The sequence below is a fragment of the Pseudomonadota bacterium genome (assembly GCA_023229365.1).
GTDB lineage: Bacteria > Myxococcota_A > Polyangia > JAAYKL01 > JAAYKL01 > JALNZK01.
On sequence record JALNZK010000043.1, the window covers coordinates 1 to 41762 of the forward strand.

Below are 41762 nucleotides of genomic sequence, written 5' to 3' on the forward strand. Positions count from 1 at the left end.
TCGACGGCGCCGGGAAGAAGGCGGACATCAAGGGGCGCGTGGAGCAGATCCGCAAGCAGATCGAGGACACGAAGTCGGACTACGACAAGGAGAAGCTCCAGGAGCGGCTCGCGAAGCTCGTCGGCGGCGTGGCGGTGCTCAAGGTCGGCGCCGCGACCGAGACCGAGATGAAGGAGAAGAAGGATCGCGTCGAGGACGCGCTGAACGCGACGCGCGCGGCCGTCGAAGAGGGGATCGTCCCCGGCGGCGGCGTGGCGCTTCTGCGATCGATCGACGCGCTCGTCAAGGTCGAGGTGCTCGACGACGAGAGGGTCGGGGTGAACATCGTGCGCCGGGCGCTCGAGGAGCCGATGCGGCAGATCGCGAACAACGCGGGCGTCGAGGGCTCGATCGTCGTGCAGCGCGTCGCCGAGGGCAAGGGCGCGTTCGGCTACAACGCCGCGACCGACGCCTACGAGGATCTCGTCAAGGCGGGGATCATCGATCCGACCAAGGTCGTGCGCACCGCGCTGCAGAACGCGACGTCCGTGGCCGGCCTCATGATCACCACCGAGGCCGCGATCGCCGAGAGGCCGAAGAAGGAAGGCGCCGGCGGCGGCGGCATGCCGGGCGGCGGCATGGGCGGCGGCATGGGCGGCATGGGCGGCATGATGTAGGCCGCGGCGGAAGCCGCACGATTCCCTCGATATCCATAGCAGACCAGAGTGTTGAGAACGCTGGCGCCGCGGCTGTGGGGCGCTCGACAGCGCAGTGGCGCTCTGCGCCCAGTGGCGGTACGATGTTCCTGTTATGCCGGTTGTCTTCACCTACAAGGGGTATCGCTTCTTCTTCTACTCGAACGAGGGTGTGCCGCGCGAGCCGTTGCACATCCACGTTCGGCGGGGCGAGGCGATCGCCAAGTTCTGGCTGGATCCGCAGCCGTTCGTGGCGATGTCCTACGGCTTGAACCCTGCGGAGCTCCGGGAGATCTCCGCTGTAATCCGGGAGAACCGCGAACTGATCGAGAGGTACTGGGATGAGCATTTCCGCGACTGAGCCGAGAGCGACGCGGATCGAGTTCCGCGCCGACAGCATGTGGGTCGATTTGGCGGACGGCCGGACCATCGGTGTGCCGCTCGCCTACTTCCCGCGCCTGCTCGCCGCGAACGACGAGCAGCGCGCCCGCTACGTCATCTCCGGCGGCGGTACCGGGCTCCACTGGGACGAGCTCGACGAGGATGTCTCCGTCCGTGGCCTGCTCCTGGGCATCGGCGATCAGCTGCGTCACGATGACGAGACCCACCGCGCGGCGTCTTGACGGATGCCCGAGGAGGATCGGTGACTGAGCTCGGACAGAGGGATGGAGGCGGCGGTCACGCAGCGGAGCCCGTCGCAGCCAGCGAGGATCCGAACGCCCCGATCATCGTCGACGCGCCGCCGGAAGTACGGGAGTTCGGCGTCGTCGAGCTCAAGGGGAGCAGAGGTGGCAAGCTGTGGGAGCTCCTCGACGACCTCGGCTTCCTTCGCTTCTGGCCCTGAGCTTCGGGGGACGGCGCCGAGGCAGGCGCCTCTCGCGACTCCACCAGCTGAGCTACGAGAACAGCAGCGCCTCGAGGCGGGCGAGAACGCCGGTGAGGACTTCGTCGGGGAGCTTCGCGATCTTCGCGGCGCGGCGCTCGCGCCAGTCGAAGCTTTTCAAATGATCCGACAGCACCGCTCCCGAAATCTCGAGGCCCGGCGGGATCTCGACCTCGAACGGGTAGCCCTTCACCTGGCTCGTGATCGGGCACATCACGGCGAGGCCGACCTTGGCGTTGTACGAGGCCGGGCTCACGACCAGGGCCGGGCGGCGCCCCCGCTGCTCGTGCCCCGCGGCCGGGTTCATGTCGATCCATACGGCGTCGCCGCGATCCGGGACGAAGCGCCTCACCAGGCTTCCCTCCCGACGGCGGCCCCGGTGTCGGACTCGACGTGCGCGTTCTTCTTGGTGACGCCCGCGAGAAGATCGTCGAGCCGGAGCCTCGTCTCCCGCCGCGGGCGGACGACGATCCCGCCGTCCTCGACGACGACGTCCACCGCCGAGCCCTCCTCGATCCCGACCTCCGCGGCGAAGGGGCGCGGGATGCGCACCGCCAGGCTGTTCCCCCACTTCTGGACGTTGGCTTCCATCCGTGCCTCCTGTATCTACATTGGATATACTCATCCGGGCGGGCGAAATCAAGGCCTGGCCCGCGGTCGCGGCACGCGCGGTCCAGGCGGCATGAAGCAGTCGGCCGCGCCCCTTTCGATCAGAGGCAGTCGGGATCCGCGAAGTCCGCGGTGACGCGGAACGCGGTGCCCGTAGGCGTGCTCGGCACGGTCGTGATCGCCTCCATGCAGGTCGAGGTCGTGCCGTGGACGATCGAGATGACGTTCGTCGATCCCGCTACGTAGCCCGACGCGGCGGGGGTGAAGCTCCCGAGCGCGACGGCGGAGTTGCCGCAGTCGCAGTGCGGACCGTCCGCCGAGCCCCAGTCGCCGAAGGTGACGCCGTTGAGCTGGAACGTCATCGCGTTGTCGGCGGCGGTGCACGCGTGCCGGATCCCGACCTGGACGCCGACCGCGGTCGGGACCGCGCCGCTCGGGATGGTGTCCGTGAACGTCGCCTGGAGCGTGCTGCCGTCGCCGTGGCGGTAGTTGGCCTCGGCGCAGCAGTCGGTGGAGAGCCAGCCGGTCGTGCTGGTGAACGGGACGTCGAACACGACCTGCCCCGGGGCGCAGGCGCAGGCGTCGCAGCCGTCGCCGGGATCCGTGTCCCCGTCGTCGCACTCCTCGTCGCCGGTCGGGATCCCGTCGCCGCACTCGTCGTCCGTGTCGGAGTCGGTGTCCGTGTCCGTATCGGAATCGGTGTCCGTATCGGAATCGGTGTCCGGTCCGGCATCGGAGTCGGAGTCGGAGTCGGTGTCAGTGTCGGAATCGGTGTCCGTGTCGGAGTCGGAGTCGGAATCGGAGTCCGTGTCGGAGTCGGAATCGGAGCCGTCGTCCTCGCTCTGACTAACCGCCGCCTTCGCGCAGCCGAACAGGACGGCAACACTAAACGCCACTACGCACAGGGTTCTCATCGCGCCTCCGGGACCCATTGTACATCAGACCGATCCGGCGCCGTCACTTCGGCTGGGCGGCGAGCTGACTATTGATATCGACGATCATTTCGGAATCGACGACGCGCACGAGCCGCGGCCAGTCGACGCTCGACGCGCGGCCGTGATCCTTGGCGTAGAACGGCGCCGCCGGATCGGTCGAGTACAGCTCATAGTGAACATCGAGCGACGTCGAGCTCGCACCGGTCCCGGTTTTCCCCGCGTCCTCGCTGCCCGGGTTGTACTTCACGACCGCGACCTTCAGGAGGTACAGCCCCTCCGAGGGCTGGAACTCGGTTGCCGTCGTGATGAGGCTCGCGTTGTACCCGGCGTCCTTGAGCGCCGCGATGATGTTCGTCTGGTGGAACTCGCCGAGCTGGTTGAGCTGGTTCTGCTCGTCCGGCGTCTTGCCCTCGAGGCCGCGGTCCAGGAGGACCACGAACGTGATCGGCTTGCCGTCCGGCGTGGTCGGAGCCTTCGGGGCCCCGCCGCCGCACGCGAAAACCGCCGCTGCCGCGAGGGAGATAAGGGTCAAGAGGGCGAACAGAGTCTTCTTCGTCATGGAATGTCTCCTTCGTAAGAGTGCACCTGTTTTCCGCGGAGCGCCCCGAGTTGTCAAGGACGGGGGTCGGTCCCTCTCAGCGCTCGATCCCGTACCAGTCGTCGCGCTCCTTCGCGATCGTCTCGATCTCCTCATGCGAATAGATCTGGCCGCGGCCGGCACAGAACGGCTTGACGACCCTTTAACGGTCGCCGTTCGCGAAATGGCGAGGTCGCCGGCGCCGCCGCCGCTCCGCCAGGCCCGCCGCCACCGCGATCCGGGGAAATCGCCGTGATTTCGCGCGCGCGATTTTGGCGCGAGGTTTGCTCTCACGGCCGCGCCAGGCGGAGATGGCGAAGCGCAAGAACAACGATCGCGGCTACAAGCTGCTGTTCTCCTACCCGGAGATGGTGCGCGATCTCCTCGTCGGGTTCGTCGACGAGGAGTGGGTGCGGCTCCTCGATTGGGAGACGCTCCAGCACGTCGGCGGCACGTTCGTCTCCGACGACCTGCGCGAGCGCGAGGACGACATCATTTGGCGCGTGCGTTTCGCCGATCGGCAGGAGTGGCTGTACCTGTACGTGATCCTCGAGTTCCAGTCCACGGTGGACCGCTTCATGGCGGTGCGCCTGGCGACCTACGTCGGTCTGCTCTACCAGGATCTCGTCCGGACCAAGCAGCTCACGCCCGAACGCAAGCTTCCACCTGTCCTGCCGATCGTCCTCTACAACGGCGAGGGGCGTTGGAGCGCTCCCACCGATGTCCGCGCGCTCGTTGCATCCGCGCCGGCGAGCGTCACGCGCTACGCCCCGCGCCTGCGTTATCTGGTCATCGACGAACGCCGGCTGGCCATGTCCGCGGAGCCGGAGAGCCGCAACCTCGCCGCAGCGCTGTTTCGTTTGGAGCGAAGCCGCGACGATGGTGATATATTGAGAGCGGTTCGCGACTTGGCGGCGTGGCTCGCTGCGCCGGGGCAAGCGGAGCTGCGCCGATCTTTCGGGATGTGGGTGCGGCGCGTGATCGAAGACGTCGGATCCGAGCCGATCGTGGCGGAGGATCTTGCAGAGGTGGTGCCGATGCTCGAAAACCGCATGCGAGAGTGGAAAACCCGTTGGCGCGCGGAGGCTCGCGTTGAAGGGCGGGCCGAAGGTCGGGCCGAAGGTCGGGCCGAAGGTCGGGCCGAAGCTCTTCGGACCGCGTTGTCGATGCTCGTCGAGCAGAGATTCGGTCGAATGCCGAAGGCGCTTCGAGAACGTATCGAATCGGCCGACGAAAACGACTTGCGGCGGTGGACCTCTCGCGTGCTCGGCGCCGCGAGCACGGACGACGTTTTCGCAGGCTGAGCGCGTCAGACCACATTCATCTTTCGATCCCGTACCAGTCGTCGCGCTCCTTCGCGATCGCCTCGATCTCCTCGCGCGAGTGGATTCGGCCGCAGCCGGCGCCGGGGCAGCAGGCCTTTACGACCTTGTACCAGGCGGCGGCGTCGAGGTTCTCGGTCCAGAACGGCCACGTCGCGCACTGCTTGGGCCGCGCCGGGTAGGCACGGCAGCGGCCGTCTGCGTCGAGGAGCACACAGTCGCCGGGCCGGAGGAGCAGGTGCAGGCTGCCGTCCGCGTCGATCTGGCAGAAGCGCGCGTAAAAATCGCGCTCGTCCATCCCGAGGTGCGCCGCGATCGCGACCGCGTCCCTTTCGGTGAGGTAGACGTAGGCGTGCGCGCCGTGCGTCCGGCAGCAGGCGCCGCACTCGGTGCACTCGAACGCGAGCCCCTTGTCGTACCAAGCGCCGCCCATGATCGCTCACCCCTCCGCGAGCCGCTCGAGATCCGTGCGATCGAGGCGGAAGGTGGTCCACTCGTCCATCGGTTTGGCGCCGAACGCGCGGTAGAACTCGATGGCGCTCCGGTTCCAGTCGAGCACCGACCACTCCATGCGGCCGCAACCGCGCTCGACGGCGATCCGGGCGAGGGCGAGGAACAGCGCCTTGCCCGCGCCCGAGCCGCGGGCGCCCGGGGTCACGTAGAGATCTTCGATGTAGAGGCCCGGGCGGCCGGTCCACGTGGAGTAGTTGAAGAAGTACAGGGCGAACCCCACGATCTCGCCGCCTCGCTCGGCCACGAGGCAGCCGAACGGCGGCGGATCCGCGGCGAGCTGCGCGGCGAGGTTCGCCGGGGTGTTCTCGACCGCGTCCGGGGCGCGCTCGAACGCCGCGAGCTCGCAGACGAGCCCGTGGATCGTCGGGGCGTCGGCCGCCGTCGCAGGTCGGATCGCGCACGTCACGGCTTCGCCTCCCCGAGCGCCGTGCGCACGAGCCCGGCCGCGAGATCGATCGCCGCGTCGAGGCGTGAGGGATCACCCCCGCCGCATTGGGCCAGATCCGCGGTGCCGCCCCCCTGGGCGCCGAGCGCCTCGGCCGCGGCCTTCAGGATCGGCCGCACGTCGAGCGCCAGCTCCTGGGCGCGGGCCACGACGAGCGCCGCCTTGCCCTCGTGTGCCGCGCCGACGACGGCGATGGCCCGCGGCTCTCTCCGGATCGACGTCGCGAGGATCTTGACCGCCTTGACGTCGCGCTCGGAGACGACCCTCGCGACGAGCCTGCCTTCGCCTAAGGGCTCGGCCTTCGAGAGGAGCGCCTCGGCCTCGAGCTCGGCCAGGCGATCCGCAAGCTCCGCGCTGCGCCGCTTGAGCTCCTTCATCTCCGCGAGCGCCGCGTCCGCCCAGTCCGGCAGATCGTCGACCCCGGCGCCGGTCTTGGCGCTCAACGCCTCCAGGATCCCCGCGAGCCGCGCCGTCTCCTCGAGGACGCGATCGCCGGCGAAGAGCTCCACGCGCACCGCGTCGCGCACCTTCTCGAGCCGGCCGAGCCGGATCGCGCCGATCTCGGCCGTGCGATCCACGTGGGAGCCGCAGCACGCGCTCTCGCCGAGCCCCTCGATCGCCACGATCCGCAGCGCCCCTTCCTCGCGCACCATCGCCTCGCCCACGCGCCGCGCCCGGCCGCTCTCGAACGCGATTCGGACCGGGCGATCTTCGCGCACGACGGCGTTGGCCGCGCGCTCGAGCTCCCGGATCCGTTCGGCGTCGAGCCCGCCGCCCTCGAGGTCGACGGTCGTGACGCGCTCACCGAGGTGGAACCCCACGGTCCGCGCGCCGAAGCGCGCCGCCGCCAGCGCCGACACGACGTGCTGCGCCGTGTGCTGACACGAGAGATCCTTTCGCCGCGCGGCGTCGACGGCGCACCGGACGGCCCCGCTCGGCGCCTCGGCGAACCCCTCGACGACATGGACGATCTCCTCGCCCTCCTCGAGCACGTCGACCACGCGCCCGCCTCCCAACGTCCCCCGATCACAAGGCTGGCCGCCGGCGGCCGGGAAGAAGGCTGTACGATCGAGCACCACGAGCCACGCGTCGCCGCGCTTCTCGGCGCGCAGCACGGCCGCGTCGTGCTCGAGGAGCGAAGGGAAGGTCCAGAAGAGGCGTGTCGTCGCGGCAGTCATGGATCGCGAGGCCGCGCTACTTGTCGCAGCGCCCCGGGAAATGGGCGCGGATCTCGGGCGCCTCGCGCATGGCGGTGACGAGCACCCGGGCGCCCATCTTCAGGAGATCGGCGGTCGCGCGCGTGTAGCCGGTCGGCGGCGCGCCGAGATCCGCGAAGCCGTTCTCGTCGCCGCGCACGGTCTCCCAGTTGTGGAACAGGCGCCCCCACTCGCCCTGCAGGACCTCCTGCACGCGGCTGTTCCCGTTGCGCGGGTACCAGTAGAGGTCGTGGTACGTGACCGACGCGAGGTACGACCACGGCGCGAGCCACGTCTTGAGCGACCACTCCACCGGCCCCTTGAGCGGGCCCCAGTAGATGAGGTGCTGCATCTGCGCCGCGAACGTGAGGTCGTCGGTCGGCTTCCGGAAGTTCCAGTTCTGCTCGGCCGCGGCCTTGTCGCCGACGATCTCGATCTCCCGCGGATCCCCGCAGCCGAGCCCGAGGTCGTGGGCGAGCCGGATGAACTTGATGTCGAGCGGATCGAAGCCCATCAGCTTCGCGGCCACGGCGTCGATCGCGACCTGATCCGCCGACGCGAGCAGGACGTTCTTCACGTGCGGCCGCATGCAGCGCGGGCCGGGGCCGTCGCCGGCGAACGTGCCGTCCATCACCGCGAACACGCCGCGGTGGATCTTCTTCTGGATCATGAGCAGGTCGACGAGCGTCTCGTGGATCACCGGGTGGGTCCAGTGCCGCTTCTCGTTGAGCAGGCCGCCGAAGGCGTTCTTCATGGCGCCGGTGGTCGTCGTGAAGATGTGCGTCTTCACCGTGGGCAGGTGCAGGATGTTCTCGCCGATGAACCGCTTGGGGATCGAGAAGCCGTCCTTGTACACGTCGTTTAGGGCGAGGAACTTGTCGGCGACATCGCCCACCGCGTCGCGCACCGGGATCCACTCCTCGCCCTCGTAGAGGTGGACGTTGCGCAGGCCGTAGTGTCGGAGGACGTCGATCTGCTTGTTCTCGCGCTCGCCGAGGTGCGCGTCGATCACGACCGTGCGGTTGTGGCAGCCGTGGACGAGCGCGGGGTCGTAGCCGTCGCGGAGCATCGCCGCGATCACGCCGTCGAGCTGCCACGGCGTCGTGGAGCTGCCCGGGAAGAAGAAGTGCCAGCTGATGTTGATCTTGAGCGCCGTGTCCGCGTCCTTGGAGAGGACGTCCTGGTAGCCGGCGAGGTTCATCAGCTCGTGGGTGTCGCGCCGCACCGTGGCCGGGCCCGTCGTCAGCACCGCGACCTTGGATTTCGTCATGGGGACCTCCTCCCGCGCTGAACGAGTATAGCACCGCCGCTATTTCCCGCGCCCGCTCTCGTTCACGATCATGCGCGCCGCCATGTAGCCCGACACCTGGGCCATGCCGACGCTGTGCGCGGGCCAGGTCCAGGCGCCGGCCATGTAGAGGCCGTCGATATCCGTGGGGATGTCCATCCGCGCGTGCTGCTCGGGCGTGAAGTTCCAGCCGTACGGCACGCCGTCGTGGTTCAGGGTGAACGACTCGATCGTGCGCGGCGTCATGCCGACCTCGACCTCGATGTGCTCGCGCAGCCCCGGGAGCACGCGCTCGGCCATGAGGATCAGCGCGTCCATCATCTTCCGCTTCTGCGCCTCGTACGCCGGGCCCGGCTCGGGCCACAGCGCCTTGTTGGAGTAGGTGTTGATGGTCACGACCGACTTGCCCGGCGGCGCGTAGAACGGATCGTCGAGGTTGGAGTAGAGCGTCACCGACTCGAAACCCTCCTCGTACCGCCCCGCCATGGCCGCGTCGTACATCGCGTTCGCGTCGAGGCTCGTGTTCACGAAGATCTCGTAGTCGCGCACGCCGAAGTGCTCGATCGGCACGTCCAGCCCGAGGTACACGCCGACCAAGGAGTTGCTCGGCTCCATCTCCTCGAGCTTGCGCAGCATCTTGCGCGGCGTGTTCTCCCTGCCCACGAGCCGGTAGAACGTCTGGTACGGATCCGCGTTCGACACGACGTACGGCGCCGTGAACCGCTCGCCCGCCTCGGTCTCCACGCCGCCGACCGCACCGTCCTCGACGAGGATCCGGCTCACGCGCGAGTCCGTCATGACGGTCCCGCCGAGCTCGGCGATCCGCGCGGCGTAGGCGTCGGAGAGCGCCTGCGAAGATCCCTTGATCTGCCACGCGCCGTTGATGAGGTAGCCGTAGTTCGCGGCGAGGTAGATGATCGCCCACTGCTTCCGCGGCGGCGGCCCGTGGTAGTTCCAGAACTGGGACGCGACCGCCTTGATCTCCGGATCCTCGAACGTCTCGTCGAGCACCTCCTCGAGCGTCGCTACCCGGTACTTGAACAGCGTGCGCTGCCGGAGCGGCAGGGCGAGCTTGGTGAGCATCGCCTTGACCGGGTTGCCGAGGTACAGGGTGCGCAGCTCGCTGATCTCGTCGTGCACGCGGGACATGAGATCCCGGAACTTCTCGGCCCCGTCGGCCTCGTCGGGCCAGCGCGCGGAGAGCGCGGCGACGTACTCGTCCTCGCCCGCCGGGGAGGTGAACTCGAACCCGGGGAAGATGGAGCGGCCGAGATCCGGGATGCGGATCAGCTCGACCTTGTCCCGGATGCCCGCCTGCTCGAGCAGCGTGAACAGGAGCGCCTTCTCGCGGCCGCCGCCCACGGACATCTCGTGCAGCGCCGCGTCGAACTTGAAGTCGCCCCGCTCGAACGACGTGGTGCAGCCGCCGACCTTGTAGTGCTGCTCGAGGAGCAGGACGTTCATCCCCCTCGCCGCCATGTGGGTCGCGGCCGAGAGCCCGCCCATGCCTGCGCCCACGACGATCGCGTCGTAGTCGGTCGCCTTCTGATCGCTCTTCTGGACCGCGGAGCAGCACGTGCAGGCGAAGGCCGCGGCGAGCGCCGCGAGCGCGAGCGGGCGTGGGTTCTGCACGGGGTCGGGGCTCCTTCTCCTCAGCGTCTCGGCCGGATCCCCCAAAGAGAGCTTCATAGCACGAAGAACGCCCCGTCACCCCCCACATTCTTGCCTTTGCAGCGCCGTTCGTAAAAAGATGAACGGGAATGGCGCGCTGCGGCCCGGCGTTGCGCGCGGGGAGGACCTTTGGGCCGTACGACCGATCGCGAGCTGCTCGTGCCGCTCGAGAAGGACGCCGACGAGAAGCCGCTCAAGCGGTACGCCGATCCGGTCGCGCTCGCGGCCGGGGCGAGCGGCGTCATCGCGATCCTCGTCGGCGCGCTCCTCCTGCCGATGATCGCCGCCGCGGTCGAGGAGCCGACCCCGAGGAGCGCGGCGCAGCCGTTCGAGTACGTCGAGGCGAGGCTCCTCAAGCTCGGCGAGATCAAGGACGAGAAGGAGCTCCCGGATCGCATCGTGCCGGCGCTGCCGACCGCCCCCGAGGAGATCCTGCCGCTCGACGCGGACGAGAACAAGGAGGTGGTCGACGATCCCGACAAGGTGGAGAACCAGCCCGACGCGGTGACCGACGACCAGCTGCGGCAGGTGTTCGACAAGGCGCGCGCCTTCGCCGAGATCCAGGACGACTATGTGCCCGAGGGCGCGCCCGACGGCGTGCCGGACGGCGACGTCACGGATCCCGCGCTCGCCTCGATCGGCAACACGTACGCGCACAAGCTGATGCGCGTGTTCGCGGATCGGCTCGTCTACCCGACGCTGCTCTCGGACGAGGAGCTCCGGCGGCTCAAGGCGAAGGTGCACTTCACGGTCGACGTCGACATGGTCATCACGGATGTCGAGCTCGTCTCGAAGTCGGGCAACGCGATGTTCGACGACGCCGTGATGAACGCGATCGACAAGGTGCGCGCCGAGGTGCGCAACCTCCCGGCCCCGCCCGAGGCGATCGCGCCGATCGTCTTCGGCGGCGGTGTGAACCTCACGTTCAACGGCGCGGACGCGCTCGAGCCGTGATCGCGCCGAAATTTCCTTTCCCTGCCGCGCGTCTGGTATCGTGCGGATCGGATCAGGGAACGAGCGAGGTGTGCCGATGAAGCGCGTTTCAATCATGCTTGCCGCGGCGGTGCTCGCGGCGTGGGCCGTGACGGCGTTGCGCCCCGGCGCCGCGGAGTCGCAGCAGGGATCCGAGAAGAAGGGCGACCTGCCGCTGCCGGCCCTGGTCGACAACGCGCCGCTCGAGGTCACGCTCTGGGGCGGCATCCGGGACCTGTACAAGATCGCGGTGCCGCGCCCGCTCGGCCCCGACGCGTCCGCGGCCGAGGCGCAGTCCGTGCAGGTGAACGACTTCAAGCTGTCGAGCCTGTTCGAGGTGCTCGACGAGAAGTCGTACATCGCGGATCTCACCGCCGAAGGGATGTCGATCGACAAGGATCCGTGGGTGCAGATCGGCGCCCAGGGCGTCTCCAAGTGCCAGGTGAAGAAGGGCGCCGGGGTGGAGCTCCTTTGCCGGCTGTTCGAGGTGCCGCGCGGCGGCACGCCGGTGCTCGAGAAGAGCTACGCCGGCGGCGCGGAGGAGCTCCGCTCGCTCGTGCACCAGTGGGTGAACGAGGTGATCGGCTACTTCACGGGCGAGAAGGGCGTGTTCGGCACGCGGCTCGCGTTCTCACGGCGCACCGGCCCGAGCTCGAAGCAGATCTTCACCGCGGACTGGAGCGGCGGCGGCCTGGCGCGGGTCACGCGCAACGAGTCGATCAACATCCTGCCCGCGTTCGGCCCGGGCGGATCGGTCTACTACACCTCGTTCGTGGAGCGCGCGCCGTTCCTCTACCGCACCGGGCAGCGCGAGGCGGTGCTCTCGGAGCCGGGGCTCAACATGGGCGCCGCGTTCCACGGCGACAGGATGGCGGTCGTGCTGTCCAAGGGCGGCAACCCCGACATCTACGTGGGCAACGCGGACGGAACGGGGATGAAGCGCGTGACGGACTCGGGCGCGATCGACGTGTCCCCTTCGTTCAGCCCGGACGGCTCGCAGATCGCGTTCGTGTCGGATCGCCACGGGTCACCGCAGATCTTCGTCATGGGCGCCGGCGGCGGCGGCGCGAAGCGGGTCACGTACAAGGGGTCGTACAACCAGACGCCGAGCTGGTGCCCGCGGCCCGGCTCCAACCTGATCGCGTTCACGGGGCGCGACGGCGGCACCTACGACATCTTCACCGTGGACGCCGGGAGCGGCCAGATCCGGCGGCTCACGCAGAAGCAGGGCCGCAACATGGATCCGGCGTTCGCGCCGGACTGCCGCGCCGTGGCGTTCCACTCCTCCCGCGGCGGCATCTTCGTCTCGAACCCCGAGGGGCTGAACCAGAACATGGTGATCCCGGGGGACGCCGACACCATCAAGTGGTCGGCGAAGTAGGTGCGCAGCGAACCCTTGGCGCACGAGGTTCCCGTCTGCTAGGATCCTTTCTGGACAGGAGGTCGCGCGCCATGACGGAAATCGTGTTCGTGGTTGAGGAGGCCGCCGAGGGAGGGTTCCTCGCGCGGGCGGTGGGCGAATCGATCGTGACAGAGGCCGACTCGCTCGGCGAGTTGCGCGACCAGGTCCGAGACGCGGTGCGCTGCCACTTCGAAGACGCCGAACGTCCCAGCGCCATCCGCCTCCATTTCGTCCGAGACGAAGTCTTCGCGGCATGAAGCTGCCCCGAGACGTTTCAGGACACGACCTTCAACGGGCGCTCGCGGCGCTTGGCTACGCGCCGTCGCGACGGACCGGCAGCCACGTCCGCCTCACGACGCAGCGAGGCGGACAGCACCACGTCACCGTGCCGGCCCACGCGGCTCTGCGCGTCGGGACGCTCGCCGCGATCCTCGACGAGGTCGCTCGTCATCACCGGACGAGCCGCGACGAGATCGCCGCGCTGTTGTTCGGAGCGTGAACGTCGCCGCGGTTCAGCGGCGTTCCAGACACAGGATCCCGTAGCCGTCCGTCCGGGTGACTCCCGGATCCAAGAGCGGCGCGCCGCCGTTCCACGGGATCGTGGCGGGCCAGAGCGCGGGCGGCTCCGCGACGAGCGCGAAGCCGGGGTGCGCGGCGAGGAACGGCGCGAGGTGGTCCGCGCACTCTTCGGGGAGCACCGAGCAGACCGCGTACACCAGCCTCCCGCCCGGCCGCACGAGCCGCGCCGCGCGGTCGAGGAGCGCGCGCTGCAGGCCGGCGAGCGCCGTGACGGATCCGGGTTCGAGCCGCCACCGGATCTCGGGCCGGCGCCCGAGGGTGCCGGTGCCGGAGCACGGCGCGTCGAGCAGCACGCGATCGAACGGCGCCTCGAACGGCGGGTCGTCGACCGCGAGATCGCACGCCGCGGTCACCGCCTCGAACCCCTGCCGGCCGAGCTCGAACGCGAGCCGCTCGAGCTTCGCGGGTTGCTTGTCGACCGCATACGGCGCGCCGCCGCCCGCGATCTGCGCGATCAGCGCCGTCTTGCCGCCCCTTCCAGCGCAGGCGTCGAGGATCCGCTCTCCGGAGCGCGGATCGAGCGCGGCGACCACGAGCCCGGCGCCCTCGTCCTGGTGCGCGGCGAGCCCCTCCTCCTCCAGCGCCCGCGCCGCACAGCGGTCCGCGGCGTCGATCGCCCATGGGAGGTACAGCCCGGCTGCGGCGCCGTCGCTGAGCCGCGCGCGGGCCTTCGCCGGATCGATGCGCACCGTGTTGATCCGCAGCGTGCGCCGCGAGGGTTCGTTGAACGCCCGGCCCATGGCGATCGCCCGATCCCTGCCGTGGGCCGCGTAGAGCCGCGCGTAGAGCCAGGGCGGCAGGCCGAGCGCCAGCGCGGGATCGGGCGCGGACGCGGGATCCGGGGCCTTGAGCGCGGCGCGATCCGCGGCGAGCTTGCGCAGGACCGCGTTGGCGAAGCCCGCGAGGCCCTTGCCCCGGGCGCGGCGTATCGCGAGAACGGCCTCGTTCAGCGTCGCGTGGGCCGGCACCCGGTCGAGGTAGGCGAGCTCGTAGGCGGCGACGCGCATCGCGTCGCGGGCGATGGGGTCGAGGCCGTCGAGCCCCCGCGCCGAGGCGCCGTCGAGCAGGTGATCCAGCCACGGCCGGTGCCGCAGCGCGCCGTACACGAGCTCGGTGGCGAGAGACGCGTCCCGGGTGTCGGCGACGCCCTTCAGCTCCGCCTCGAGCGCCGCGGCCGCGAACGCGCGCTCCCGCTCCACGCGGCCGAGCACCTTGAGGGCGATCCTGCGGGCGCCGGGCAAGGCCTCAGCCCGTGATGAAGCGCATGATGTCGTTCCGCGTCGCGAACAGCATCAGCGCGATGAGGAGGGCGAGGCCGACGAGCATGATCCGCTCCTTCAGCTTGCGGCTGAGCGGGCGGCGGATCACCGCCTCGACCGCGATGATCAGGATCTGGCCGCCGTCGAGGATCGGGATCGGCAAGAGGTTGATGATGCCGAGGTTCAGGCTGATGAGCGCCATCATCCAGATGAACGGCACGGCGCCCTCCTGCCCTGCCATGCCGGCGAGCTGGCCTATCATGAGCGGCCCGCCGATGCTCTCGAGCGAGACCTCGCGCCGGAAGAGCAGCTTGAAGCCGATCGCGATGAGCCGCATGCCTTCCCGCGTCTCGGCGATCGCGTAGCGGATCGCGCCCGAGAGGCGGGCCGGGTTGTCGATCCGCGAGTCGACGAACGGCATGTGCACCGAGAAGCCGTTGACGTAGGCGTCCTGCGCCACGCCGAGGTCCTTCTTCTTGCCCGCCGGGACGAACGTGAGCCGGTACGGCCGCGAGAAGAGCTCGCCCTGGCGGCTCCACGCGAGCGCGTGGCAGATGTCCGGCGCCGCCCCGAGCCCGCGCTCGATCTGGACCGCGCCCTCGAGATCGCCGTCGAGCGTGAGGAGCCTGTCGCCGCGCCGGAGGCCGATCCTCGCGGCCGGGCCGTCCGGCTCGACGTGCGCGACGAAGTCGCCGGGCTCGAGCGCCCCGATCCTGGCGAGCCCCTTGGCGCCGTACGGGACCTCGACGCGGGCGATCACCGGCTGCGCCGCGTAGTCGGCGTCGTCGAACGGCGCCTCGGCGTCGGGTTTCAGGTGGCGCACCGCGAGCTCGATCGTCCGGCCCGCGGCCTTCGCCACGGCGCGGGACGCGTCGGCGAACCTCTCGATCCTCGCGCCGTCGATCGCCTCGATCCTGTCGAACGTCCGGAGGCCGGCCAAGGCCGCGGGGCTTCGCGGGTCGTCGATCCCGACCACCGGCGCGACGTACGCGGCGTACACGCCGATCTGCCCCACCGTCTCCTTCTCCGACGGGACGACGACCGAGCGCCGGACGGCGGACGGCGTGATGGTGCGCCGGATCGGGCGGCCGTCGCGCACGAGCTCGATCTCCAGCGCGCGGCCCGGCTGCGGCGAGACGATCGCGACGACCTCGTCGAACGACTCGACCGGCTCGCCGTCGATGGCGGTGATTCGGTCGCCGGGCTCGAGGCCGGCCGCCGCGCCCGGCATGCCGGGCACGACGAAGCCGACGTCCGGCGGTGCGACGCGGTCGATGGTCAGCCCGACCCCGAAGTGCAGGAAGAGCGGGAAGATCAGGTTCATGAAGGGACCGGCGGCGATGATGCAGAACCGCTGCCAGCGCGGCTTGTCGGTGAACGCCCGGCCGGCGTCCTCGGCCTTGACGACCTCGCCCGGATCCTCGCCGAGCATCTTCACGTAGCCGCCGATCGGCACCGCGCTCACGCGGTAGTCGGTCTCTTTGCCGCGGAACCCGAGAAGCCGCGGGCCGAAGCCGAGGGAGAAGACGTGCACCTTGACCTTGAACAGCTTGGCGACGAGGAAGTGCCCCCCTTCGTGGACGAAAACGAGCACGCCGATTAGGAGAACGAAATAGAAGACATAGGCTACGATTGTCATCCGGGGAACTTATCACACGGCGGGCAAAGGACAACCGCCGGGCCGGCGCGCAGGCTTTGACTTTCTCGCCAAAGACGAGCAAAACTTTGGTTTCGAGAGGCGACGCCGATCCGCATCGACAAGGGAGATTTCGCCATGACCACGGTGCGTTCGCTCCTGCCCATATGGTTCTCCGTCGCGTCGATCCTCGTCGCGTGCGAGATCGATCAAGGAAAGATCGATCTTTGGAAGACCACGGAGAACGGCCCGAAGAAGCTCGCGGGCGCCTTGATCGACCCCGAGCAGCCTCTGGAGGTCCGGGTCAAGGCCGCGATCGCGCTGGTCGAGATCAAGAACTGGGAACTGTATCGCGAGTCGTTTCAGAAGATGGAGAAGGGCGACGCGCAGAAGGTGATAGCCGGGCTCGCGCCCGAGCTCGCGCGCATCTCGAAGTCCGAGAGCCCGGGACAGCCCGAGAGGTCGCTCGCGAAGAAGCAGATCGACGCCAAGGACGGCCTCTACCTGCTGCTCGACTTCGCCGGGCCCGAGAACCGCGACGCCGTCGAGAAGCCGCTCATCGCCTGGTGCGTCGAGGGCAACTACAACATCCGGGCGATGGCCGGGTACAACATCCGGACCATCGTCAAGAAGATCGGGGGCCCGGCGGCGCAGGCGCTCACCGAGCTGCTCGACATGGATCAGATCGCGATCGAGCCGATCGCGAAGCTGATCCGCGACGTCGGCGACGCGCCCGCGCCCGCCATGGCCTCCGAGCACGTCGCCGCGCAGCTCCGGGGGAACGTGCCCGAGATCAAGGAGACGCACCTCATCGCCGCGGCGGTCGTGGGCGGCGAGGGCGTGGCCAACGCGCTGCTCGACCTCGCGACGACGAAGGAGCTCGACGCCGAGCTGCAGCGGTTCGCGCTGCGCGCCTACTCGCAGTCGATCGAGAGCGGCTACATCAAGCCGGACGCGACGCAGATGGGCCGCCTGTTCGCCATGGCGGAGAACGAGGAGTACGACAAGTTCCAGCGCGAGGAGACCTACCTGACGCTCGCCCAGGCCGGCGGCAAGGCCGACGTGGCGCGGGTCGCGAAGCTGCTCGAGAGCGACGAGTTCTTCTGGCGGCTCGTGGGGGTGCGGTGCATCCTGCGCATGGACGGGGAGGGGCAGCTCGCGACGGTGCTGCGGTCGAAGGGGCTCGCGACCGATGCCGAAGAGGTCGACGAGGTGATCGGCTGGATCGCCAAGTTCCCGAAGCTCACGCCCGCCGTGCGCGCCCTACTCGAGGGCGGCGACGTCTTCGCCAAGGGCGTCGCGGTCTACGTGCTCGGCATGAAGGGCGACAAGGCGGCGGACGTTCCCGCGCTCGAGAAGCTCGCGGCGGACAAGACGAAGCTGCCGAAGGGGTTCGACCACGCCACGCTGGGCGACGCGGCAAAGGCCGCCCTCGAGAGCCTGGCAAAGATGAAAGGTTGACGAGCGATGACGACGCGATCGACCACGACGAAGAAGACGCTCCAGAGCTTCCACGCGCGCGACTCGCTGTGGACCGCGTTCACGAAGCACTCGGAGGAGATGGACTGCTCCGTCGACTACCTCGTGAACGAGGCGATGCGGCTGTACGCGTCGACGCACGGTTTCCTGGTCGATCCCACCGGGGTGGGCGAGGCGCCCGCCGCCGACGCCACGCCGAGGCCGGTCGCCGCCCCGAAGGCGCCGTCCGCCCAGCACCCGTCGGGCACCGGGCTGCCGAGACCCGCGACGCCGACGATGCGCGAGAAGCCGATGTCCTCCCCGACCGTGCCGCTGCCCCGTCCGGGCGCCAAGCCCGCCGCGCCGACCGCGCCCGCCACCCCGGCGAGCATGGGAGGTGCGCCGACGCTGCCCCGCCCGGGCGCCTCCGCCCAGGCGGCCGCTCCGGGACCGCCGCGCCGCACCTCGGTGCCGCCGCCGGCCCCCCCGCGCCCCGAGGAGCTCGGCACGGGCTCGGGCGTCCGCGGTTCGACCGGCGCGGGCGCCGCGAAACCGAGGCTCACCCTGATCTTCCAGGGCCGCAAGCTCACCGTTGCGCAGGATCAGTTCATCATCGGCCGGGGGTCCAAGACGTCGGACCTCGCCATCAAGGACGCCAACGTCTCCCGAAAGCATGCCGCGATCATCTTCCACAACGGCGCCTTCTACATGAAGGATCTCGGCAGCACGAACGGCGTCGAGTTCAACGGGAAGCCCGTCGATTCGAAGCGCATCGACGAGGGCGACGTGTTCTCGATCTGCGGGTACGAGATGCACTTCACCTACCAGGTCTGAGAGGCGGGCACGAGGCGGCCATCGCGGCGCCCGGCCGTCTCGGCGCCGTCCGAGCTGAAGGACACGGGAATACCGGCGACCGAGGAGCGTTCTAGCGGTCGGCTCGCGCAAGAGGCACAGGAGGACGGGCGTGATTCGAGTCGAACATCTCACCAAGCGCTTCTTTGCGGTGACGGCCGTCGACGACGTGTCGTTCGACGTGAGGCCGCACGAGGTCATCGGCTTCCTCGGCCCGAACGGCGCAGGGAAGTCGACGACGCTCAAGGTGCTCACCGGGTACCTCACCGCGACCGCGGGGACCGTGGCGATCGACGGCCACGACGTGTTCGTCGAGCCCGAGGCGGTCAAGAGGATCATCGGCTACCTGCCGGAGAACGTGCCGCTCTACCCGGAGATGCGGGTCGAGGAGTACCTCTCGTACCGCGCAGCGCTCAAGCGCATTCCGCGGGGCCGGCGGCGCGCCGCGGTGGACTCGGCGATGGAGCGCTGCCGGATAGGCGACGTGCGGCGGCGCATCATCGGCCAGCTCTCCTAGGGGTACCGCCAGCGCGTCGGGCTCGCGGACGCCCTGGTCGCCGATCCGAAGCTGCTCGTGCTCGACGAGCCGACCATCGGGCTCGATCCGAACCAGATCCGCCAGGTGCGCGAGCTGATCGTCGAGCTCGGCAGGGAGCGGACCGTCATCCTGTCGAGCCACATCCTCCCCGAGGTGGAGGCGGCGTGCACGCGCGTCCTCATCATCGACAAGGGCCGGATCGTCGGGCAGGGCCGGCCGGAGGAGCTGCGCGCGGGGCTCGCGGGCGCCGCGGCGCGGATCTTCGTCGAGGTCGCGGATCCCGGGGGAGCGGCGCGAGCGGCGCTCGAGGCGGTCCCGGGTGTGCGCTGCGTGGAGCCCCTGGCCGCGCCCGAGGGGGGGCTGGCGGCGTTCAACGTGGACGCCGATCCGGGCGCCGACGTGCGCGGGCGGATCTTCGACGCCGCGGTCGCCGGCGGGTTCAAGCTCACGGGCCTGAGCTCGAAGAGCCTCTCGCTCGAGGACGTGTTCGTGCAGATCACGACCACCGAGGAGGACGCGCCATGAACATCTTCGCCCAGATGAAGCGCGAGTTCGCCGCGTTCTTCTACTCGCCGATCGCGTACGTGCTGCTCACGGCCGCGGCGGTCCTGAACGGCGTGGTGTTCCTCCTTATCATCGACTTCCTCTCCGATCCGCGGGCGCCGCACGGCGCGGCGATGCAGATGCTGTTCGGCGGCACCATCTTCTTCTGGATCATCGTCATCGTGCTCACGCCGCTCATCACGATGCGCTCCCTCGCCGAGGAGCGGCACTCGGGCACGCTCGAGACGCTGCTCACCGCGCCCATCGGCGACGTGCAGGTCGTGCTCGCCAAGTACCTCGCGGCCGTCGGGTTCTACGCCATCCTCTGGATCCCGACCCTCGCGTACCCGCTGCTCCTGTCGTTCTACTCGGAGCTCGATCTCGGCCCGATCCTGTCCGGCTACCTCGGGACGCTCGGCGTCGGGATGATGTTCGCCGCGGTCGGGCTGCTCGGCTCGTCGCTCACGCGCAACCAGATCATCGCGGCGCTCATCTCGTTCGGAGTGATCATGGTGATGTTCGTCATCGGGATCTTCGACTTCCTCGGCGGCGAGACGTCGCCCGACTCGGTCCTCCACTACGTGAACCTCTGGACGCACATGGAGGACTTCGGCCGGGGCATCGTCGACACGAGGCACCTCGTCTACTACGCCTCGGTCTCGGTGTTCTCGCTGTTCGCCACGGTCCAGATCGTGCAGCTCCGGAGGTGGCGGGGATGAGCGGCAACGAGCAGAAGACCAAGCCGACGGCGAGCGGCGGCGCGCGGGCGATCCGCGGATCCAACGCGGCGATCTCCGTGATCGTCGCCGGCGCGATCCTCGTCATGCTGAACTTCCTCGCCATGCGCCACTACGCCCGCGCCGACTGGACGTCCTCCGGGATGTACACGCTCTCGGACAAGACCGCGAAGACCGTCGGCGCGCTCGGGAAGGACGTGGAGATGCACGTCCTGTGGAGCCAGGGCGATCCGCGCTACGCGGACGTCAAGGAGGTCATCGACGGCTACGCCGCCCTCTCGGCGCGCGTGAAGGTCGAGGTGGTCGATCCCGACGTCAGCCCGGAGCGCGTGCGGATGATCATCGACAAGTACGGCGCCAAGGTCCAGGTGACGGAGCTCGGCCAGATGGGGATCGAGGCGGGCGTCTTCGTCGTCTCCGGCGGCAACGTGAAGTTCGTCGCGTCCAACGAGCTCGAGGACATGGGCGGCGAGATGTTCGACGAGGGCGGCGGCGGGGACGAGGGGCTGTCCGAGTTCAAGGCCGAGCAGCAGCTGACGTCCGCCATCCTCCGGGTGATCTCGGAGGAGCAGGCGACCGTGTGCTTCACCCAGGGCCACGGCGAGTGGGAGTTCGAGGGGTTCGGCCCGAGGGCGCTGCGCCACCTCAAGGACGCGCTGCGGCAGGACAGCTACAAGGTCGAGGCGATCACGACGGCCGGCGCGACCAAGGTGCCGGGGACGTGCGGGCTCGTGGTGGTGGCCGGGCCCGCGCGCGCGTTCATGGACGAAGAGGCCGCGCTGCTCGACCGCCACCTCGAGAGCGGCGGCCGCCTGCTCCTTTTGCTCGATCCCATCGTGGAGGGCGAGGCGCTCCTGCCCACCGGCCTCGAGGGGCTCGCGGCGAAGCGCGGCATCCGGCTCGACAACGACTTCATGCTCGAGACCGATCCCCGGCGGCTCGTCTCCGAGTCGCCGGTCACGTTCCTCGTCAGCGAGTTCACCGCCCACGACGCGGTCAAGGCGCTCGCCGTCCCGGAGTCCGCGGGCCGCGAGATCAGGGAGCAGCTCGGCGCCTACCCGGTCGTCGTCTCGGCCGCGCGGTCGCTCTCGGCCGTCGACGGGGGCGAGATCGTGGCCGACGTGCTCGCCAGGAGCTCGGCCGACTCGTGGGGCGAGACCGACGTGGCGAGCCTCGGCATAGGCGATCGCGTGCCGGAGAAGGGGCAGGCCGACGTCTCCGGGCCGGCGACGCTCGCGATGGCCGTCGCGCTCGCGGCGAAGGGCGAGGGCGAGGGCGGGCGGCTCGTCGTGATCGGCGACAGCGACTTCCTGAACGAGGAGCTGTACCTGAGCGCGAGCCTCTACAACCGCGACCTGTGGTCCGGCGCGGTGGGCTGGCTCACGGCCCGCGAGGACCTCATCTCGATCGCGCCCAAGAACCCGGAGCGCGTGCGCCTCGCCCTGACCGAGGACGACGTCGGCACGATCTGGATGATCGTCATCGGCGAGATCGCGCTCATGCTGATCCTCGGCGTCGCCATGTGGCTCGTGCGCAGGAGGTAGTGCCGTGTCCAACCGAACACTCATCGTCCTCGTCGCGATCGCCGCGGCGCTGTTCGCGTTCATCTACTTCTACGATCGCGACCGGATGACGACCTCCGAGCTCGAGGGGCGCAAGGATCGCGTCTTCGTCGAGTTCAAGCCCGAGCTCGTCGAGGCGCTCGAGATCCAGGGCGCGGCGGGAGAGAAGATCTCCCTCGTCCGCTCGGCAGACGTCGAGGGAACGAGCGCGGGCGCCGAGCGGGAGTGGCGGATCGAGGCGCCCCGGAAGCTCAAGGCGGACGGCTCGGCGGTGCGCGAGGTCCTGTCCGCGCTCGACTTCCTGATCAAGCAGCGCGTCGTCGTCGGCGCGGGCGAGCGCGGCAAGCCGCAGTACGGATTCGGGACGCCGGCGGTCCGCGCGTCGTTCACGATCGGCGGGGCGAAGACGTCGTTCGTCGTGGGCTCTCAGAAGGGATCCGGGGACACCGTGTACCTCGCGGTGGACGGCCGCTCGGACGAGCTGTACGCGGTCGAGGTGGACTTCCGCGAGTCCCTCGACAAGCGGCTCGACGACCTGCGCGACAAGCACCTCGTCGAAGGCTCGCTGGACGACGCGATCGCGATCGAGGTCGACCGCGGGGCGGGAAAGCTCTCGCTCGCGCGCGACGACGAGGCCGGCCCGTGGCGGATCTCGCTGGAGGGCGCCGAGATGCTCGCGGCCGACGATCAGGTCGCGGCGCTCCTCGCCGACGTCGCCGGCCTCCTGGCCCAGGAGTTCGTGGCCGACGGCGCGGACGGCGCGAGCCTCGGGAAGTACGGGCTCGACGCGCCGACTGCCGGCGTCGCGATCCGCCGCGCGTCGGGGAAGGACGTCGAGCTGCTCGTCGGCAAACCGTGCCCGGGCGACGGCCGCGTCCACGCCGCGGTGAAGGGGTCGGGGACGATCGCGTGCGTGGCGGACGGGATCGGCGAGGCGCTGGCCCGGCCCGCGGCGCGGTTCACCGAGACGAGGCCGCTCGTGTTCGCCCAGGACGGGATCGAGACCGTCAAGATCACGAGGGGGGGCGCGTCGCTCGTCCTCGAGCGCGACGCCGACGCGGGGTGGAAGGCCGCCGGGCACGAGGGCGTGGCGATCGACCCGGACGCCGTGGCCGAGCTGCTCGGGGCGCTTCGGGAGCCCCGCGCGAAGGAGGCGCTCCCGGGCGCCGAGGCGATCGCGGGCCTCGGCCCGGTCACGGCGTCGGTCGAGCTCGTCCAGGAGGCCGGCCGCGGCCCGCTCAGGCTCGACGTGTTCGCCGCGGATCCCAAGGCCGTTGCCGGCGGCGGGCAGCGGGCGCGGCGCGGCGGTGAGGAGGGGGTGCTCGTGTTCGCCGCGGATCCGTTCGCGTCGCTGCGCGCGGAGCTGCTCGCGTACCGCGAGCGGAAGATCGTGAACGGGTTGGCGGACGAGGCGGAGGAGCTCGAGATCGAGGGCCCGGCCGCCCAGGGGCTCGTGCGCGAGGGCGGCGTGTGGCGGCTCGAGGCCCCGTTCGAGACGGGCGCCGACGCGACCGCGGCGCGCAACGCCGCACGGCTCGTCGCCGAGGTCGAGGTCGAAAGGTACGTCGCGGAGCGCGCGGAGGAGGCGCACGGCTTCGCCAAGCCCTACGCGAAGGTCACGGCCCGCTTCGCGGCGCGGCCGGGCGGTGCGAGGGACGCGGGGCCTGCGACCGCCGGAAAGAGCGCGACGCTCGAGATCGGCGCCGGAGCCGCGCCGGACGGATCGCGCTTTGCGCGCTTCCAGGGCGGGGACGGTCTCGTGTTCGTCCTCAAGAAGGAGAAGATCGACGCGATCACCGTGCCGCTCGTGGCACGGGATCTTATCGCGCTCGAGGCGGGAGATCTCGCCAAGGTGACGATCCACGCGAACGGCGGCTCGCTCACGGCTTTGCGCGAGGGCGGTTCGTGGAAGGCGGAGGGCGACGCGGCGGACGCGGCGGCGCTCGATCGCCCGCTCGGCGAGCTCGGCTCGATCCGGACGATCCGGGGCGCGAGCTTCGGGCCCGCGGTCGGGTTCGAGGCGCCCGTGCTCCGGCTCGAGGCCTGGACGAGGAAGCAGATCGAGGGCGGCGCGGCCCCCACAGTCCTCCTGTTCGGATCCAAGACCGCCGATCCGAAAGAGGACGGCTACACGGCGCGCAGGGAGGGGGTCGACGTGACCGTGATCGTCCCCTCCCGCCTCGTCGACGAGATCGTCGCGCTCGTCCCGGCTGCGCCTTCCGCCAGTTGACGATCCCCCGGAAACGATCCATATTCGAAACCCTGAGAACGCCTCGCGATTTCCAGCAGGCCAACAACACGCGATGACGAGTCGGGACAGATACCGCGTAGTCCGAAAGATTGACGCCGGCGGCATGGCCGAGGTGTTCCAGGGCGTCGCGGAGAGCATCGAGGGGTTCAAGAAGAAGGTCGCCATCAAGCGCGTGCTGCCGCACCTGGTGGAGAACAAGAAGTTCCTCGCGATGTTCCTCGACGAGGCGCGGCTCAGCCTGCGCATGACGCACGCCAACGTCGTCCACGTGTTCGACATCGGGCAGGCCGGCGGCACGTTCTTCATCGTCATGGAGTTCGTCGACGGGACGAACCTCAAGCGGCTCATGCAGTGGATGCGCGAGAACGGCGGGCGGGTGCCGATGCCGCCCGCGATCCCCATCCTGGTGGAGATCTGCCGCGGGCTCGCGTACGCCCACGAGCTCACGGACGCGGACGGCGTGAACCTCGGGATCGTCCACCGGGACGTCAGCCCGCCGAACATCCTCCTCTCGCGGCAGGGCGAGGTGAAGCTCGTCGACTTCGGCCTGGCCAAGGCGACGAGCCAGCTCGAGCACACGGACCCGGGGGTCGTGAAGGGAAAGTTCGCGTACCTCGCGCCCGAGGCCGCCTGGGGCCGGGACGTGGATCACCGGGCCGACATCTTCGCGTGCGGGATCATGCTGTACGAGCTGATCGTCGGGAAGCGGCTCTTCCTCGGCGAGAACGACGTCAAGACGGTCGAGCTCGTGCGGCGCGCCGAGGTCCCGCCGCTCGACGAGCTCGACGCCGAGAAGCGCCCGGTGCTCGAGGGGATCGTGCGCAAGGCGCTCGCCTACGAGCCGGCGGACCGCTACCAGAGCTGCTCCGAGATGTCCGAGGAGCTGGCGAACTTCCTCTTCTCCCAGCGGCTGAAGGTGACCGGCTTCGACCTGCGCAAGCTCGTCGAGCGGTTCGTGGCCGAGGACGAGAAGGCGCAGGCGCGCGAGGAGCACCGACCGTCCACCATCGACCAGCTGATCCAGGAGGAGCTGGGCCGGTTCGCGTCGCTCGACGCCAAGGAGCCGGGGAGCGGGATCGGCACGGCGGGCGGCGGCGGCGCCGGGGGCGGCGGGGTGCCGCTGAACCCGTATCGATTCGAGGGCGCGATCGACGGGGCGGCGGATCCGGGCGGCGGCGGGGCGGGACCGTCCGGCGCTCCGGCGGGCCGAGCCCAGGGCGGAGCCGCATGGTCCGAGCGCGGCTCCGAGGACGCGCCGCTCTCCCTGGCCCAGATGCTGGAGGGCGAGGTCAGGTTGGGCAACGACGTCTCGGCCGACGACGAGCACACCGGCCGGCGCGGGTTCCTGATCGGGCTCGCCATCGCCCTCGGGACGGCGGCCCTCGTTCTCGGCCTCCTGTTCGTGCTCGGAATCGTCCCGTGACATTGTTCTTTGACGTCAAGGATGACCGTGGTATCGATCAACGGCGCGCTTTCGGAGCGAAGCTGAGGCATCGCGATCCGGATGTCGGCGGATGCAGGACGAAGGATTTGCGAAATGGGTAGGTTCCTCCGGGTTGCGGGATTGACCGACGTCGGGCGAGAGCGCGAGCACAACGAGGACAGCTTCGGCCTTCTCCCTCAATTCAGCCTCTTCGTCGTGGCGGACGGCATGGGCGGCCACCGCGCCGGCGACGTCGCGTCGCAGATGGCGGTCAAGGCCGTCGAGGAGTTCTTCACCGCGACGGAGAAGGAAGACATCACCTGGCCGTTCCAGTTCGATCCGAACTTGCCGTTCTCCGTGAACAGGCTCATCACGGCGATCCAGGTCGCCAACAACCGCATCTTCAAGCAGTCATCCTCGAGCGACGAGCACCAGGGGATGGGCACGACGTTCGTCGGGATCCTGAGCGTCGACGATCACGGCGCCTGCCACATCGCCCACGTCGGCGACTCGCGCTGCTACCGGGTGCGCGGCGACTCCCTCTCGCTGCTCACGATGGATCACTCCCTCGTGAACGATTACCTCCGGGCGGCGCCGGACCTCACCGCCGAACAGCTCGCCGAGCTGCCGCGCAACGTCATCACGCGCGCCCTCGGCATGCAGGACTCCGTGCTCGTCGACGTGCAGACCGTGCTCCCCGAGAAGGGCGACATCTTCCTCCTGTGCACGGACGGCCTGAACGGCATGATCGACGACGAGCAGATCCTCGGGTGCGTGAAGGCCCACCGGGACGACCTCGCCAAGATCGCCGCGGCGCTCATCCAGCGCGCGAACGACGCGGGCGGCGACGACAACTGCACGGTGGTCCTCGTCGAGTGCGCCGAGGACTAGGGGGTCATCGGGATGTCCTTTAGCCGGCACGCGCGCTCGACGACGACCGCGATCGCGGTGGTCCTGGTCTGCGGGGCCGCCGCGTGCGGGTGCGGCATCGCCGAGGGCCCGCGTGAGAAGCTCCAGCGGACCGCGTTCGCGTTCAACGAGGGGCTGCGATGGGGCCGGGACGCCGAGGTGCTGCCGCGCGTCGATCCCGCCGCCCTGCCCGGGTTCCGGGAGCTGCACGCCGGATGGGGCGCCGAGATCCAGGTCAGCGGCGTCGAGATCCTGCAGTCGGTGATCGACAAGAAGCTCGACAAGGCGATCCTCACGGTCAAGTACACCTGGTACAGGAACGATCAGATGGTCGTGCACGACACGGTGACCCTGCAGCACTGGGAGCGCCGCAAGGGCGAGTGGTGGATGGTCGCCGAGGAGTACCAGTCCGGCACGCCGCTCTGATCCGGGCGCGCCCCGCGCCGCTCAGCGCGCCTTCGTCTCGATGCCGAGCTTGCGGATGAGCCGCTCCATGTGCTTGCGGTCGATCCCCGAGTCCCGCGCCGCGGCCGAGATGTTGCCGCCCGTGCGCGCGAGCACGGCCTTGATGTAGGCGATCTCGAACTTGGTCACGATGTCCGCCTTGACGTCCTTGAAGGGGCGCGTCGCGTCGATGGTGACCGAGAAGTCGCCCGGTGCGCTCGGCGCCTCCTCCGGGTGCTCGGCGACGGGCGGCGGCGGCACCGTGTCGCCCCGCGCGAGCACCACGGCGCGGTGCACCGCGTTGCGCAGCTCCCGCACGTTGCCCGGCCAGTCGAGCTGCGCCATTCGCCCGAGCATCTCGCCGGAGAGGTGCGGCGCGCCGAGCGAGTCGAGGAAGTGCCCGACGAGCACCGGGATGTCCTCGCGGTGCTCGCGCAGCGGCGGCATCACGACGCGGAAGACGTTCAGGCGGTAGTACAGATCCTCCCGGAACCGCCCGGCCTTGACCTCGTCGGCGAGGTTGCGGTTGGTCGCGGCGACGAAGCGCACGTCGACCGGGATCTGGCTCGATCCGCCGATCCTCCGGACCTCGCGCGTCTCGAGCGCTCGGAGCAGCTTCGGCTGGAGCTGGAGAGGCAGCTCGCCGATCTCGTCGAAGAACAGCGTGCCCTGGTGGGCGAGCTCGAACGCGCCCGAGCGATCCCGATCCGCGCCCGTGAACGCCCCGCGCACGTGGCCGAACAGCTCGGCCTCGATGAGGGTCGGCGACACCGCGCCGCAGTCGACGATCTGGAACGCCTTCTGCGCCCGCGTCGAGTTCTCGTGCACTGCCCGCGCGGCGAGCTCCTTGCCCGTGCCGGTCTCTCCCTCGATGAGCACCGTGACGTCGACCTCGGAGGCGCGCTCGAGCAGCGCGTAGATCTGCCGCATCGGGGCCGTCGCGCCGATGAGCTCGCCGAAGCGCCGTCGCCTCGAGAGCGGCAGCGGCTGGCGGTCCACCAGCCGCACGACGTCGAGCCGGGACTTGCCGATGGAGAGCGACGACTCGAGCGGGATGACGACCTCGGATACCTTCTCCCCCTTGTGCCGCGTCCCGTTCGTGCTCCCGAGATCGGCGACGTGCACGCCCTCTGGGACCGGCGTCAGCTTGACGTGGCGGCGCGAAACGGACGGATCCGTGAGGCGGAAGTCGGCGTCGGAGCCGGTGCCGATGATCGCGCCCGCCCGCGGGAGCACGAACGAGCGATCCGCATCCGGCCCCTCGAGGACGCGCAGCTCGACCTTGATCTCCTCGACGAGCGGACGGCCTCCCTGAGCGTACTTGACGGAGGTGTCGCCCACGTCCGTGAGGATCGTATGCTCCACGAGCGTCATGGGACAGCAATATACACGGTTCGAAGACGCGGCACAAAGCCGCTTCGTGGTACAAGACCGGGTGTGACGCGCCGCTCGAAGAACCGCTGGCCCCGCGCGCTCGCGGCCTTCGCGCTCGCGGCGGCGGCGCTCGCCGTGGGCGCGAGCGTCCTCGTCCCGCTGCTGGCGCCGCGGTTCCCGACGCTGCTCGGCATCGATCCGCCGCGGGACGGCGCGACCCTCGAGATCGTCTGGCGCCTCGGCGGGGTCACGGCCGTCGTGCTCGATCCGCTCGATCCGCCGGCCCGGTTCGACGACGGCGTGGCGGCGCCGCGGATCGCGGGCGCGCGGTGGGCGCGCGGGATCGAGACCGTCGCCCGGATCGTCGCCGACGAGGAGGTGCGGGGCGCGTCCTGCGCGGCGGCGGAGGATCTGCTCGGCGCACGGGTGCTCGCCGAGGCGCTCGCGTCGGCCGGGGATCCGGACCGTCGGGGGCTGCTCTCGGCGCGGCGGTGCCCGGCCGTCGCGCGGTCGGCGATCCTGGCGCGCGTCGCGGAACGGCTCGCCTCCTCGGGCGAGGAGGCCGCGGCCGCCGAGGCGTACGCGTCCTCGGAGCTCGATCGCGCGATCGCGCGGGCGCGGCTGGCGCTCGTGATCTGCCCGTGGTCCGGCACCGCGGCCGCGATCGCGGGGAGCGCGCTGCTCGAGCGCGGCGTGCGGCGCTACAGGACCGGGGATCGGGCGGGCGCGGCGGCGGATCTCGACGAGGCGCTCGGGAGGCTCACGGATCCCGACGAGCGGGCGCGGGCGCTCCTCGCGCGGGGGCTTCTCGCGAAGGAGGCCGGCGAGCTCGGCCTCGCGAAGAGCTGTTTCGTGGGCGCCGCCCTCGCCGCGCCGTTCCACCCGGCCGCGGCGATGGCGCGCCGCGAGAAATCGGGGTGCAAGAAATAGGGGTTGCCCCCCCCCGCCCGCGTCACTACATTCCGCTCGATGCGGCTCGTCGAGATGCTCTTCAGGGGAAACCGGGTGTTCGTCGAGGCGGACGCCGAGGGGAAGCCTGTCGTGCGGGAGGGCCGCGCGTCGATGCGCTACAAGCCCGACGCCGAGCAGGTCTACCACCCGTCGCCGGCGAACCTCGCCGCGATCGCCGGGGGGGGCGCGCCCCCTTCGGCAAGCTCAGGACTTCGCTTCGAGGCGCCGCCTTTGAAGAAGGCCCCGAAGCGCAAGGCGCCTGCCGCGGCCGCGCCGGCGCCGGGCGCGCGGATCCCCGGCGCGATCGTCGCGTACACCGACGGCGCGTGCCTCGGCAACCCGGGCCCGGCCGGGCTCGGCTACGTGATCGTCGAGGCGGACGGCCGGCGCGTGCAGCGCGGCGAGCCGCTCGGCCGCGGGACGAACAACGTCGCGGAGCTGACCGCGATCCTGCGGGTGCTCGACATCCTCTCGGGGTGCGCGGCGCCGCTCGTCGTCTACACGGACAGCACGTACGCGATAGGCGTGCTCACCCAGGGATGGAAGGCCAAGGCGAACGTCGAGCTCGTCGCCGAGATCAGGGAGCGGCTGCGGCGGTTCCCGCGCGTCGAGCTGCGCAAGGTCGCGGGGCACGCGGGCGTGCCGGAGAACGAGCTCGTCGACGACCTCGCGCGCCGCGCGGCCGCGGGGCAGCTCCCCGTCGAGTGACGGGGCGGGAGCGTGGAGATGCCGAGGACGCGGGTCGCGGTGACGGCGGTGGGCGCGGTGAGCGCGGCGGGGAGCGATGCGGCGGCGTACGCGGCGGCGCTGCGGGCGCCCCGGCGGGCGTTCGGGCCGCCGCGCCGGATCGATCTCGCGCTCGACGTCGTGGTGGGCGAGGTCGATCCCACGTGGTTCGCGACGTGCGGCTGGAAGGCGGCCGAGAGCCCGACGGGCGCGTTGTGCCTGGCGGCGGCGCAGGAGTGCGCGGCGACGGGCGCGCGGCGGGGCGCGCCCAAGCCGGACGGCCTCGTGCTCGGCACGAGCACGGGCGGACAGTCGCGGAACGAGGACGTGGTGCTCGCGCTCCTCGGCGGCGCCGCACAGGACGGTTTCTCGTACCGTGCGGCCGGGAGCATGGCCTCCCCGGCGCGGCTCGTCTCGCGGGAGCTCGGGCTCAAAGGCCCGGTACAGACCGTGTCGACCGCGTGCACGTCCTCCGCGAACGCGATCGCCCTGGGCGCGGCGTGGATCCGGTCGGGGCGCTGCCGCGCCGTCCTCGCGGGGGGAGGCGACGCGCTCTGCCGGACGACGATCGCGAGCTTCAGCGCCCTCGAGCTGACCGGGGCGTTCATGTGCACGCCGTTCGGCCCCGGGCGCCCGGGCCTGACGCTCGGGGAGGGCGCGGCGTTCCTCCTCCTCGAGCCGCTGGGCGCCGTCGTCGCCGAGGGGCGGACGCCGCTCGCCGAGATCGAGGGCGCGGGCCTGAGCTGCGACGCGCACCACATGACCGCGCCGCCCGAGGACGGCGCCGGGGCCGAGCTCGCGATGCGCCGGGCGCTCGCCGACGCGGGGCGCAGGCAAGAGGAGGTGCACCACGTCAACGCGCACGGCACGGGCACGAAGCTCAACGACGCGGCCGAGGCGCGCGCGATCGCGCGGCTTTTCCCGTCGCGGCCGTGGGTCATGTCGTGCAAGGGGCTCATCGGGCACACGCTCGGCGGCGCGGGCGCGCTCGAGGCGGTTGCCGCGGTGATCTCGATCCGCGAGCGCCGCGCGTTCGAGAACCTGGGCGCCGCGATCCCGGATCCCGAGTGCGACGTCGCGCTCGTCGGACCGGGCGGGGTCGACCTGCCCGAGCACCCGGTCGTGCTGTCGAGTTCGTTCGCGTTCGGCGGCAACAACTGCGCGCTCGTCCTCTCGGCCGCGGACGGAGGGGCGCGATGACGCGGCTCTTCGTCCACGGGTTCGGCGCCTGCGCGATCGGCGACGGATCGCCCTTCGTCGACGGGCTCGCCGAGCTGCCCGACGTGCCGATCAAGGAGTACGCCTCCCCCGCCGCGCGGCGCCGCTACGGGCGGGTGGCGCGGCTGATGTACGTCTCGGCGATGCGCGCGCTCGCAGATGCGCAGGTCGCGGATCCGTCCGAGGTCGCGGTGGTCGCGGGCACGGCCATGGGCGAGCTGCGCGCGAGCCTCGAGCTCGTGGGGCAGATCCACGCGACGCGCGGCGCCCGGGTGAGCCCCGCGCTCGTGCCGAACTCCGTGCACAACGCGCCCGCCGGCCACCTGACGATCGGTCTCAAGAACCGCGCGCCGTCCGTGACCGTGAGCCAGGGGTGGCTGTCGGCCGAGGCGGCGATCGCCGCGGCGCGCGACCTGCTCGAGGCCACCGGCTTCGATAGGGCGCTGGTCGTCGTCGGGGACGAGGTCGACGCGACGTGGGCCGATCGCCTGCGGGCCTGCGGCGCGGCGTCGCTCGCGGCGCAGCTCGAAGCCGAGAGGTTTCAGGAGGGCGCCGCGGCGCTCGTGCTCGGGCGCGAGCCGGGCGGGCGATCGCTCGGGACGATCGAGGCGGCGGTCGAGCGGTCGGACGATGTCCCCGCACGGGCGCAGGAGATCCTCGCGCGGATCCAGGCCGAGGGGGCGAGGCCGGACGTGCGCCTGCGGTCCGGCGCGGGAGGGGAGAGGCTGCGCGGGGCCGTCGGCGGCGAGGTCGCCGGGCCGGGGCAGGGGACCTCCCAGGTCGGCGCGCTCCTCGAGCTCTTCCGTCACCTCCGCGGGGAGGGCTCCTGCGACGCGCTCATCCTCGGGGCGGAGCTCGACGAGCTCGGCTGGATCCGCTACCGGCGATAGCGTCCGCCCTTCGATCCTTTTCGGCAGGGTTGTTGAGACTCGCGATGAACTGCCGTACGCTGAGTCGAGAGCGGAGAGAAACGAATGAGAAAAGCTGCGGTAGGAATCCAAGATGATAGGCTCGCCGAGCTTTGCCGGCGGCACCACATCCGCAAGCTCTCCCTGTTCGGCTCGGTGCTCACCGAGGCGTTCGGGCCGGAGAGCGACGTGGACGTGCTCGTGGAGTTCGAGCCCGGGCATACGCCGGGTTTGGCGATCATCCGCATCGAGGACGAGATCTCCGAGATGCTCGACGGGCGGAAGGTCGATCTCGTCATTGAGCCGGCGCTGAACCGGCGTCTCAGGAAGCGCGTCCTCGAGACCGCGGAGGTGCGGTATGCCGCCGAAGGATGATCTCGTCTATCTCGGGCACATGCTCGACATGGCGCGAAAGGTGTCGGCGAAAACAGCTGGACTGACGCGGGAATCGTTCGACGACAACGAAGATCTCAGATTGGCGTTCGCCCACCTCGTGCAGGTCATCGGAGAGGCGGCGCGATGCGTATCCGAGGACGGCAGGCGGCGGCATCCCGGGATTCCGTGGCGCGAGCTGGCGGGAATTCGAAACAAGATCGTGCACGACTACATGGACATCAGCTTCGATGTCGTATGGGCCGTCGTAACCCAGGACATCCCTCCTTGCTGCATGAGCTTGAATACGCTGTGCCGGAGGACGAGGAGTCACCGTAGGGTTCTCGCCGTTCCGAGGTCGAGCGTCTGATGAAATCGTGGAATTGAACGCGGCCGGTGCCCGAGGTGATGCACTCTCGTTCCGCAGAGTGCGGCGTTTCGATGGTATCATCAGCCCACATCGGGGGTGAGAGATGACGAGCAGAACTGAGCACCGACTGGCGTTTTTGGTCCGCGTCCTTGCCGTCCTTGTTGTCCCTGCCGTCCTTTTCTCGAGCTGCGCGAAGGATGCGAGGGACGACAACGACGCCGGCGACACCGACACCGACACCGACGCCGATACCGACACGGACGCCGATACCGACACGGATACCGACACGGATGCAGACACCGATACCGATACAGACACCGATACCGACACGGATAGCGATATAGACGCGGACACGGACACCGATACGGACACCGACACGGACACCGACACGGACGCTCCTCCTGGGTGCACAGGTGTGCTCAGCTTCAGCGACACCGACTTTGAGAACGCGGTGAGGTTGGCCATCGATGAACCGACAGGTGATCTGTTTTGGGAAGACGTCGCGGCGCTGGACAGCATTTACGCCTATTACGAAGACATCGACTCGCTCGGTGGCGCGGAGTGCCTGACCGCCTTGGCAACTGCGGAGTTGGAAGGAAATCAGATCTCGGACGTCAGCCCGCTTTCCGGCCTCAACGAGCTCACCTATCTGGGCATGTCGCACAACCTCGTCGGAGACTTCGGCGCCTTGAGCGGGCTGCCTGCGCTTGTGCACCTCGATTTGAGAGACAACTTGATTTCAGTGATTCCCGACCTGAGCGGCCTCACGGCCTTGGTAGATCTCAGACTCGATGGAAATTCAATCGTGGACATAGGCGGCGTTGCAGGATTGGACACGCTGCAAGTGCTGACGCTCTTCGACAATCAGATCACGGACATCACCCCGTTGAGCGGGATCGGCACGCTGACGTCCCTCGACCTCTCCTCCAACCAAGTTGCGAGCATCGAGGCTCTGGCCGATCTCGTTGCCCTCGACTCTCTGAGCCTTTCGTCCAATCAGATAGTGGATGTCAGCACCTTGAGTTCGCTCGCCGCACTGCAGCACCTGTGGCTGGAAGACAATTTGATTGTCGACATCGGTTCACTGAGTGGACTTGTTGCCTTGGAGGGCCTGGCGCTGAGTAATAATCAAATCATAGATGTCGGTCCCTTGAGCGACCACTCCGCCCTTACCATTCTGTTGGTGGACGGAAACCAGATTGTGGACATCAGCGCGCTGAACGGCTTGGCGGCAGTCGTCTACCTGAGACTGAACGACAATGGCATCGTAGACATCTCCGCGCTGAGCACGTTCTCGTCGTTGAACACGCTGCACATCGAGAGCAATCAGGTCGTGGATCTCGGACCGCTGGGTGCCCTCCCCAACGTGGACTACCTGTACTTGAACAGCAATCAGATCACCGATCTGGGCGCCCTGGTTGCCAACGCCGAGGTCGATGCCGATGACTACGTGGACCTATCCGGCAATCCGCTCGACTGTGCGGCCCAAGCCGACAACCTCCAGGCGCTCGTCGATCGCGGGGTCAGCTTGATCAGCGACTGTCCGTAGAAGGAATTCTGACGACGTTTCACCAAGCCTTCGGGGCGGAGCTCGACGAGCTCGGCTGGATCCGCTACCGGCGCTGAGTTGCCCCGGTGAGAAACCGCGGTAGGGTTTTCATACACTGAGCTTCCATCTCGAGCGGAAAGGCGGATCCCATCATGGAGTGCGAGTACCTCATAGGCTGCCCCATCTTCGCGCGGTTCAAGGTCGAGGGGCTCAAGAACATCTGGATCAACATGTACTGCAGGGGCCCGCAGTGCGAGGAGTGCGCCCGCAAGAGGCTCAAGAAATCCGGCGCCGAGGTGCCGATCACGCTCCTGCCGAACGGCAAGCAGCTGGACGCGCTGGACGAGCAGAAGCAGTGACGTCGAACGGAATCGGCGACTAAGCCTGTTCCCCCGCCAAAACCTTGACGAAGTCGTGCTCGGTGACGATGCCGACCACGTTGCCGTCCGCGTTCACGACCGGGAGGCAGCCGAAGCGCGCTTTGAGGAGGATGCGCGCCGCCTCCGCGATCGTCGTGTCCGGCCCGACGGAGATCGGATCGCGGGTCATGACGCTCGCCACGAACGTCGACTCGTCGCGCCGCTTGGCGGCCGACAGGATCTTCAGCATGTCGCGGTGCGTCACCATGCCGACGAGCCTGTCGCCGTCGAGCACCGGCAGGTGGCGCAGCCCGAAGTGCTCCATCCCCTCGACGATCCGCGAGAGGTTGTCCTCCTCGCGCAGGAAGATTACGCGGCGGGTCATGATGTCTGCGACGGTCTTGGCTTCGGTCATCGGGGCCTCCTCGGCTAGCTCTTGCGCAGCGCCGCGCACTCCACGGCGCGGCCGGCCACTGTCTCGATCGCGTGGGGCAGGATGGGCGCGAGGAACGAGATGTTCTCGCGGACGGCCCGCGGGCTGCCCGGCAGGTTCACGATGAGCGTCCCGCCGCGGATCCCGGCGATGCCGCGGGAGAGCGCCGCTAAGGAAGTCACCTCGAGCCCGCGCTGCCGCAGGAGCTGCGGGATGCCGGGCACCGCGCGCTCGATCACCTCGAGCGTCGCCTCGGGCGTCACGTCGCGCGGGGAGAGGCCGGTGCCGCCGCACGTGAGCAGGAGGAGCACGTCGCCCCGGTCCGCGAGCTCGACGAGCTTGTCCGCGAGCGCGTCGAAGTCGTCCTTCACGATCGCCACCTCGATCGTGCCGACGCCGAGCTCGGCGAGCGCCTCGACGGCCGCGGGTCCGGTGAGATCCTCCCGCCGCCCGTCCGAGCGCGAGTCGCTCGCCACGATGATCGCCGCGATCTTCTCCATGTCGTTCACCCCTCGACGCGCACCGGATCGCCCGGGCGGATCGGCCCGCCCGCGAGCACCCGGCAGAAGATCCCCTCGGTGGGCATGACGCACGTGCCCACGGCGTCGAAGATGGCGCAGTGGGAGTGGCACTCCTTGCCCTTCTGCGTGACCTCGAGCCGCGCGCCGCCGACGACGAGCACCGCGCCCAACGGCAGCGCGACGAGATCGATCCCAACGGTGAGGACGTTCTCGCCGAAGTCGCCCGGCCCGACCCGGGCCCCGGCCGCCCGCATCTTCGCCGCGCTCTCGTCCGCGAGCAGGCTCACCTGCCTGTGCCACGGGCCGGCGTGGGCGTCCCCCTCGAGGCCGTGATCCGCGCGCGCCGTCGCCTCGGCCACCGGCCGCTTCTGGACCCCGGTCGCGGCGCTCGTGCACACGCTCACGACGCGCGCGCTCACGGGCGCCCCCGCACGTACGCGCCGCTCCTGCCGCCGGTCTTCTCCTCGAGCCGGATCGAGCCGATCACCATCTCCCGATCGAGCGCCTTGCACATGTCGTAGACGGTGAGCGCCGCCACCGACACCGCCACGAGCGCCTCCATCTCCGCGCCGGTCCTCCCCGTGACGACGATCGAGGATGCGAGCGCGACCCCCGCCTCCCCGAGTGTCGCCTCGACGTCGACGTGCTCGAGGGCGAGCGGGTGGCACAGCGGCACGAGCTCCGCCGTGCGCTTGGCCGCGAGGATACCGGCCACGCGGGCGGCCTCGAGCGGATCGCCCTTGGGGCCGCGGCCCTCGCGCAGCGCCGCGATCGTCTCCTCCCGCATGGAGACCGAGCCCGTCGCGCGCGCCGTCCGGCGCGTGATCTCCTTGCCCGAGACGTCGACCATGCGCGCCTCCCCGCCCTCGCCCACGTGCGTCAGCTTCCCCATGCCGCGTCTCCTCTCGTCGTCACCCGCCGACCTTCCACATCTCCCTCCGCGCGCTCCAGGGCGCCGTCTCGGGCTTCCTGCGGATCGCCTCCGCCACCGCGCGCTCGACGTCCGCCGCGACGTGGGGCCTGCGGAGCGTTGCTCGGACGTCCACCGACACGTCCGAGGCGAGGCACGGCTTCAGGGCGCCGTCCGGCGTGAGCCGGATCTTGTTGCAGGCGCCGCAGAACGGCCGCGTGATGGGCGAGATGAACCCCACGACCGCGCCGCGGTGCGCGAAGCGGCGCACGTGCGGTTCGCCGGGCTCCTGCGGCAACGGCGCGACCTCGTCCCCGCCCGCCCGGAGCGCCTCGAGGGCGTCGGCCTCGCTGAACGACTCCGCCGTACGCTCGAACGGCATGAGCTCGATGAACCGGAGGCCCGCGCCGCGCCCGCGCGCGAACGCAGCGAGCCCGGCGATCTCGGAGGTGTTCACCCCGGCGAGCAGCACCGTGTTGATCTTCACGGGCATCCCGGCCGCGAGCGCCGCGTCGATCCCGGCCACGACCGCCGCCACGTCGCCGCCGCGCGTCACCGCCGCGAACGTCTCGGGCGACAGGCTGTCGAGCGACACGTTGACGCGCCTGACCCCGGCCTCGGCGAGCGGGCGCGCCAGCTCCGCGAGCAGCGTGCCGTTTGTCGTGAGCGCGAGCGTGGCGAGCCCCGGCGTCGCGGCGAGCTCGCGGAGGAGCCAGAGGATCCCGCGCCGGACGAGCGGCTCGCCGCCCGTGATCCGCACCTTCGTCACGCCGAGCGCGATCGCGGCCCGCGCGACCTCCGCGAGCTCCTCGAGGGACAGGATCAGCGCGTGGTCGATCTTGCGGACGCCCTCCGCGGGCATGCAGTAGGTGCACCGCAGGTTGCACAGATCGGTGACCGAGAGCCGGAGGTAGTCGATCCGGCGGCCGTGCGGGTCGGCCGTCACCACGACCTCCCCCAGACGACGACGTCGACCGCCGCGCCGCGCTCGAGGAGCGCCTTCTCGCGCGGGGCGTGGATGAGGCAGTCGCCGACGGCGGCGCCGGCGATGTCCGCGGAGCCGTGTCCCGCGATCGGGCGCACCTCGAGCGGATCCCCTGCCGAGAGCTCGCCGCGGACGAACCACGCGCGATCCGTCTTCTTGCGGAGATCGGCCGAGAGCCGCGCGCGGATCGTGCGCGGCCCCGTCGTCGCGAACCCCATCCGCCGTCGCAGCGCCGGCTCGACGAGGATCCGCACGACCGTCATGGCGGACGCCGGGTTGCCGGGGAGCGCGAACAGGATCGTCCCGCCGCGCGTGCCGAAGACGGTCGGCTTGCCGGGCTTGATCGCCACGCGGCGGAAGCCGATCTCGACGCCTGCCGCGCCGAGGGTGTCCTCGACGTAGTCGAACGCGCCCTCGGACACCCCACCGGTCATGAGGACGACGTCGTGCTCGAGCGCCACCGCGAGCGCCTCGCGGATCGACGGCGGATCGTCCGGGACCACGCCGAGGACGGCGGGCTCGAGGCCGAGCCCGCGGCAGAACGCCGCGAGCGCGGGGCCGTTCACGTTGCGGATCTGTGAGGGGCCGGGCACGACCGAGGGCGGCACGAGCTCGTCGCCCGTGGACAGCACGGCGACGCTCGGCAGCGGCCCCGCGGGCACGGGATCGCACCCCACGGCCGCGAGCAGCGATATCTCCTCGACGCCGATCGCCGTCCCCGCGCGCAGCACCTTTGCGCCGGCGCGGAGGATCTGCCCCCGCGGGCTCACGTTGTCGCCCGTCGCGACCGCGCGCTCGACGGTCACCGCCGCCGCGCCGAAGCCCGATGTCCACTCGACCTGCACGACCGCGTCGGACCCCTCGGGGACGGGCGCGCCGGTCATCACCGCGGCGGCTTCGCCCGCGCCGATGCGGCGGCCGAGCGCGCCGCCGGCCGGCACCGTGCCGACAACGGTCAGCGAGATCGGCGTGTTCGCGACGTCCGCGGCCCGGACCGCGAAGCCGTCCATGGCCGAGCGATCGAAGGGCGGGACGTCGACGTCCGAACGGACGTCCTCGGCGAGCGCGCGGCCGAGCGCCTCCGAGAGCGGGACGTCGCAGCGACCCGACGCTCGCGGGGTGCGCTCCAGCGAGGAGCGCAGCGCGTCCGCGTAGTCGATCATGCCGCCGTCCGAACGGGCCGTGCTGTCACTCGTAGTCATCGACGAACGTCGTCCCGAACCGGCCCTTGACGGTGTCGTTGGCCTTGCCGCCGCTCGCCGCCGCGGCGCTCGTCGAGCCCGCGGCCGCGTCCGCCTTCTTCTTCTTCTTCTTGCTCGACTTGCTCGACGCGGCCTTTTCGGCTTCGGGCTCGGCCGCGCTCACGGCCTCGGCCTCGGGCTCTGCGGCGGGCGGTGGAAGAGCCGGTGCGACGATCGGCGGCGCCGGCGCGACGACCGGCGCGGGCGCGGGCGCGGGTGCGGGTGCGGGAGCCGCGATCACCGGGGAGACTGGGGCCGGCTCCCGTAGTCCGCCGCCCAGGAGGATGAACGCGAGCGCGCCCGCGCCGAGGAGCAGCGCCGCGCCCAGCGCGATGCCGATCGTGAGGCCTCGGTTCGAGGCGACGGGTATGGCAGCCGAGGTGCCGGGAGCCGGCGTGTACGCCGCGGACATCGGCGTCCTTCCGGTCGCGCCGCCCGTGCGCGCGACGGTGGGCGCCGCGGATATCCGGGCCGAGAAGTCGACCTCGAGCCCGCGCGCGGCCGCGTCGAGCGCGCGGCGCATCTCGCCCGCCGTGGCGAACCTTTCGCCCATCTCGCGGGCCATCGCCTTGAAGATCACTTGCTCCACCGACTGCGGCACCGACGGGTTGAGCTCCGTCGGCGCGGGGAACGGCTCGGCGATGATCTTGAACATGATCTCGTTGTACGTCTCGCCCTCGAACGGCCGCTTGCCGGTCAGCGCCTCGTACAGGATCACGCCCATCGCGTAGATATCGACGCGGTGGTCGAGGTTCTTCGCCCCCTTGGCCTGCTCGGGCGCCATGTAGAACGGCGTGCCGAGCACCGTGCCGGTCATGGTGAGCTGCGACACCTCGTCCTGCTCGAGCACCTTCGAGATGCCGAAGTCGAGCAGCTTCACGAAGTCCTGGCGATCGCCCATCTTCGTGATGAAGATGTTGTCCGGCTTGAGGTCCCGGTGGACGATCCCGGCCGCGTGCGCCGCCTCGAGCGCCGACAGCGTCTGGCAGCCGATGTCCGCGACCCGCTCGAGCGACAGGGACTCGTTGTTCTCGAGGAGATCGGCGAGCGGCCGCCCCTGGAGGAGCGGCATGACGAGGTACGGCGCGCCGTTGTCGAGCGTGCCGATGTCGGTCACCTCGCAGATGTTGTCGTGGCCGATCGAGCCGGCGAGCTGCGCCTCGCGGTGGAACCGCGCGATGACCTGGGCGTCGCCCGCGAACTCCACGTGCAGCGTCTTGATCGCCACGCGGCGGCCGATGGTGACGTGGGTCGCCATGTACACGGCGCCCATGCCGCCGGCGCCGACCTGCTTCTCGATGCGGTACTTGCCGTCGAGGACGGTGCCGGGCTCGATCTGGTTCTTTTCGGCCATCGGGTCGAACTATAATCGAACGATTCCCCACCCGCAACCCGGGCGCGGCCCCGGGGAGCGACCGGCGCTTTTCGCGGAGCGCGTCATGCACTATCATGCGCCCATGGGCGTCGCCTCCATGGTCATCGGCATCGTCTCCCTCGTCATCGGTTTCGTCCCGATGTGCGGGTTCTGGGCCGCGGTGCCGGCGGTGATCGGGTTGATCCTCGGCGTCGTCGACCTCGTGCTCCGCTCGAAGCGAAAGCAGCCGCGCGGCAAGGCGATCGTCGGGGTCATCCTGAACCCGCTCGCGATCGTCATCATCGTCGCGTGGTTCGTGATCGCCGGGTACGGAGTCGAGATGGGCGCGGGCCAGCCGGTCACCGGCTGGGGACAGGGGTGGCAGCCGCCGCCGTCCGGGTGGGGAGCCGGCCCGTCGCGGTCGCCCATGCCGCTCCAGCCGAATCCGCAGGCGGTGCCGCTGCAGCCGGTACCGCTGCAGCCCATGCAGCCCATGGAGCCGATGCAGCCCGTGCCGCCCGACCCGAACGCGCCTCCGCCCGCGCCGCCTCCCCCTCTCCCGGCCGCGACGCCGTGAGCCTCTCCGCGACCTGGATCCGCGGCGTCCACCTCGCGCTCTTCGTGATCTTCGCCGCCGCCTGGGCGGTCGTCGGCCTGACGGCGCTCGCGGTCGCCGGCGCGCTGCCCGAGACGCTCGAGCGGCTGGCGGCGTTCCTCACCTCGTGTCCCTTCCGCGCGGCGACCGGACAGCCGTGCCCGCTGTGCGGCGTCACGACCGCGGCGCTGGCGCTCCTTCGCGGCGACGTCGAGGCGAGCCTCGCGCTCCACCCGGCCGCGCTGGCGCTCGCGACGCTCGCCGTGAGCCAGCCCTTCTATCGGCTGCTGCGGGCTCTGAGGCCGCGGTTCTCGCTCTACGAGGAGCTGCTCGTCACCGGCACCGGCATCGTGGCCGCGATCGTGGTGATCGCGCTGGCGTGACCTGGATCACTTCGCGAACAGCGCGGGGTCGAGGTCCGCGGTGAGCATCAGGAAGTCGAGCTCCATCGTGCCCTTGGAGGTCGGGCAGTCGGCGCCCGCGCACGGATCCGCGACCTCGTCGACGTGGATCTTCCCGTTCGCGAGCAGGGCGCGGATCTGCGCGGCGGTCACGGTCTGGTTGAAGATGCTCTGGAGCTCGACGTACAGCACCTGGGCGCTGAACGCCTCGTTGTCGACCGCGAGATCGAGGTCGGCACCCGCGACGAAGCTGTCCATGGGGATCATCACCTGGAGCATGATGATCTTCGGGGGCGCCGTCGAGACCGCGACCTGGAACGCGATCACGGCCGAGTCGCCGAGCTCGGCGTCCTCCGAGACCATGCCGAGGGCGCTCGTGAACCCGACCGCGTTGCAGTTGAAGGACTCCGCGATCGGGAAGGTGTGCTGGTCCGCGGCCGCCGGCGTGCCGTCCGCGGGCACGAGGTTGACCTCCCACTCGGCCTTGAGCTGCCCGAGCGGGACGCAGCCGGCGATCGTCTCCTCGGTGTTGAACGGCAGGCAGTACGACGCGGTCCCCTCGCACTCGCCGGGCGTGCCGCCGTCCGGCTCCTCGGGGCTGCAGTCCGGGTAGCAGTAGTTGCCGATGATGTCGTCCGCGCTCTCCGTGCCCGCCCAGAGGTGCTCGGAGCAGACCGCGTCCGTGCAGTCCGAGTCCGGCAGATCGCACGTGTCTTCCGCCGTCGGCCCGGGCACCGGGTCGTCGCAGTCGAGATCGATCGTCATGTCGAAATCGTCCGTGTCCGTGTCCGTGTCGGTATCGGTGTCGGAGTCCGTG

The 41762-nt window shown here is 70.2% G+C and carries 49 protein-coding genes; 29 read left to right on the forward strand and 20 right to left on the reverse strand.

Annotated features, from left to right (window positions below):
• The 4 genes from groEL to M0R80_16815 all read left to right on the forward strand — a co-directional run.
• A partial coding sequence (gene groEL / locus M0R80_16800; GenBank protein MCK9461289.1) for a chaperonin GroEL occupies nt 1-656 on the forward strand: 656 nt, incomplete at its 5' end.
• A 133-nt stretch (nt 657-789) separates the two neighbouring features.
• Nucleotides 790-1035 (forward strand): DUF4160 domain-containing protein, encoded by a 246-nt coding sequence (locus M0R80_16805; protein ID MCK9461290.1) that lies wholly within the window; start codon nt 790-792, stop codon nt 1033-1035.
• Nucleotides 1016-1297, forward strand: coding sequence for a DUF2442 domain-containing protein (locus M0R80_16810; protein MCK9461291.1), 282 nt, complete (start codon nt 1016-1018; stop codon nt 1295-1297). The genes M0R80_16805 and M0R80_16810 overlap by 20 nt, the downstream gene beginning before the upstream one ends.
• Nucleotides 1298-1317: 20 nt before the next feature.
• Nucleotides 1318-1518, forward strand: coding sequence for a hypothetical protein (locus M0R80_16815; protein MCK9461292.1), 201 nt, complete (start codon nt 1318-1320; stop codon nt 1516-1518).
• Nucleotides 1519-1570: 52 nt separating this feature from the next.
• Here the strand turns inward: M0R80_16815 and mazF are convergent, their stop codons facing one another.
• The 4 genes from mazF to M0R80_16835 form a co-directional block, all read right to left on the reverse strand.
• On the reverse strand, nt 1571-1909 hold the full coding sequence (gene mazF, locus M0R80_16820) for an endoribonuclease MazF (GenBank protein ID MCK9461293.1): 339 nt from the start codon (nt 1907-1909) through the stop codon (nt 1571-1573).
• Complete coding sequence (locus M0R80_16825) at nt 1906-2148, reverse strand: AbrB/MazE/SpoVT family DNA-binding domain-containing protein (GenBank protein MCK9461294.1); 243 nt, start codon at nt 2146-2148, stop codon at nt 1906-1908. Before M0R80_16825 ends, mazF begins: the two co-directional genes overlap by 4 nt.
• Nucleotides 2149-2267: 119 nt before the next feature.
• On the reverse strand, nt 2268-3080 hold the full coding sequence (locus M0R80_16830) for a hypothetical protein (protein ID MCK9461295.1): 813 nt from the start codon (nt 3078-3080) through the stop codon (nt 2268-2270).
• Between the two features lie 43 nt (nt 3081-3123).
• A complete protein-coding gene (locus tag M0R80_16835; GenBank protein MCK9461296.1) occupies nt 3124-3660 on the reverse strand; it encodes a hypothetical protein in 537 nt (178 codons plus the stop codon).
• A 329-nt stretch (nt 3661-3989) separates the two neighbouring features.
• On the opposite strand from M0R80_16835, the gene M0R80_16840 reads away from it, so the two are divergent.
• Nucleotides 3990-4982: an Rpn family recombination-promoting nuclease/putative transposase gene (locus M0R80_16840; protein MCK9461297.1), complete on the forward strand. Its 993-nt coding sequence runs from the start codon at nt 3990-3992 to the stop codon at nt 4980-4982.
• A 16-nt stretch (nt 4983-4998) separates the two neighbouring features.
• Here M0R80_16840 and M0R80_16845 read toward each other — a convergent pair whose 3' ends face one another.
• Genes M0R80_16845 through M0R80_16865 form a run of 5 tightly spaced genes read right to left on the reverse strand, consistent with a single transcriptional unit; the run spans nt 4999 to nt 10074 of the window.
• Complete coding sequence (locus M0R80_16845) at nt 4999-5433, reverse strand: YkgJ family cysteine cluster protein (protein MCK9461298.1); 435 nt, start codon at nt 5431-5433, stop codon at nt 4999-5001.
• 6 nt (nt 5434-5439) lie between these two features.
• Nucleotides 5440-5919: a GNAT family N-acetyltransferase gene (locus M0R80_16850; GenBank protein MCK9461299.1), complete on the reverse strand. Its 480-nt coding sequence runs from the start codon at nt 5917-5919 to the stop codon at nt 5440-5442.
• Entirely contained in the window at nt 5916-7136 is a 1221-nt protein-coding gene (locus M0R80_16855; GenBank protein ID MCK9461300.1) for a DHHA1 domain-containing protein, read from the reverse strand. The genes M0R80_16850 and M0R80_16855 overlap by 4 nt, the downstream gene beginning before the upstream one ends.
• Nucleotides 7137-7152: 16 nt before the next feature.
• Nucleotides 7153-8424, reverse strand: coding sequence for a DUF362 domain-containing protein (locus tag M0R80_16860; GenBank protein ID MCK9461301.1), 1272 nt, complete (start codon nt 8422-8424; stop codon nt 7153-7155).
• 39 nt (nt 8425-8463) lie between these two features.
• Nucleotides 8464-10074 carry an NAD(P)/FAD-dependent oxidoreductase gene (locus M0R80_16865; GenBank protein ID MCK9461302.1) on the reverse strand — a complete coding sequence of 537 codons (1611 nt, stop codon included), beginning with the start codon at nt 10072-10074 and terminating at the stop codon, nt 8464-8466.
• 168 nt (nt 10075-10242) lie between these two features.
• Here M0R80_16865 and M0R80_16870 point away from each other — a divergent pair, with 168 nt between their 5' ends.
• The 4 genes from M0R80_16870 to M0R80_16885 all read left to right on the forward strand — a co-directional run bounded on the left by M0R80_16870 (nt 10243) and on the right by M0R80_16885 (nt 12986).
• Nucleotides 10243-11067 (forward strand): TonB C-terminal domain-containing protein, encoded by an 825-nt coding sequence (locus M0R80_16870; GenBank protein ID MCK9461303.1) that lies wholly within the window; start codon nt 10243-10245, stop codon nt 11065-11067.
• Nucleotides 11068-11143: 76 nt separating this feature from the next.
• Nucleotides 11144-12466, forward strand: a complete 1323-nt coding sequence (locus M0R80_16875; GenBank protein ID MCK9461304.1) for a protein TolB — start codon at nt 11144-11146, stop codon at nt 12464-12466.
• Between the two features lie 71 nt (nt 12467-12537).
• On the forward strand, nt 12538-12744 hold the full coding sequence (locus M0R80_16880; GenBank protein MCK9461305.1) for a 2-oxoisovalerate dehydrogenase: 207 nt from the start codon (nt 12538-12540) through the stop codon (nt 12742-12744).
• Nucleotides 12741-12986: a type II toxin-antitoxin system HicA family toxin gene (locus M0R80_16885; GenBank protein MCK9461306.1), complete on the forward strand. Its 246-nt coding sequence runs from the start codon at nt 12741-12743 to the stop codon at nt 12984-12986. The genes M0R80_16880 and M0R80_16885 overlap by 4 nt, the downstream gene beginning before the upstream one ends.
• 13 nt (nt 12987-12999) lie before the next feature.
• Here the strand turns inward: M0R80_16885 and M0R80_16890 are convergent, their stop codons facing one another.
• Nucleotides 13000-14307, reverse strand: a complete 1308-nt coding sequence (locus M0R80_16890) for a hypothetical protein (protein MCK9461307.1) — start codon at nt 14305-14307, stop codon at nt 13000-13002.
• Between the two features lie 4 nt (nt 14308-14311).
• The gene (locus tag M0R80_16895; protein MCK9461308.1) at nt 14312-15964 is read right to left on the reverse strand and encodes a site-2 protease family protein; all 1653 of its coding nucleotides are present in this window, start codon (nt 15962-15964) and stop codon (nt 14312-14314) included.
• Between the two features lie 135 nt (nt 15965-16099).
• Here M0R80_16895 and M0R80_16900 point away from each other — a divergent pair, with 135 nt between their 5' ends.
• From M0R80_16900 to M0R80_16945, 10 genes are all read left to right on the forward strand, one after another.
• Nucleotides 16100-17422: a hypothetical protein gene (locus M0R80_16900; GenBank protein ID MCK9461309.1), complete on the forward strand. Its 1323-nt coding sequence runs from the start codon at nt 16100-16102 to the stop codon at nt 17420-17422.
• 6 nt (nt 17423-17428) lie between these two features.
• Nucleotides 17429-18253, forward strand: coding sequence for an FHA domain-containing protein (locus tag M0R80_16905; protein ID MCK9461310.1), 825 nt, complete (start codon nt 17429-17431; stop codon nt 18251-18253).
• Nucleotides 18254-18383: 130 nt separating this feature from the next.
• Nucleotides 18384-18788 (forward strand): ABC transporter ATP-binding protein, encoded by a 405-nt coding sequence (locus M0R80_16910; GenBank protein ID MCK9461311.1) that lies wholly within the window; start codon nt 18384-18386, stop codon nt 18786-18788.
• A 57-nt stretch (nt 18789-18845) separates the two neighbouring features.
• Nucleotides 18846-19334, forward strand: a complete 489-nt coding sequence (locus M0R80_16915; protein ID MCK9461312.1) for a hypothetical protein — start codon at nt 18846-18848, stop codon at nt 19332-19334.
• Nucleotides 19331-20071, forward strand: a complete 741-nt coding sequence (locus M0R80_16920) for an ABC transporter permease (GenBank protein MCK9461313.1) — start codon at nt 19331-19333, stop codon at nt 20069-20071. Before M0R80_16915 ends, M0R80_16920 begins: the two co-directional genes overlap by 4 nt.
• Nucleotides 20068-21633 carry a GldG family protein gene (locus M0R80_16925; protein MCK9461314.1) on the forward strand — a complete coding sequence of 522 codons (1566 nt, stop codon included), beginning with the start codon at nt 20068-20070 and terminating at the stop codon, nt 21631-21633. The genes M0R80_16920 and M0R80_16925 overlap by 4 nt, the downstream gene beginning before the upstream one ends.
• A gap of 4 nt (nt 21634-21637) precedes the next feature.
• Complete coding sequence (locus M0R80_16930; GenBank protein MCK9461315.1) at nt 21638-23881, forward strand: DUF4340 domain-containing protein; 2244 nt, start codon at nt 21638-21640, stop codon at nt 23879-23881.
• 124 nt (nt 23882-24005) lie between these two features.
• A complete protein-coding gene (locus M0R80_16935) occupies nt 24006-25325 on the forward strand; it encodes a serine/threonine protein kinase (protein MCK9461316.1) in 1320 nt (439 codons plus the stop codon).
• A 114-nt stretch (nt 25326-25439) separates the two neighbouring features.
• Nucleotides 25440-26216, forward strand: coding sequence for a Stp1/IreP family PP2C-type Ser/Thr phosphatase (locus tag M0R80_16940; GenBank protein MCK9461317.1), 777 nt, complete (start codon nt 25440-25442; stop codon nt 26214-26216).
• 12 nt (nt 26217-26228) lie between these two features.
• Nucleotides 26229-26660, forward strand: coding sequence for a hypothetical protein (locus tag M0R80_16945; protein MCK9461318.1), 432 nt, complete (start codon nt 26229-26231; stop codon nt 26658-26660).
• Between the two features lie 21 nt (nt 26661-26681).
• On the opposite strand, the gene M0R80_16950 is transcribed toward M0R80_16945, so the two are convergent.
• Complete coding sequence (locus tag M0R80_16950) at nt 26682-28052, reverse strand: sigma 54-interacting transcriptional regulator (GenBank protein ID MCK9461319.1); 1371 nt, start codon at nt 28050-28052, stop codon at nt 26682-26684.
• Between the two features lie 63 nt (nt 28053-28115).
• On the opposite strand from M0R80_16950, the gene M0R80_16955 reads away from it, so the two are divergent.
• From M0R80_16955 to M0R80_16990, 8 genes are all read left to right on the forward strand, one after another.
• Nucleotides 28116-28982: a hypothetical protein gene (locus tag M0R80_16955; protein ID MCK9461320.1), complete on the forward strand. Its 867-nt coding sequence runs from the start codon at nt 28116-28118 to the stop codon at nt 28980-28982.
• Between the two features lie 39 nt (nt 28983-29021).
• Nucleotides 29022-29711 (forward strand): ribonuclease HI, encoded by a 690-nt coding sequence (locus M0R80_16960; GenBank protein MCK9461321.1) that lies wholly within the window; start codon nt 29022-29024, stop codon nt 29709-29711.
• Between the two features lie 18 nt (nt 29712-29729).
• Nucleotides 29730-30929 (forward strand): beta-ketoacyl-[acyl-carrier-protein] synthase family protein, encoded by a 1200-nt coding sequence (locus M0R80_16965; protein MCK9461322.1) that lies wholly within the window; start codon nt 29730-29732, stop codon nt 30927-30929.
• Nucleotides 30926-31837, forward strand: coding sequence for a beta-ketoacyl synthase chain length factor (locus tag M0R80_16970; GenBank protein MCK9461323.1), 912 nt, complete (start codon nt 30926-30928; stop codon nt 31835-31837). Before M0R80_16965 ends, M0R80_16970 begins: the two co-directional genes overlap by 4 nt.
• Before the next feature lie 84 nt (nt 31838-31921).
• On the forward strand, nt 31922-32230 hold the full coding sequence (locus M0R80_16975) for a nucleotidyltransferase family protein (protein ID MCK9461324.1): 309 nt from the start codon (nt 31922-31924) through the stop codon (nt 32228-32230).
• Nucleotides 32214-32597 carry a DUF86 domain-containing protein gene (locus M0R80_16980; protein MCK9461325.1) on the forward strand — a complete coding sequence of 128 codons (384 nt, stop codon included), beginning with the start codon at nt 32214-32216 and terminating at the stop codon, nt 32595-32597. Before M0R80_16975 ends, M0R80_16980 begins: the two co-directional genes overlap by 17 nt.
• A gap of 103 nt (nt 32598-32700) precedes the next feature.
• Nucleotides 32701-34146, forward strand: coding sequence for a leucine-rich repeat domain-containing protein (locus tag M0R80_16985; GenBank protein ID MCK9461326.1), 1446 nt, complete (start codon nt 32701-32703; stop codon nt 34144-34146).
• 152 nt (nt 34147-34298) lie between these two features.
• Nucleotides 34299-34505: a hypothetical protein gene (locus tag M0R80_16990; protein MCK9461327.1), complete on the forward strand. Its 207-nt coding sequence runs from the start codon at nt 34299-34301 to the stop codon at nt 34503-34505.
• Nucleotides 34506-34524: 19 nt separating this feature from the next.
• On the opposite strand, the gene M0R80_16995 is transcribed toward M0R80_16990, so the two are convergent.
• The 7 genes from M0R80_16995 to M0R80_17025 are packed head-to-tail and all read right to left on the reverse strand — an operon-like array spanning nt 34525 to nt 39949.
• Nucleotides 34525-34920: a CBS domain-containing protein gene (locus tag M0R80_16995; protein ID MCK9461328.1), complete on the reverse strand. Its 396-nt coding sequence runs from the start codon at nt 34918-34920 to the stop codon at nt 34525-34527.
• Nucleotides 34921-34934: 14 nt separating this feature from the next.
• Complete coding sequence (locus tag M0R80_17000) at nt 34935-35438, reverse strand: MogA/MoaB family molybdenum cofactor biosynthesis protein (protein MCK9461329.1); 504 nt, start codon at nt 35436-35438, stop codon at nt 34935-34937.
• 5 nt (nt 35439-35443) lie between these two features.
• Nucleotides 35444-35878 (reverse strand): MOSC domain-containing protein, encoded by a 435-nt coding sequence (locus M0R80_17005; protein MCK9461330.1) that lies wholly within the window; start codon nt 35876-35878, stop codon nt 35444-35446.
• Complete coding sequence (gene moaC, locus M0R80_17010) at nt 35875-36351, reverse strand: cyclic pyranopterin monophosphate synthase MoaC (protein ID MCK9461331.1); 477 nt, start codon at nt 36349-36351, stop codon at nt 35875-35877. The genes M0R80_17005 and moaC overlap by 4 nt, the downstream gene beginning before the upstream one ends.
• Nucleotides 36352-36370: 19 nt before the next feature.
• Nucleotides 36371-37315: a GTP 3',8-cyclase MoaA gene (moaA, locus tag M0R80_17015; GenBank protein ID MCK9461332.1), complete on the reverse strand. Its 945-nt coding sequence runs from the start codon at nt 37313-37315 to the stop codon at nt 36371-36373.
• Complete coding sequence (locus tag M0R80_17020) at nt 37312-38556, reverse strand: molybdopterin molybdotransferase MoeA (protein ID MCK9461333.1); 1245 nt, start codon at nt 38554-38556, stop codon at nt 37312-37314. Before M0R80_17020 ends, moaA begins: the two co-directional genes overlap by 4 nt.
• Nucleotides 38543-39949, reverse strand: coding sequence for a serine/threonine protein kinase (locus tag M0R80_17025; protein ID MCK9461334.1), 1407 nt, complete (start codon nt 39947-39949; stop codon nt 38543-38545). The genes M0R80_17020 and M0R80_17025 overlap by 14 nt, the downstream gene beginning before the upstream one ends.
• An 85-nt stretch (nt 39950-40034) precedes the next feature.
• Here M0R80_17025 and M0R80_17030 point away from each other — a divergent pair, with 85 nt between their 5' ends.
• Complete coding sequence (locus M0R80_17030) at nt 40035-40526, forward strand: DUF4190 domain-containing protein (protein MCK9461335.1); 492 nt, start codon at nt 40035-40037, stop codon at nt 40524-40526.
• Complete coding sequence (locus M0R80_17035) at nt 40523-40927, forward strand: DUF2752 domain-containing protein (protein ID MCK9461336.1); 405 nt, start codon at nt 40523-40525, stop codon at nt 40925-40927. The genes M0R80_17030 and M0R80_17035 overlap by 4 nt, the downstream gene beginning before the upstream one ends.
• 6 nt (nt 40928-40933) lie before the next feature.
• Here M0R80_17035 and M0R80_17040 read toward each other — a convergent pair.
• On the reverse strand, nt 40934-41762 hold an 829-nt coding region (locus M0R80_17040), incomplete at its 5' end, for a hypothetical protein (GenBank protein ID MCK9461337.1).

Coding starts and splice junctions, on each gene's coding strand:
- M0R80_16805 (MCK9461290.1), top strand. CDS start 790: ATGCCGGTTGTCTTCACCTACAAGGGGTATCGCTTCTTCTTCTACTCG.
- M0R80_16810 (MCK9461291.1), top strand. CDS start 1,016: ATGAGCATTTCCGCGACTGAGCCGAGAGCGACGCGGATCGAGTTCCGC.
- M0R80_16825 (MCK9461294.1), bottom strand. CDS start 2,148: ATGGAAGCCAACGTCCAGAAGTGGGGGAACAGCCTGGCGGTGCGCATC.
- M0R80_16830 (MCK9461295.1), bottom strand. CDS start 3,080: ATGAGAACCCTGTGCGTAGTGGCGTTTAGTGTTGCCGTCCTGTTCGGC.
- M0R80_16835 (MCK9461296.1), bottom strand. CDS start 3,660: ATGACGAAGAAGACTCTGTTCGCCCTCTTGACCCTTATCTCCCTCGCG.
- M0R80_16840 (MCK9461297.1), top strand. CDS start 3,990: ATGGCGAAGCGCAAGAACAACGATCGCGGCTACAAGCTGCTGTTCTCC.
- M0R80_16845 (MCK9461298.1), bottom strand. CDS start 5,433: ATGGGCGGCGCTTGGTACGACAAGGGGCTCGCGTTCGAGTGCACCGAG.
- M0R80_16855 (MCK9461300.1), bottom strand. CDS start 7,136: ATGACTGCCGCGACGACACGCCTCTTCTGGACCTTCCCTTCGCTCCTC.
- M0R80_16860 (MCK9461301.1), bottom strand. CDS start 8,424: ATGACGAAATCCAAGGTCGCGGTGCTGACGACGGGCCCGGCCACGGTG.
- M0R80_16875 (MCK9461304.1), top strand. CDS start 11,144: ATGAAGCGCGTTTCAATCATGCTTGCCGCGGCGGTGCTCGCGGCGTGG.
- M0R80_16880 (MCK9461305.1), top strand. CDS start 12,538: ATGACGGAAATCGTGTTCGTGGTTGAGGAGGCCGCCGAGGGAGGGTTC.
- M0R80_16885 (MCK9461306.1), top strand. CDS start 12,741: ATGAAGCTGCCCCGAGACGTTTCAGGACACGACCTTCAACGGGCGCTC.
- M0R80_16895 (MCK9461308.1), bottom strand. CDS start 15,964: ATGACAATCGTAGCCTATGTCTTCTATTTCGTTCTCCTAATCGGCGTG.
- M0R80_16900 (MCK9461309.1), top strand. CDS start 16,100: ATGACCACGGTGCGTTCGCTCCTGCCCATATGGTTCTCCGTCGCGTCG.
- M0R80_16905 (MCK9461310.1), top strand. CDS start 17,429: ATGACGACGCGATCGACCACGACGAAGAAGACGCTCCAGAGCTTCCAC.
- M0R80_16920 (MCK9461313.1), top strand. CDS start 19,331: ATGAACATCTTCGCCCAGATGAAGCGCGAGTTCGCCGCGTTCTTCTAC.
- M0R80_16925 (MCK9461314.1), top strand. CDS start 20,068: ATGAGCGGCAACGAGCAGAAGACCAAGCCGACGGCGAGCGGCGGCGCG.
- M0R80_16935 (MCK9461316.1), top strand. CDS start 24,006: ATGGCCGAGGTGTTCCAGGGCGTCGCGGAGAGCATCGAGGGGTTCAAG.
- M0R80_16940 (MCK9461317.1), top strand. CDS start 25,440: ATGGGTAGGTTCCTCCGGGTTGCGGGATTGACCGACGTCGGGCGAGAG.
- M0R80_16945 (MCK9461318.1), top strand. CDS start 26,229: ATGTCCTTTAGCCGGCACGCGCGCTCGACGACGACCGCGATCGCGGTG.
- M0R80_16950 (MCK9461319.1), bottom strand. CDS start 28,052: ATGACGCTCGTGGAGCATACGATCCTCACGGACGTGGGCGACACCTCC.
- M0R80_16960 (MCK9461321.1), top strand. CDS start 29,022: ATGCGGCTCGTCGAGATGCTCTTCAGGGGAAACCGGGTGTTCGTCGAG.
- M0R80_16965 (MCK9461322.1), top strand. CDS start 29,730: ATGCCGAGGACGCGGGTCGCGGTGACGGCGGTGGGCGCGGTGAGCGCG.
- M0R80_16970 (MCK9461323.1), top strand. CDS start 30,926: ATGACGCGGCTCTTCGTCCACGGGTTCGGCGCCTGCGCGATCGGCGAC.
- M0R80_16975 (MCK9461324.1), top strand. CDS start 31,922: ATGAGAAAAGCTGCGGTAGGAATCCAAGATGATAGGCTCGCCGAGCTT.
- M0R80_16980 (MCK9461325.1), top strand. CDS start 32,214: ATGCCGCCGAAGGATGATCTCGTCTATCTCGGGCACATGCTCGACATG.
- M0R80_16985 (MCK9461326.1), top strand. CDS start 32,701: ATGACGAGCAGAACTGAGCACCGACTGGCGTTTTTGGTCCGCGTCCTT.
- M0R80_16990 (MCK9461327.1), top strand. CDS start 34,299: ATGGAGTGCGAGTACCTCATAGGCTGCCCCATCTTCGCGCGGTTCAAG.
- M0R80_16995 (MCK9461328.1), bottom strand. CDS start 34,920: ATGACCGAAGCCAAGACCGTCGCAGACATCATGACCCGCCGCGTAATC.
- M0R80_17000 (MCK9461329.1), bottom strand. CDS start 35,438: ATGGAGAAGATCGCGGCGATCATCGTGGCGAGCGACTCGCGCTCGGAC.
- moaC (MCK9461331.1), bottom strand. CDS start 36,351: ATGGGGAAGCTGACGCACGTGGGCGAGGGCGGGGAGGCGCGCATGGTC.
- M0R80_17020 (MCK9461333.1), bottom strand. CDS start 38,556: ATGACTACGAGTGACAGCACGGCCCGTTCGGACGGCGGCATGATCGAC.
- M0R80_17025 (MCK9461334.1), bottom strand. CDS start 39,949: ATGGCCGAAAAGAACCAGATCGAGCCCGGCACCGTCCTCGACGGCAAG.
- M0R80_17030 (MCK9461335.1), top strand. CDS start 40,035: ATGCACTATCATGCGCCCATGGGCGTCGCCTCCATGGTCATCGGCATC.